This is a genomic window from Bacillus cereus group sp. BceL062 (genome assembly GCF_051780025.1).
GTDB lineage: Bacteria > Bacillota > Bacilli > Bacillales > Bacillaceae_G > Bacillus_A > Bacillus_A toyonensis.
Map to the genome: position 1 here is coordinate 115,344 of NZ_JBPWGY010000014.1, position 57,671 is coordinate 173,014.

Here is a 57,671-nt window from a genome sequence, read left to right on the forward strand (position 1 = left end):
TGGGGATGTTTTAGTCGATGGAAGATTTGAAATCGAGAAAAGAGATTTAACACTTCCATTTCGCGGAAGCTCCAATCAACGTATTATTCGATTGAAAGAGTAAAAAGGCGGGATAGATTATATGAATAAAACAGTATTACTTGTTGAAGACGAAAGAAGATTACGTGAAATTGTTAGTGATTATTTTCGTAATGAAGGCTTTGAAGTAATCGAAGCAGAAGATGGAAAAAAAGCGCTAGAGTTATTTGCAGAGCATGAAATTGATTTAATTATGTTAGATATTATGTTACCAGAAATAGATGGATGGTCTGTTTGTAGACGAATTAGAAAAGAATCAGCAGTACCAATTATTATGCTAACAGCACGTTCGGATGAGGATGATACATTGCTAGGTTTCGAATTAGGTGCAGACGAGTATGTAACGAAACCATTTAGCCCGAAAGTGTTAGTAGCTCGCGCGAAGACGTTATTGAAACGTGCGGATGGTGCGGTAGGAGTAGCGGAAGAAAATGCTATGTCTTTAGCTGGAATAGAAGTGAATCGTCTATCTAGAACTGTTTTAGTAGATGGAGAAGAAATTATATTGACGCATAAAGAATTTGAACTTCTTGTTTATTTAATGGAGAACAAAGGAATTGTGTTGTCACGTCAACATTTATTAGATCAGTTATGGGGATATGATTACTACGGTGATGACCGAACGGTTGATACGCATATTAAAAAATTGCGAAATAAGCTAGGAGATAAAGCGAAGCATATCGGTACTGTTATTCGAGTTGGTTATAAATTCGAAGAATAATCTGGAATGAATTGTGCACTTTAGCCCGGGAATTTAGCAATTTTATATCCTCTTTTTGAAGGTAGAATGTTCAAAAAATAATTTTCTTGTCTACAATGGTAGATAGGAGTATTTTTTTAATTGGATTTCACGATGAGTTCACAAGAAGGACACAAAACGTGACTATACTGAAAATACGAATTCACCAGAGAGGGGAAATAAAAAATGGGATATTACGACGGACCAAATTTGAATGAAGAGCATAGTGAAACGAGAGAAGTGAAAAAATCAGGAAGTAAAAAAGGTTATTTCTTCACAGGTTTAGTGGGAGCTGTAGTCGGGGCGGTTTCGATTAGTTTTGCAGCACCTTATATGCCATGGGTGCAAAATAATGGAGCGGCAGTTTCATCATTCAATTCTAATAAACAAGTAGAAGGTACTGTAGTTCCTGTTGTCAATAAATCGAAAAACGAAACTGATTTGCCAGGTATGGTTGAAGGTGCGAAAGATGTTGTTGTAGGTGTTATTAATATGCAACAAAGTGTCGATCCATTTGCAATGCAACCGACAGGTCAAGAACAACAAGCTGGTTCAGGATCAGGTGTTATTTATAAAAAAGCAGGAAATAAAGCATATATCGTAACGAACAACCACGTAGTAGATGGAGCGAATAAACTTGCTGTGAAACTAAGTGATGGAAAGCAAGTTGATGCAAAACTAGTTGGTAAGGATCCTTGGTTAGACTTAGCTGTTGTTGAAATTGACGGATCTAATGTAAATAAAGTTGCAAGTCTAGGTGACTCCAGTAAACTTCGTGCTGGTGAAAAAGCGATTGCAATCGGAAACCCACTTGGATTTGATGGCAGTGTAACGGAAGGTATAATCAGTAGTAAAGAACGCGAAATTCCAGTTGATATTGATGGGGACAAACGCCCAGATTGGCAAGCACAAGTTATTCAAACAGATGCAGCGATTAACCCTGGTAATAGTGGTGGTGCATTATTTAACCAAAACGGTGAAGTAATCGGTATTAACTCGAGTAAAATTGCGCAGCAAGAAGTTGAAGGAATCGGATTTGCAATTCCGATTAATATTGCAAAACCAGTCATCGAATCGCTTGAAAAAGATGGAGTAGTGAAACGTCCAGCGCTTGGAGTAGGTGTCGTTTCATTAGAAGATGTGCAAACTTATGCAGTAAATCAGCTGAAAGTGCCAAAAGAAGTAACAAATGGCGTTGTATTAGGTAAAATCTATCCAATATCACCGGCAGAAAAGGCAGGTTTAGAGCAATATGATCTTGTAGTAGCATTAGATAATCAAAAGGTAGAGAATGCTCTTCAATTCCGTAAATATTTATATGAAAAGAAAAAAGTTGGCGAGAAAGTAGAAGTTACATTCTATCGCAATGGTCAAAAAATGACGAAATCAGCTACGTTAGCAGATAATTCAGCTACTAAGAATCAATAATCGGAATAAAAGAAAGTCTCTTTCATGTTGAAAGAGACTTTCTTTATCGGATATACTAAAGGAATAGGAGGGACTAATTATGAAAATTGAAAACCCAACTCGTACGGAAATTGGTGAAGTATTGAAGAAAAGTAAAACGATTGCGGTTGTTGGATTATCAGATAAACCAGAACGTACATCGTATATGGTTTCAAAAGCGATGCAAGATGCAGGGTACCGCATTATACCGGTAAATCCAACAGTTGATGAAGTACTTGGAGAAAAGGCAGTTCCTTCACTGGCGGATATTAAAGAACATGTTGATATCGTAAACGTATTCCGCCGTTCAGAATTTTTAATGGGTGTTGCGAAAGAGTTTGTAGAGATTGATGCAGATGTTTTTTGGGCACAACTAGGAGTACAAGATGAAGATACATATAAACTTTTAAAAGAAAAAGACTATACTGTAATAATGGACCGTTGTATTAAAGTAGAACATGCGATGACAAAATAGTATAGATTTTAAAGATAGAAAGATTGATTCAGCCCTCGTTATAGATAAGTAGGGCCGATGAACGAGGTGTTCATCATGAGATTTTTTAAAGGCTGTTTTTGGGGATTGTTACTTGTTATCCCGTTTTGGATATTGATCATTTGGATCATGATAAAGGTTTGGAATGTGTAATCTTGGAATACATATCCATTTCTCGTTGACAAACGATTATTTTTCTGAAATAGTAGCCTAGAGGAATCCTTGTGAAAAAACAAGGATTTTTCTATTGAAAATGGTATATAAAAGAGTTAAGATAACTTGCCAAAACTATAGTCGAGGCGTTATTCTATAATAGAAACATATGTTCTGATTTGATTAGGAAAGGGGCAAGGAGTTTGGCGAAGCATCAGTTCCAATACAATGAAGATGCAATTCAAGTGTTAGAAGGACTTGAAGCCGTTCGAAAACGCCCGGGTATGTATATCGGGAGTACGGATAGCCGTGGATTGCATCATTTAGTATATGAAATAGTAGATAACTCCGTTGACGAAGCGTTAGCGGGATTTGGCGACGAAATTTCTGTCGTAATACATAAAGATAATAGTATTAGCGTTATTGATAAAGGGCGAGGAATGCCTACGGGAATGCATAAACTTGGGAAACCTACGCCTGAAGTTATTTTAACTGTACTTCATGCAGGTGGTAAGTTTGGTCAAGGTGGCTATAAAACGAGTGGTGGTTTACATGGTGTTGGGGCATCAGTTGTAAACGCCTTGTCAGAATGGTTAGTAGTAACAATTAAACGTGATGGTAACATTTATGAACAACGCTTTGAAAATGGTGGCGTTCCTGCAACGACGTTAGAGAAAATCGGGAAAACAAAAGAGTCTGGTACGACAATGCACTTCAAACCAGATACAACGATTTTCAGTACGACAAATTACAATTATGAAACATTATGTGAGAGATTACGTGAATCTGCATTCTTATTAAAAGGAATGAAAATCTCGATAAAAGACGAACGTAATGATTTAGAAGATATATTTCATTATGAAACAGGAATTGAAGCTTTCGTTTCATACTTAAACGAAGAAAAAGATTCAATTCATCCAGTTGTATATTTCACTGGTGAACAAAACGGGATTGAAGCAGAATTAGCATTCCAGTTTAATGATGGTTACTCAGAAAATATTCTTTCGTTTGTAAACAACGTACGTACAAAAGATGGTGGAACACACGAAGCTGGATTTAAAACAGCGATGACACGTGTGTTTAATGAGTATGCTCGTAAAGTTTCATTATTAAAAGAAAAAGATAAAAATTTAGAAGGTACAGATATTCGTGAAGGTGTAGCGGCTATCGTTTCTGTACGTGTACCAGAAGAAGTACTGCAGTTTGAAGGACAAACGAAAGGGAAACTTGGTACAAGTGAAGCCCGTTCTTCTATTGATGCAATTGTATCAGAGCATTTAGCTTACTTTTTAGAAGAAAACCCGGATGTAGCTACACTTCTTGTGAGAAAGGCAGTTAAAGCAGCGCAAGCACGTGAGGCTGCTCGTAAAGCGAGAGAAGAAGCGCGTAGTGGTAAGAAAAAGAAAAAATCAGAAGGTACTTTAAGCGGGAAGTTAACACCTGCACAATCACGTAACCCTCAAAAAAACGAATTGTATTTAGTAGAGGGTGACTCGGCCGGCGGTTCAGCAAAGCAAGGGCGAGATCGTCGTTTTCAAGCGGTACTACCTTTGCGTGGTAAAGTAATTAACACGGAGAAAGCAAAGCTTGCTGATATTTTTAAGAATGAAGAGATTAATACAATTATTTATGCAATTGGCGGCGGAGTAGGAAATGAATTCGCTGTTGAAGATATTAACTACGATAAAGTTGTTATTATGACCGATGCAGATACGGATGGAGCTCATATTCAAGTATTGTTATTAACTTTCTTCTACAGATATATGAAACCACTTATCGAAGCTGGTAAAGTATTTATTGCACTTCCACCTTTATATAAAGTAAGTAAAGGGAAAGGGAAAAGTGAAGTAATTGAATATGCATGGTCTGATGAAGAATTAGATGGTGTAACGAAAAAGGTCGGTAAAGGTTATATGTTGCAGCGCTATAAAGGACTTGGTGAAATGAATGCAGATCAGTTATGGGAAACGACGATGAACCCTGAAACGCGTACATTAATCCGAGTGAAAATTGATGATGCAGCAAGAGCAGAGCGCCGTGTAACTACATTAATGGGCGATAAAGTAGAACCGCGCCGTAAATGGATTGAGCGTAATGTACAATTTGGTATGCAAGAAGAAGGAAATATTTTAGAAAACGAAATGATTATGGAGACGGAGGTGGAATAACATGCAGGCAGAGAAGTTTCATGACCTCCCGCTTGAAGACGTGTTAGGTGACCGCTTTGCACGTTATAGTAAATATATAATCCAAGACCGCGCGCTTCCAGATGCGCGTGACGGTTTAAAGCCAGTACAAAGACGTATATTATATTCTATGTATGTAGAAGGAAACGTACATGATAAAGCGTTTCGTAAATCAGCTAAAACAGTTGGTAACGTTATTGGTAATTACCATCCACATGGTGATTCCTCTGTATATGAGGCGATGGTACGTTTAAGTCAAACTTGGAAAGTACGTAATGTTTTAGTTGAAATGCATGGTAATAATGGTAGTGTTGATGGTGATCCAGCAGCGGCAATGCGTTATACAGAAGCCCGTTTATCACCAATCGCATCAGAGTTATTACGTGATCTCGATAAAGAAACAGTAGAATTCGTTTCAAACTTTGATGATACGAGTGAAGAACCAGTTGTATTACCTGCAATGTTCCCGAACTTATTAGTGAACGGTTCTACAGGGATTTCCGCTGGTTATGCAACAGAAATTCCACCGCATCATCTTGGAGAAGTAATTGATGCTACAATGATGCGTATCGATCAACCGAATAGTTCTGTGGATGACTTGTTAGCAGTTATTAAAGGACCAGATTTCCCTACAGGTGGTATTATTCAAGGGATAGATGGCATTAAAAAAGCATATGAAACAGGTAAAGGTAAAATTATTATTCGCGGAAAAGCAGAGGTTGAAACGATTCGTGGTGGAAAGCAACAAATCGTTATTACAGAAATTCCGTATGAAGTAAATAAAGCGAACCTTGTTAAAAAAATGGATGAATTACGTCTAGATAAAAAATTAGATGGCATTGCTGAAGTGCGTGATGAAACAGATCGTACAGGTCTCCGCATCGTTGTAGAATTAAAAAAAGAAGCAAATGCTGAAGGTATTTTAAACTATTTATATAAAAATACAGATTTACAAATTCCATATAACTTTAATATGGTAGCGATAAATAATCGTCGTCCAACACTTATGACATTACCTAAAATTTTGGATGCGTATATTGGCCATCAAAAAGAAGTTATTACGAGACGCTCACAATATGAATTAAGAAAAGCAGAAAATCGCCAACATATCGTAGAAGGTTTAAAGAAAGCATTATCAATTTTAGATGAAGTGATTGAAACGATTCGAGGGTCTAAAGATAAACGTAATGCGAAAGATAATTTAAGCGCACGATTTGGATTTACAGAAGCTCAGTCAGAAGCAATTGTTTCACTGCAACTATATCGTTTAACGAATACGGATATTACTGCGCTAGAGCAAGAAGCAGCTGAACTTAATAAGAAAATTATAGAGTTACAGGCGATTTTACAAAGTGAAAAAAGACTTCTTCAAGTTATTAAAACAGATTTGAAGAGAGTAAAGAAAACATATAGTGATGATCGTCGTGCGATAATTGAAGAGGAAATTGAAGAAATTAAAATCGATGTGGAAGTTATGATTCCGCAAGAAGATGTCATCGTTACTGTAACGAAAGAAGGATATGTGAAACGAACTGGTTGGCGTTCGCATAATGCATCGAACGGGAAAGACTTCGGTATGAAAGAGGGTGACATCTTACTTGAGCGTTTCGATACCAACACGACAGAAACCGTTCTTTTATTTACGAACAAAGGAAATTATATTTATCTTCCTGTATATGAAATGCCGGAAATTCGTTGGAAAGATTTAGGTCAGCACGTTGCAAATATTGTTTCACTTGACCGAGATGAAACAATTATTTGGGCAACTGTCATACCGAACTTTGAGGAAGAAAAACGATTTATCGTATTTGTAACGCGGAATGGTATGATTAAGAAGACGGAATTAAATCAATATAAAGTTCAGCGCTATTCAAGGGCATTCGTTGCTGTAAACTTGAAAAAAGATGATGAAGTTGTTGATATATTTGCGACAGATGGAACGAGTGATATCGTTCTTGCGACACATGGTGCATATGCACTGATTTTCCATGAAGATGAAGTAAGTCCAGTTGGTGTAAGAGCTGCTGGTGTAAAAGCGATTAATTTAAAAGAAGATGACTATGTCGCTTCTGGTAAACCGTTAAATGGTGACAAAGATCAACTTATTCTCGTAACGCAACGCGGTGCTATAAAGCGTTTAAAAGCATCAGAAATTGAAAAGTCAACGAGAGCGAAGCGAGGTCTTGTTATTTTCAAAGAGTTAAAACGTAATCCATACCGTATTGTAGGTATTGAAATTGTACGAGACGATGAACTAGTTTACATGAAGACAGAGAAAAATATTGTAGAAGAGGTTGATCCGAAAGCGTATCGAAACAAAGACCGGTATAGTAATGGTAGTTTAGTACTAGATGTTAATGATACTGGTGAAGTAGTAGAAACATGGACGAAGAAAAGACCGGAATAAAGGAAGCATCTTGCTATGAATAATAGCGAGATGCTTTTTTCTAAGCGAATTATTATGTATATGAAAATAATCTTGTTATAATAGTGAAATGAAATCGTTCTCATAAAGTGAAACTTTAATCAGTGGGGGGCTTTATTCCCTACTGATTATTAGTTGAACTAATCGGGCTTTTACGGACAGTAAGGCCCTCACCTAACTTCTTAGTTTTCGCTGAATTTTGAGGAGGGATCTTACTGTCCGTTAGTGCGGGATAATTGGAGGGGCAACATGAAAAAAATAGGTGTAGGGATTGTAGGATTTGGATTTTCTAGTACAACATTTCACATCCCGCTATTACAAACGATAGAAGAATATGATATTCGAGCTATTTTATCTTCAAAAGAAGAAGTAGTGAAACAAACTTTACCAAATGCTGCTGTTATTGACACAATTGATGAATTAGTAAAGCGATCTGATATTGAACTAGTTGTCATTACTTCACCGAATACAACTCATTTTCCATATGTAAAAGAAGCGATTTTACATGGTAAGCATGTTGTAGTGGAAAAACCATTTGTTGTTTCAATTGAAGAAGGGGAAGAACTTATCTCATTAGCAAAGCAGCATAATGTGATGTTAAGTGTATATCATAATCGTCGTTTTGATAATGATTTCCTAACAATTAAGAAATTGTTAGAAGAAAATAGAATAGGAAATGTATACGCATATGAAGCGCATTTTGATCGTTTCCGTCCACATGTACGCGATCGATGGAGAGAAAAGAATTTACCAGGTTCAGGTATATTATATGATTTAGGATCGCATTTAATTGACCAAGCGCTATCATTATTCGGAAAACCAGATGCGATAAGCGCAGATGTAATAAAACAAAGGCCAGGTGCGGAGATTGATGACTATTTCCACGTAGTACTTCATTATGGAGTTAAGCGTGTCATTTTACGTAGTAGCAGTTACGTGAAACAAGCAGGACCGCATTTTACATTACATGGGGACAAAGGTTCTATCGTGAAATACGGTATGGATTCGCAGGAAGAACAATTAAAAAATGGAATGAAGCCAGGCGATATAGGTTATGGAGTAGATGCTGAAGAGAATTTTGCTACTTTAGAAACAGAAGAAACTTTAAATCGCATTTTAACAGAAGTCGGTTGCTATGACATGTACTATAAAGGTGTAAGAGATAGTATATTAAATGGTGAGAAACTACCTGTAACAGCGCAAGATGGTTTAAATGTTATTAAACTAATTCAATTAGCGGTTGAAAGTAGTGAAACGGGTAGAGTCATTTCGGTAAAATAAAAAAGACACGAATTTCGTGTCTTTTTTATTTTGTTGGAACAGAAAGGCCGTAAAAGAACATCGTAACGATATCTTGTATATGTTTTTCTCGATCTCCTTCAAGAAGCTGTGCCCCGAAATCATCACCTAACTTAGTAAACATTTGAATGTAAAGTAACATCATTTCTTTCGTAAGGTGTGGATTAATTTCGTTTTTGCGCTGAGCTCGTTCTAATATTTCTAAATACCAGGGAAGGATTTTTTCATTTTGATAACTATAAATAAACTTACGGAGTTCTTCGTCCCTTTGCATCATTTGTAGTAACATATCAGGTTGAAATAACCCGCCAGTATTCATTTTTCTTACAATCATTTTTTGCATCATATCATGAAAAGGTAATTTTTCTTCTGCAAGCCCTTTATAATATTGAAATTCAGATATGATAAATTCTTGTATAAGCTCCCTAAATAACGCATCTTTACTTCCGAAATGATTATAAATTGTAACTTGAGAAACGTTTGCTTCTTTTGCAATATGTTCTATTTTTACTTCATTAAATCCACGTTCTGAAAATAATACGAAGGCCGCCTCTTTAATGGCGCGTTTCTTCTTTTCTTTCACTTTTTCAAAGCCGTTCAATGTAATCACCTCACTTAAAATATACAAGAAAAAATAATGGAAAACAATATTTTTGAAATATGGACTAATAAATATTTCAAAAAATTGTTGCGAATATGAAAGATGAGGAGTACAATAATTTTGAAATATCATATATTAAATATTTCAAAAAATGAGGTGGACTTATGATTTCAGTTCAAGATGTTACAAAACAGTTTTCGAATGGAAAAGGTTTGTTTCATATTACATTTGATGTAAAAGAGGGAGAAGTATTTGGTTATTTAGGACCGAATGGTGCCGGAAAATCAACGACAATTCGTAATTTAATGGGATTTATAAAACCGACAGATGGTAAAGCGACAATTTTTGGATTAGATTGTTGGAATGAAGCAGCGAAAATTCAAAGGGAAGTTGGTTATTTACCGGGTGAAATTTCTTTTATTGAAGGAATGAACGGATTAGAGTTTTTAAAATTAATGCAAGGAATGCGTGGATTAAAGGATACGAAAAGACGAGATGAACTGATAGATCGTCTGCAATTTGATGTGAAAACACCGATTCGCAAAATGTCTAAAGGAATGAAGCAAAAAGTAGGGATAGTCGCTGCATTTATGCACGATCCAGAGGTGTTAATTTTAGATGAACCAACATCTGGACTTGATCCACTGATGCAGCAAGTATTTATAGAACTAATAGTAGAGGAAAAACAAAGAGGAAAAACGATTCTTATGTCTTCACATATTTTTACTGAAATTGAGAGAACTTGTGACAGAGTAGCTATTATTAAAGATGGTCGACTCGTAACAGTTGAAAATATTCATGATTTACAAAGTATGAGACGACAGGTAATAGATGTAACTGTATCATCGCAAGAAGAAATTGAATCTCTTACAAAGTGTAATTTGCAATTTGAAGCGGTAAAAGGCAGAGAGGCATCTATTATTGTACAAGGAAACTATCAAACTGTTTTACAAACACTATCAAACTATAATGTAACGGCACTTCAAACGAGAGCGATGGATTTAGAACATTTATTTATGCATTATTACGATAAGAAAGAAGGGGTAACGCATGAATAAGCAATTGTTTTTAGCTAGTTTGAAAGAAACACAAAAAAGTATTTTTAGTTATGCGATTGGTGCGGCTCTCTATTTATGGTTATTAATTTGGATATTCCCATCAATGGTATCAGCGAAAGGGTTAAATGAATTAATAAGTGCTATGCCTGATAGTGTGAAAAAAATTGTTGGTATGGAAAGTCCGATTCAAAACGTAATGGATTTTTTAGCTGGGGAGTATTACAGTCTATTGTTTATTATCATTTTAACAATTTTTTGCGTAACAGTTGCGACACATTTAATTGCGCGTCATGTAGATAAAGGAGCGATGGCATACTTGCTAGCAACGCCTGTATCCAGAGTGAAAATTGCCATTACGCAAGCTACTGTTCTCATATTGGGGCTACTTATCATTGTAATTGTCACGTATGTAGCAGGTATAGTAGGAGCAGAATGGTTTTTAAAAGATAATAATTTAAATAAAGAATTATTTTTGAAGATTAATGTAGTCGGAGGGCTCATATTTTTAGTCGTTAGTGCGTATTCATTTTTCTTTTCTTGTATATGTAATGATGAAAGAAAGGCACTTAGTTATTCAGCAAGTTTAACTATATTATTTTTCGTACTAGATATGGTAGGGAAATTAAGCGATAAGTTAGAGTGGATGAAAAGCCTATCTTTATTTACGCTGTTTCGTCCGAAAGAAATTGCTGAAGGAACATATAATATATGGCCGGTAAGTTTAGGTTTAACCGTTGGGGCAGTTTGCATCTTTTTGTTAGCAATAGTTATGTTTAGAAAGAGAGATTTACCGTTATAAAGTAGCAAGTCCACTGTGAAAGTGGACTTTTTTGTTTGTAAATTTGAACCGATATGTTCATTGTGTGCCACCATAAAAAGGATATTTATCTTTTCATTTACAAAAATATTCAAAAAAATGAACCTTTTTATAGGCTACGTAGTCTAATACGTGTAAAGTTAAATTTGAAGTGAGGATGAAACAGGAGGAGCAATTGTGAAAGTAATCCCTTTATATAAAATGATTGTAAAAGAAGAAACGGATGTTTCCTTAGCGAAAAAAGGTGATCATGAAGCCTTTATGGCGCTTATACATACGGAGAAAGTGAAGATGTATCGCATTGCAAAGGCGATGTTACATGATGAGACAAACATAGAGGATGCGATACAGACAACAATTTTAAAAGCTTATGAAAATATAAAAAAACTAAAAAAAGAAGCGTTTTTTCAAACTTGGTTAATTCGAATTTTAATAAATGAGTGTAACAATATAATTAAGTCATATAAAAAACTAATTATAATCGAGGATCATGATAGTAGTATGGTAGCGTTCGACCGATATAAAGATATTGATCTTTGTAATGCCATTCAGTCTTTAACGGAAGAATTAAGAGCTGTAACTGTACTTTATTATTATGAAGATATGAATCAAGAGAGTATTGCGTCCCTTTTAGAAATTCCAAAAGGGACGGTTAAGTCAAGGTTGTCACGTGCAAGGGAACTATTAGAAGAGCGATTAAAGATGGAATAGGGGGTGTATAGAATGGATAGTGAAAAATCATTTGATGAGAAATTAAAAAAGAGAATAAAAGATGAAAATGTTATTTTACCGCCAAAGTTAAATGGAAAGATTAATGATACACTGCATAATCTTCCAGTAAAAAAGAAGAGTTACAGAGTTCATATGATGGTAATTAGTGCCGCGGTTCTAGCGCTTTCTATTGTTTCTATGTCTGAATTTTCTATACAAAGCTTTGCACAAAATGGTGGAGTATTTGAATATGTGAAGAAAAAGGCGTTTTCTGATTATGAAAATGAAGAAGAAATAAAATTGAATGTAAATTATCCAGATAAGGAAAAAATTCATATAAAGATGTTGGATTCAATTGATCATTTTAAAAATATTTCAGGACAATTTGAGGAATATTCTAGCTCTACAAGAATGGCTACAACATACAAGTATGCGATTGATACGGAGAAACAAAGAGGCATTGCATCTCAAGAAGATAAACGATTGAAAAAAAGAACGATTATATATAACGAGGGTAGAAAAAAAGAGTTTGATGATGAGAACTATACATATAAAGAGACAAAATGGAGCCCAGAGGAAAGAAATAATGAACTATTAAAACTAAATCCTACGGAAAGATTGTTGAGAAAATCAGGTGAGAGGAAACGGTATGATGGCGAATATGTGGGATTGGCTAAGCATAGTATTCAATCAGAATTCGCAGATTTGTTAATTCGATATAAAGATTGGAATTATAAAGAAACGAAATATCTAGGACTCGATTGTTACAAAATTGAAGGGGTAATTAATATAGAGATGCCTATTAGCGCCTCTGAAGATGTAAGAGGGAAATTTGAAATGGTTGTGGAGAAAAACACAGGGGTTATGTTAAAGTTTCTTAGTTTTCATGAAGGTATGATTCAATATTCAGTTACTACCGAATGGATACAAATAGATAAAGGGCTGAAAGAAAGTATGTTTCAAAAGGATAGCACGAAATATGAAAAAATGAAAAATATATTGGATGAATAGAAACAGGAGGAGAATAAATGGGGAATCATTCGTCTTTAAGAGAAGAGAAAAATAAGCGGAAATATAAAAAGACAACGATAATAAGTTTACTACTAGGAGTATTACTATTTGGCGGGGTTGGATATGGCACCTATGTATATATGAAAACTTCTAATCTTGTACAAAAATCTAATTTGAATTTAGCGCGTGGTGAAAAATCAAACTTACGTGAGAAAGCAGTAAAACCAATTGCAAACAATGTTTCACTTTTAATTATGGGCATTGATGAAAATCAAGAACGTCAAAAGGAGTATAGTGGTGCATTTCATACAGATGCGTTATTGCTGGCAACTTTTAATAAAGATGATAAGACAGTGAAATTAACAAGTATACCACGTGATACGTATACATATGTCCCGATTGAAAAGAAAAAGGATAAAATAACGCATGCATATGGAAGAGGGCTTGTTAAAAATGGTAAAGATGGAGGGCCACAAGCATCTGTTGAAGCAGTAGAAAAATTGTTACAAGTCCCCGTTGATTATTTTGTGAAGTTTAATTTTAGCTCATTTATTAAAATTGTTGATGGATTAGATGGTATTGAAATAGATGTCCCAGTTGAATTTACAGAACAAAATAGTAAAGATGAACCTGATGCGATTCATTTGAAAAAAGGACTACAAAAATTAACGGGAGAAGAAGCACTTGCGCTGGCAAGAACGCGTCATATTGACAGTGATGCAATGAGAGGGCAACGTCAACAACTTGTTATTGAAGCGATGTTAAATAAATTAAAAAGCGCAGGTTCGATTACAAAACTAGAGAAAATGGTTGAGGCGGTTGATGGTGATTTTAAAACAAATTTAGCCATGGATGATATTTTATCTTTTTATAAATATGGTTTAAATGGTTCAGTTGAAAAGACTCAATTAGCTGGTGATGATCTTTATTTACCTAATGGCCCAAATGGACAACGTGTCTATTACTATAATCCTAATAAAAAAGACCTACAAAGTTTGAGTGATACTCTTAGAACACATCTAGGATTAAGTGCGAAGCAGATTGAGGAGAATTAAAGCAGACGAAATGTCTGCTTTTTTATTAGCATCTATTCTATCTGTAATGAATGTTATCTTATTAGAAGGGTTAGCGCTACTACTTGGGGGAGATCGTTTCATGTCAGAAGCACGTGCTATCGTTAATTTAATTGGTAACGGTATTGCGACTGTAGTTGTTGCAAAAAGTGAAAATGAGTTTGATGATGAGAAGTATAAGAGAGTGGTAGAGGAAATCAAAAGAGAAAAAATTGCCGGGTAAAAAAAGTCAGTTTAGCTGACTTTTTTATTTTTGTAGAAAAGGTGTTTTTAGATATATGCATTATTTATTAGCAATAATTAACAAGTATTCAAGCGGTAAATGAGATGAAAGTGATTAAATCAACGAATGTGTATAAAGGAGAAATAAGGTTTGAACAACGTATGGCATTTTTATGAATATTACTGTAAAAAAATAATTTTTTAAAAATTTTCAATAATAATACTTTACAAAAATTAAAAAATTAGTAGAATAAGAAGTAGTAAGAATCGTCTGATAAATATATAAAGAAAAACAGAATTATCAGAAAATTCTTTAATAGCTATCGTTAAGAATTAGGGAGGGTACAAAATGAAAAAGAAACAAATGAAAAAACTAACAGCAGTTGTAGCACCAGTTTTAGCAATGAGCATGGCGTTAACAGCATGTTCTACATCAGGTGGAGATAAGAAGACAAGCACAAACTCTAGCTCTAGTGGAGATAGTAAATCTGAAGGAAAACTAGCAGCGAAACAAGTGCTAAATCGTACAGAAACAAATGAGATCCCAACAATGGATACTTCAAAAAATACAGATACATTAGGTTCTCAAATTTTAGGGAACACAATGGAAGGGTTATATCGATTAGATAAAGATAATAAACCAATCCCAGCTGCAGCAGAATCTAGCACAAAAAGTGAAGATGGTAAAAAATATACATTTAAACTACGTAAAGATGCAAAATGGTCAAATGGTGATCCTGTAACTGCAAAAGACTTTGCGTATGCTTGGCAACGATTATTAGATCCAAAAACAACTGCAGAATATGCGTTTATCGCATTCCCGATTAAAAATGCAGAGGCAATTAATAAAGGTGAAAAACCAGTAACTGAACTAGGAGTTAAGGCGGTAGATGACTATACATTAGAAGTTGAATTAGAACAAGCGGTACCATACTTCTTAAACTTAGTTGCGTTCCCATCGTACTACCCATTAAATGAGAAGTTTATAAAAGAAAAAGGGGATAAATTCGGTTTAGAGTCTGATACAACAGTATATAACGGACCATTTGTTCTTACTGATTGGAAGCACGAGCAAGGCTGGAAACTAAAGAAAAATGATCAATATTGGGATAAAAAGACTGTAAAATTAGATGAAATCAACTATAGTGTAGTAAAAGAAATAAATACAAAGGTCAACTTATTTGATACAGGTGCAATTGATTTCGCACTTCTATCAGGTGAATTCGTTGATAAATATAGAAATAACAAAGAGGAGTTTGGCACATACTCACAAGTAAGTACCTACTTCTTACGTATGAACCAAAAACGTGGTGGACAAGATACACCATTAAAGAGTCAGAAATTACGTGAAGCAATCGCGCTTTCTATCGATAAGAAAAACCTAGCAAACGTTATTTTAAATGACGGATCTAAACCAGCTGACTTCTTAGTACCGAAAGGGTTAGCGACTGGACCAGACGGCAAAGACTTCCAAGAAACATTTAAAAATGGTATCAAACCAGATGCGAAAAAAGCTGCTGCTGCATGGGAAGAAGCGAAAAAAGAACTTGGTAAAGACCAAGTTACAATTGAGCTATTAAACTATGATACTGGTAATGCGAAAAAAGTAGGGGAATATGTAAAAGACCAAATTGAGAAAAATTTAAAAGGTGTAACAGTTAATATTAAACTTCAGCCATTCAAACAAAAACTAAAACTAGAAACAGAGCAAGATTATGATATATCATATGCTGGTTGGGGACCTGACTATGCTGACCCAATGACATTCTTAGATATGTTCCAGTCTAAACATTCTCATAACCAAATGAGCTTCGCTGATCCGAAGTATGATGATATGATCAAAAAAGCTGGCACTGAATTAATGGGTGACGCGAAGAAACGTTGGGAAGAGTTAGGGAAAGCTGAGAAATTACTTCTTGAGCAAGATGTAGCACTTGTACCTTTATACCAACGTGGTGATGCATATGTTCTAAAACAAAATATTAAAGGTATTGTAAAACATAATATCAGTCCGGAATATAGCTTTAAATGGGCATATGTTGCTGAAAAATAAAAGAGTTGAAAAAGCATTTCAAAGTAGCTTAGCTACCTTGAAATGCTTTTTTGTATATTGGAAATTAAAATGTAAATTTGTAGTATAGCAAAATAGAGAAGAATAAGGAGTAAAGTATGTACATATGGTAGATGGGGGATAAATCATACTAAATTACGAAGTTTAAAATCAGAATATTTAAAATAAAACTATTTACAAATGCAAAAAAAAGAGTAGAATAACATTAGTTGTAATTTTCTGAAAAATATTTAACAAGGAGTCTCTCAAGGTTGGTAATGTACATATAATTAGGGAGGGTTAAAAAATGAAGAGAAAAAAAATGAAAAAATTAACAGCAGTTGTAGTACCAGTTTTAGCGATGAGTGTTGCATTGACAGCGTGCTCTAGTTCAGGTGGAGAAAAGAAAACGACTACTACATCTAATAGTGGGGAAGAAAAAACATCTGATATTAAATATGCAGCGAAGCAAGTATTGAATCGTACGGAAAATCAAGAAATTCCGACGATGGATACTTCTAAATCTACTGATACATTAGGGGCACAAATTTTAGGAAACACGATGGAAGGCCTATATCGTCTTGATAAAGATAATAAGCCAATTCCTGCTGCGGCAGAATCTAGTACGAAAAGTGAAGATGGTAAAAAGTATACGTTTAAACTGCGAAAAGATGCAAAATGGTCGAATGGAGATCCTGTAACAGCGAAAGATTTCGTTTTTGCATGGCAGCGCTTACTTGATAAGAATACTGCGGCAGAATATGCATTTATTGCTTACTATATTAAAAATGCAGAAGCGATTAATAAAGGTGAAAAACCTATAACTGAATTAGGAGCGAAGGCGGTAGATGATTACACGCTAGAAGTAGAATTAGAAAAACCGGTACCGTATTTCTTAAATTTATTAGCATTCCCATCATACTATCCATTAAATGAAAAATTCGTAAAAGAAAAAGGCGATAAGTACGGTTTAGAAGCAGATACAACTGTATATAACGGGCCATTTGTTATGTCTTCATGGAAACATGAACAAGGTTGGCAGCTGAAGAAAAATGATAAGTACTGGGATAAAAAGACTGTGAAATTAGAAGAAATTAATTATAGTGTTGTAAAAGAAGTAGCTACAAAAGTAAATTTATATGATACAGGATCAATTGACTTTACATTACTATCAGGAGAATTTGTAGATAAATATAAATCGAATAAAGATGAGTACGGTGAGTATGCAGAATCAAGTACATTCTTCTTACGTTTAAATCAAAAACGTAACGGACAAGATACGCCATTAAAGAGCAAAAAGCTTCGTGAAGCAATTGCATTATCGGTCGATAAAAAAGGATTGGCGAATGTAATTTTAAATAATGGATCAAAAGCAACGGATCAATTGGTTCCGAAAGGGCTTGCGACAGGACCTGATGGAAAAGATTATCAAGATACATTTAAAAATGGTCTGAAATATGATCCGAAAAAAGGTGCAGCAGCTTGGGAAGAAGCGAAAAAAGAACTTGGAAAAGATCAAGTTACAATTGAATTACTAAGCTATGATGATGGAACTGCGAAAAAGATTGCTGATTATGTTAAAGATCAAATTGAGAAAAATTTAAAAGGTGTAACGATTAATACGAAAATTCAGCCGTTCAAACAAAAATTAAAATTAGAGACTGCACAAGATTATGAAATCTCTTATGCAGGTTGGAGTCCAGATTATGCGGATCCAATGACATTTATTGATATGTTTGAATCGAAGAGCCCGTATAACCAAATGAGTTATTCAAATCCAAAATACGATGAAATGGTAGGAAAAGCAGGTAATGAATTAATGAGTGATGCGAAAAAACGCTGGGAAACGTTAGGGAAAGCTGAAAAATTATTCCTTGAAGAAGATGCAGGATTAGTTCCTTTATATCAAACAGGAAGATCGTACGTAATGAAACCGAATGTAAAAGGAATCGTGAAACATAACATCAGTCCAGAATATAGCTTTAAGTGGGCGTATGTAACTGAGGATGGCGGAAAAAAATAAAGTGAAAGCATTTCAAAAGTGGCTGAGCTGCTTTTGAAATGCTTTTTAGTATGTATAAGGGAATATATCTCGTTAGCCTATTGAGAAACGGATAGGGAATTAGGAAGATTCTATCGGAGGACATTAGAGAGAGTTCAGTAAGTAGTAAGACAGATGAATGATAGTAAGAGATCTCATGCTAATAAGAAAAATATAGAACGTAGTAATAGAGTGGAATAAGGGGAGGGATGTTTACATATAGTAGACGGGGGATAATTCATATAGTAGTTAAAACAACAAGTTACTATCACAAAAAAATAAATATTTAGAAAATTTACAAAAATACTTTACAAAACTCAGAAAGATAGTAGAATATTAATTAATAAGAATTTTCTGATAACGAAAGTTAATAGAGAATTTCTAAATGTTAATATCGTACATATAATTGGGGAGGGTACAAGAAAATGAAGAGAAAAAAGATGAAAAAATTGACAGCGGTCGTAGCACCAGTTTTAGTAATGAGTATGGCATTAACAGCTTGCTCTGGATCAGGGGAAAAAGATAAGGCAAGCACAACACCAAAAAGCGGTGAAAAAGAAGGCGGAAAATTAGCAGCGAAGCAAGTGCTGAATTTAACAGAAGCTCAAGAGATTCCATCTATGGATTCTGTTAAAGCAACAGACCAAGTATCGTTTCTTGCTTTAAACAACGTAATGGAAGGTTTATATCGCCTGGATAAAGATAATAAAGCAACACCAGGGGTTGCTGAATCATATAAAAAGAGTGACGATGGTAAGAAGTATACATTTACATTAAATAAAAATGCAAAATGGTCAAATGGAGAGCCTGTAACAGCGAAAGATTTCGTATTCTCTTGGAAACGTGCTGTAGATAAAAATACAGCAGCGGAATATGCATACATTATGTTCGATGTAAAAAATGCAAAAGCAATTAATGAAGGAAAAGCAGCGCTTGATACGTTAGGTGTAAAAGCTGTAGATGACTATACGTTAGAAGTAGAATTAGAAAATGCAGTTCCTTACTTTGTTGAATTAACTTCATTCGGAACATTCTATCCACAAAATGAAAAATTCGTAAAAGAAAAAGGTGCAAAATTCGGTTTAGAAGCAGATACAACATTATACAACGGACCATTTACATTAACAGACTGGAAACATGAAGAAGGTTGGAAATTAAAGAAAAACGCACAGTACTGGGATAATAAAACAGTTAAGTTAGAAGAAATCAACTTTAACGTAGTAAAAGATAGCGGTACACGTGTCAACTTATATGAAAGTGGACAGATTGACCGTTCAGGATTAGTATCTGAATTTGTTGACAAATATAAATCGAATCCAGATTTCTATACACAAAAAACACCATCAACGTTCTTCTTACGTTTAAATCAAAAACGTGGTGGTCAAGATACGGTGTTAAAGAACAAAGATTTACGTTTAGCAATTGCAAAGGCGTATGATAAAAAAGGTTTAACGAATGTTATTTTAAATGACGGATCTACACCTGCAGATTACTTAGTACCAAAAGAATTTGCTAAGAGTCCGGATGGAAAAGACTTCCGTAAAGAAAATGGAGATATTTTAAAAACGGATGTGAAAAAGGCAAAAGAGCATTGGGACAAAGCGAAAAAAGAGCTTGGAAAAGATCAAGTAACAATTGAGCTGCTAAACTATGATAGCGATAATGCGAAAAAAGTAGGGGAGTTCTTAAAAGGAGAGCTTGAGAAAAACTTACCAGGCTTAACAGTGAACTTGAAAAACCAGCCGTTTAAACAAAAATTAAAATTAGAATCAGATCTAGATTATGATTTATCTTACGCTGGTTGGGGACCTGACTACTTAGATCCAATGACATTCATTGATATGTTCGTTACAGATGGACCTCATAACCAAACTGGTTACTCAAATAAGAAATATGATGAAATTGTGGAAAAAGGTAAAGGTGAGCTATTAACGAAAACGAAAGAGCGTTGGGATAGCTTACTGAAAGCTGAGAAAATGTTACTTGAAGATGCAGCAATTGCACCATTATATCAACGTGGTGATGCAATTGTTCAAAGAGCAAAAGTAAAAGGAATTGTTCACCACCCAGTTGGTGGAGATTACAGCTACAAATGGGCATATATCGGTGAGGAAAAATAAGCTGAGGGGGCGCGTGATGCGCCCTTTTTTTATGCACTTTTCATTCTTCCTTGAATATATAAAATAAAAAAGGGAGAATCCCATGGAACGAAATACTTACATCGATTTCTTAGCTTATTACGGAATAGGAAGTGCTCATCCTGGTGGTTTTACGTTAACAAAACAATTGCTAGCACAACTGCCTCTTAGACAAGGAGCGGATGTCCTTGAGATAGGTTGTGGTACGGGGAAAACAGCGGCTTACATGACAAAAGAATTCGGTTATAAAGTAACAGCGATTGAAAAGAATGAAATTATGATTCAAAAAGCGAAAGATAGATGGTTGTTTGAAAGATTGAATGTACAATTGATTCAAGGTGATGCAGAGCATTTACCTTGTTTAAATGATTCATTTGAGTTTGTGCTTGGGGAATCGATACTCGCTTTTACAGATAAAGAAAGGGTTATATCAGAGTGCTATCGTGTATTACAGAAGGATGGTAAGCTTGTTGTCATTGAAATGATTATTAATACACATATTGAGAAGAGTGAGGAAGAAAAAATTGCCCAATTATATGGCATGAAAGAATTATTAACTGAGAATGAGTGGGTACAACTATTTCAGAAAGCAAATTTCAAAAGAATTACAATTGCTGGCGGTGGTACAATTGCAGAAACGATATCTAGCTATATAGAAGAGCCGGAATGGAATGTATCAACATATATTCCGAATGAGTTATATGAGGCATGGGTACAACATGAAAACGTACGACGTATGTACCAACATGTTTTAGGACACCGTATATTTATATGTGAAAAGTAGAGAAAAAGAGTTGGCTAAAGGTAGTCAACTCTTTACTATGTTAAATGAAAAATAATGCAGCTAAAGTAATTCCGAAGATGAAACCAAATCCAAGTTCAACGCCCCAGCCACAACCGCCACCCCAGCCGCCGCCACAATTACCGCAACCACGACCGCCACATCCACAGCTACTGAATCCACCACCGCAACCGAATCCGCAACTATCACATCTGCTAATGCCGCCGCAAAGATCACAACCACCGTTTGTATATGCGTCATAGTATCCGAATCCTGTATCAAAAGATGAGCGCTGTTGCATTGGTTCGATCCATACAGATTCATTTGTCACATCGATTATTTTGCCTAAATGAATGCGACCATCACGATCTTCAATTCGAACAACTTTACCGAAATAACGTCGGCACGTATCATAACATCTTTGTCTATGCATGTTCTGTCCTCCTTCCCCCTTACAGTAATACGATATGTAAGGGGGACAAGTGCGGCTTGTACGAATGACCTACCTATCATAATTGTTATATGAAAGGGGAAATATAAAGAAAGGATATAGTAAGGAGGGAAAGGCAATGAAATCTACAGATCAGTTTCAAACATACGAAGTACCGTGGAAAGAATTTATAGAAGCATTGCGAGATGAAATGAAGAAACAAGTAGGAGCGGATATTATTGATACAGTAGTTTGCAATTTAGAAGATGGATTTGAAGTGTATACATATATACAGGGGGATTTAGAGTTTGAATATAAAGAAGCGCTTGAAAGAAAATACGGAAGTGATGCTAAGACTCCTAATTTGTTAACGATTATGCTATTAGCCAGCATTTATAATACGAGTGAAGCGAATATACGCTTACATGCAGATAACAAAGATAATCCAATTGTTGAAGTATATGTGAAGCAATGAAACACGCTGTGAAAGGCGTGTTTTTTATTTATCCCGCTATTTTTGGGCAGTAAAACTCCTACCAAAAAATTTGGCTGGAGCAAAAAAGTTAGGGGGGAGCCATACTGTCCGTAAACGCCCCACTGATCAAAGTTTTACTTTATATAATAAAGTATTAGAAAATTAAGCATCTTAATTTAACGGTTACAGATGTAGTAGCTACTAGAGAATTTTCAGAAAAATATTTTGGATTAATTTGAAGTGGAACGAGGGGAAATGGCTTTGCAGTTATGCGTGATAAGGATGGGTTTATAATAAATTTAATGAAAGGGAAAGAAGTTCAGTATCCTAAAACATTTCATGTAGGGTTTCCGCAAGAAAATGAGGAACTAATAAATAAAATGAATCAAAGATTGAAGGGAGATGGATTTTTGGTTGAACCTCCTAAACATGCACATGCGTATACGTTTTATGTTGAAGCGCCTGGTGGATTTACAATTGAAGTAATGTGCTAATTAAAAAATCAAACTTTTTGTTGTGTGTTTTTAATATGAAAAGTAGGAAAAGTCTGTTTTAAGTATGAAGCTTAGACAGGCTTTTTTGCTTATATAATTGGATAGAAAATGCTATAAAGAATATTACCAAGTGTATATATATGTTTACATAATAAAGTTATGGTGGGTTAGTTGTCCTAAAATACAAGTCATATATCTTGTTTCCTCTCATAAATTTAAACATAGGAATTTGTCTACAAAGGTGGCGAAGCCTCATCATGAAAATTCGAATTTGTGCCACATTCATGTTGTTTCTATTTATATGGTTACATCCTTATTGGACTTTTGCAAAAGGAGAGGAGGCAAAGGAAAGGGTCGTTTCACTTGTATATGATGATTCGGGCAGCATGAGAAATAACGATCGCTGGAAATATGCCAATTACGCTTTGCAAAGTTTAGTTGCGCTATTAGATGAAAAAGATACATTTTCTTATGTTCCAATGAGCAAGCCGAATAATCCGTTAAACATTTCGTTAACGAAGGATAAAAGGCAAACAGAAATTGAAGGAATTGGAGCGTGGAAAACGTATTTAAATACTCCTTTTAGCGCAGTAGAGACGGCGATGCAATCTATAAAAAAGGAAGCAGATATAGATGGAAAACGTGAATTTTGGCTTATTGTATTAACTGACGGGGCATTTAATGATCTAGAAAAAGATAAAGTTGGCGGAAAAGAACAAATTACAAAGCAACTAACAGACTTTAAGAAAGAAATGGATGTAAAAAAGATATCTTTACATCCTATCTTAATTACGATGGAAGAGGATTTAGGGCAGCAAGAAAAAGAACAATTAAATACGTTTAAAGAAATATGGAAGAAAGAGATAAACGGAGTTACGATGCCGTCAAGCGGAGAGGACGGCATTGTAAAAAGTGTAAATCAAGTGGCAGCATTAGTTGCGAATCGTGATCCATTCTCCTCTGTTGAATCGATTGTAAAAACGAAAGTAGTAGGAAAGAAAGTAGAGATTACAACGCCGTTCCCATTAAAGCGTATGACGCTTGTACGACAATCGCCTTCGCTGTCTAATTATCAGGTCACACAAATTTCGAAACCATTACAGTTACAGTCTTCTTTTTCCATACATGCACCCGGAGAAGCGAAATTATTCGGAAATATAGTTCATATAAGCACGGAAAATCAGGAAGTCATTAAACCAGGAACATATACGATAGAAGTGGATCGGGATATTGAGAAAGAAGGATTGCAAGTACTTGTTGAACCAGCGCTTAACTATACGGTTTCTACTTATGACAAAGATGATAATAGTCAAAAAAATGTTGAAGAAATGTACGAAGGTGTTACTGCTGTTATTGAAGCAAAGCCTACTGAGTTACCAATTCAGTCTTCTTACTTTCAAGCAGAATTAGAAATAGACGGAAAACAATATCCGATGAAGTGGAACGATAAGAGGCATGTGTTTTATTACGAAACGAAGATTGGTAAAGGGTTAGTACGTGGAAAAGTTCATATGAATATAAAGGGATTTTACAGACAGACGAAAGAATTCAAAATTGAAACAACAGAAAAGCCAAAATTATCACTTCAAACTGTTACGAAAGATTATGAAGAAAAAGTAACGAATTTAGAGAATAGTAAACCGTTTATTTTACAACCAAAGTTAGATGGTAAGCTGATGACAGAAGGGGCTGTAAAGAAACTATTAAAATCTACTGGTGTCACATCTAAACAATCAATCAACTATGAAATAAAACAACGTGGTAATCAAATTTACGTTTATCCTCGTCCTTATTACTCCGACACATTCAATTTCACAGATACTGGCACCGTAGAAGCTACCATCGTTATACAAGATGCGAAATTACAAGAAGTAAAGAAGCAAATATCACTCCATATTCAAAGTGCGCCGTTTTATGAAAAGTATGCGCTTATTTTTAAGTTTGTCATTCCTATCACTTTATTGCTGCTAGTAGTAGGCATAATCGTTTTAGGATGGATTGTTCGTCCAAGATTTCACCGGAAAGCGCTATTGTATTACGAATGGGATCAAGAAGTAGCGAAAGATTGGTTATATCAATCTGAACCAGAATTACTTCGAAATAAATGGTGGAAACATTATTTTGGTATCCCATTTCGAGCAGAAAGAAAAACTGTGCAATCCGTTACGTTTATAGCGAAGAAAGGTTCGAAATCTGTCTTTGTAGCGAAAGAGTCACAAGTAGTAGGAATGATTATTGATGGGATGTTTATAACAGAGGAAGAAGTAGGAATGGAGCATAAGACACTATATCCAAATGAACTTTTATTAATTGATAGAGGATATGGTAAGGAGATTTACAAATATGAATGTGAATAGTAGGTAGGGATAAGAGGGGAGTCTTAGCTTTCTTTCCCTTTCTTTTTAAACAAGCAAGAATAGGAAGGTGGTTCACATGACATTACAAGTTCCAACGATATTAATTGGATTAGGTGGAATCGGTAGTACTGTGACGCATCAAATATATGAAAAACTGCCTGAAGAGCGCCGAAAAAAGGTAGCGATGCACGTATTTGATACAGATGTGAATACATTGAGTAAATTTGATCATATTCGAAAGTTTAAGACACAAACGAGTTCAAGTAAAACGCCTAGAGAGTATATTGCAGGAGATCCAACGATTCCAGAGTGGTTTCCAATGGATCCAACTATACTTGATAAACCATTAACAGAAGGAGCAGGACAGTTACGCGTCATTTCACGTTTAGCGTTACGTGCTGCGATGAAAGAAGATAAATTGACGTCCTTTTGGCAAGAAATTGAGAAGATTTTTCCGGTTACAAGTGATCAAACGGAATATGGTGTGCGAGTTATTATTGTAACATCACTAGCAGGCGGAACAGGTTCGGGGATGTTTCTGCAAATTGCATTATATTTACGTGAAATGCTTCGGAAAAAACTGCAGCATCATAACATTTTAATACGCGGTGCATTTTTAATGCCTGATGTGTTAGTGAAGACGAGAACGGTTAGTGCGAAAGAATTTGAAACGGTGCAAGCAAATGGTTATGCGTCTTTAAAAGAATTGCATGCCATTACGCTCGGTTCAACTGGAGAATTATCAAAACGCGGTGGTGTAACGATTGAATTAGAATACCGTCCGGATCAAGTAGATGAGGATGGAAGAACGAATCATACGATTAAACAACATCATTTACCATACAATTATTGTTTCTTATACGATTACGAAAACTTACATGGACACCATTTACACAATTTATCGGATTATATGGAGCAGATGGCAAATACGATTTATTTACAGTTATTTAGTCCGATGTCCACAAGTCATTTTGCACAGGAAGATAATCAAATTCAGCAATTGGCAGAATCAAGCGGGAAAGGACGATATTGCGGGGCAGGAACAGCAAAGCTCATTTATCCATATGAACATGTGTTAAAATATTGTGCTTTAAAATGGGCTGTGCAAGGTTTAGACGAATCGTGGCTTCATTTGGATCAACTCTTTCAAGAAAAGAAGCAAAGGTACGACCAAGATGTAAAACGTGGTATGCAGCGTGAAAAGCCAGAGCGTGGCAAAAGTTATTTAGAGGATTTAGAACATCTTGCTACCCGTCCAGAACAAGCCCATATTTTCTATAGACAAATGTACAATGAAACGCGTGAAGGAGCAGAGGGCGGTAAGCTCGGAGTTGCGAAATCTAAACTGTTTTTAGAAGCTGTAGAAAGCTATGTACAGCGCACAGTGCAAAAAGATGAGGAATTAAATCGTTTGCAGCACGAGTGTAAAATTTCAGCTGCGAAACTAAAAATGATGGAACAAATGAAAGGAGAAGTAGCGAGAGTAGATCATGCGGTTCGTTTATATGCGTATGCGATTCCGAGCCGTGTACATGAACATGTAACGACACTTTTATATGACATGATTGAATCAGACCGTTTTTCACCAAGTGGGTCTGAAGGACAGTCCTATCAATTAAATACATGGTTTTTAAAGAAAACAGACCCTGTTCATCCAGTAGCAGCGCGTTTTATGTTATATGAAATTCGAAAGCAGTTAGTAGAAAAAATGAATCGACTACATGAAAATAATGAACAGAAGCGTAATGTAATTCAAAATTATGATAAAAAATTTAATGTAGGTAATATAGATGGAACGGTAACTGCTGTACGCCGCGTTGAAATCGCTCAGCAACAAGGTTGGTTTGGAAAAATGGTGAATAATCAACAACGTTTATTTAAAAAAGAATTTGAAGATATCGTAACGCAATATGTACACAAATTAAATGAGTACAGAAAAGAAATGCTGTTAGAACTCGTTTATCAATCGTTATATCAAGCAGTTAATAAAATGATTCAATATTGGGAAAGGTTTTTTGATAATTTACATGAAACACGTGAAAATTTATTGTTTGAAATTCAAAAAAGAAGTAAGGAGTTTGAAGGGAAAACAAACCCAACGAATGTATACGTATTAGCGGAAGAGAAGTTGCAAGAAAAAATATGGCAAGATATGCAGCAACATTTAAATTTAGGTGTATTGCCGAAAGATATATCAGCAGAAATTTATATGAGTTTGTATGGGGAATATTGTCGGGATGCGAAAACGGAAGAGATTCAATCGAAAAAGGTAGAAGATTTTTACCGTGAACATATATTGAGCTATTGTTATGATGAATTACAAGTACGTTATCGTGATAAATTAGAACTTAATATTATAGAGGCATTGCGAAAAGAAGCGGATTATAAGAAGCGTGATCGTGATGAATACGTTCGTGAAAAAATTGAAGATCTGTTCCATTTAGCTAGTCCATTCGTGCCGAAAGTTTCTCACCATAGGGAATTACAATATTGGGGTATACATCCAACTTTAAAGAAAGAACTGCAAGAAGAATTAATTCAAGAAATGTTTAAAGAAAAAGATACAGTACATGAAGCTTTTTCACCATTTGAAGTGATCTGTTACCGGGCACATTACGGTTTATCATTGCAAGATTTTCCTAAATTATCATCAGGACACATTGCGAACGGTTTTATGAATGATAAAGGTGACTACTTCCAATCATATTATCGCCGTGTGAACAAATTAAATAGTAAAAAATCTAGTTTAACGCCGCATTTAGATAAGTATTGGCACTTACCAGCCTTTATGCCCGACTTGAATGCGACTCAAACGAAGTTAGACTACGATAAATGTAATCGTGCCCTTCTATATGCGTATATGTATCGCTGGATTAGTTTAGTTGCTGTTGATGGGCAGTTTGTGTATCAATATAACGGCGTTGGACGTAGCTTCTTAATTCAGTCGATGGGGAAAAATATTTCAAGTGAAAGTTATAAATTACACAGAGCATTACTTCATAATCCGTTTATTTATGAAAACATCTTGTCCAGATTTGAAGAAGAGCAAGAAAAGGCAATGATTCAAGGTGGACATTTATATACACATCCGTTCGTATTAGGAGCTCAAGATGTAAGATGGCTTAGAAAAGAACATGTTCACAATCTTTTAGATATGATTTTAATGTATGACCGTGAAGCGAAGTATGATCCGACGTTAGAAGAAACGTCAGATGAATTATTAAGATTATTCCTTGATGAAATCGAACTATACTTTCAAAACTATTACGGTACAGGTGCCGATATGGTTGCGAAGAAAGAGAAAGAAATGTTTATTAAACAATTGTGGGATCGTTCGTATGCAAAAGGGTATGTGGATCCGAATAGCGCTCCTTATAAAAAGTGGCAAAATTTATTAAGTGTTCAAGATGAAGAAGAAACGCCAAAAACGAATGTATAATGAATGAAAAGGGAATCCTTAAAAGTGGCAATACAACTTTAGAAAAGAGGGATTCTGATGCCGTTTTTAGGAAGTGTATATCAAATATTTGGATTGTATCCAGAACTTTATTATGGAATGATTTCAGCTGAGATAGAAGAAGCTCAGAAAGAGAATCTTGAAAATAGTAGTGCAGAAGCTGAAGTGAAAGAATAAAAAAAGTGCAGATGAAAATCTGCACTTTTTTATTCGCTTAAAAAGGTTACATAACTTCAAATGAATTATTATTTAAAGATAGTATTTTGATTAAAGGTATGGTGATTTTATTTGAATTCTATGTAATGAAAATTGTATAAAAATCAGTGAGGGAAAATGAATGTGAACATAAAAACAGAAAAAAACAATGTTTTCGAGAAAATAATTATGTTTAAAAATAACATTTGATACATAATTAACCGTCTTTGTTTAATTAATTATATTGTTGACAATATAATTAATTGTATGATAAATTCAATCAGCATTCTTAGAGATGTATTTTCGCAATAATTATTTTTAAAATTTACTATGAGTTAAAAAGATTGATTTTTCTGTTTTTAAGATTGCTAAGTCTATAAGAGAAAAGGAGTAAATTGTGTATAATTTTATTTTCTAAACAGAACAGTAATAAAGATTGTAATTAGTAAGAGATAAACTTGAAAAAGAGGTTTCAATGAATGAGTCTTTTAATAAAGAAAACAATGGATGAAGAAAAGAAAAAAGTATTGAATCAAACTTTAGGAGCGATTGATTTAACTCTTTTAGGAATTGGAGCGATTATTGGTACAGGGATTTTTGTATTAACTGGTATCGTAGCGGCGAAACATGCTGGTCCAGCGATTGTATTATCATTTATATTAGCGGCCATTGTATGTGCATGTGTAGCTTTCTGTTATGCTGAATTTGCATCTGCAGTTCCAGTTTCAGGAAGTGTATATTCGTATACATATATGACATTAGGTGAGATTTTTGCATTTATAGTTGGTTGGTGTGTGATGTTGGAGTACTTATTAGCAACTTCTGCGGTGGCAGCAGGATGGTCAGCTTATTTTCAGTCATTGCTACTAGGGTTTAATATTCACATCCCTACAATCTTTGCATCAGCACCTGGCATGGGGAAGGGTGGAATTATTGATTTACCAGCAGTTCTAATTATTTTAGTTGTAACATTTTTATTAAGTCGTGGTGCAAAAGAAAGTGCCCGAATTAATAATATAATGGTTATTATTAAACTGGCTGTTATTGTAGGATTTATTATTGTAGGGACACAATATGTAAAACCAGAAAATTGGCAACCATTTCTACCGTTTGGTTTTCACGGTGTGGTAGGAGGAGCAGCCACTGTATTCTTTGCTTTTTTAGGATTTGATGCAGTTGCAACAGCTGCAGAGGAAGTGAAGCGTCCACAGCGTAACGTACCGATTGGGCTACTTGTTTCTTTATTCATTTGTACCGTTCTATATGTAGGAGTTTCATTCGTGTTGACTGGAATGGTTCCGTTTACGGAGTTGAATGTTGCTGATCCAGTTGCATATGCGTTGCGCACTGTAGGAGAAGATAGAATTGCTGGCTTGTTATCGGTGGGGGCAATAGCGGGGCTAACGACAGTTCTGTTAGTAGCTATGTTTGCATTTGTTCGTGTATCTTACTCGATGAGTCGAGATGGGTTATTACCAAAAAGACTTTCCAGTGTTCATAAACGTTTACAAACGCCATTTTTTAATACATGGGTTACAGGCATACTAGCAGCTTTATTAGCGGGATTAGTGGATTTGAACTTATTGGCTAATTTAGTGAATATGGGAACGATAACAGCATTTGTTTTTGTATCTATAGCTGTCATTGTACTAAGGAAGACACATCCTAATATGAAAAGACCATTCCGTGCGCCCCTAGTACCTTTTTTACCTATCGTTTCAATAGTAAGTTGTATATATTTAGCTTTGAACCTTTCTAAGCTTACTTTAATTAGTTTTGTGGCATGGATTATAATCGGTGTTTTTATATATTTTATATACGCAAAAAAACATAGTAATGTTAGAAACGGAAATAGAGTATAGTCTGTTGAAATAATACTTGTCATGTAAATGAAAACACGCTATCTGTTCTTTATACTTATAAGAACAGATAGCGTGTATTTTTTATTTAATAATCCCACTTTCTAAAATTTTGATAGTCGGTGTTACTTTTGCGCTAGCTTTGGAAAAGGAATTAGGCCAATCGTCTTCAACCTTCTTCCATTCTTTATATTGAAAAGCCCTCGCATAATCACCAAATCCGAATGGATCCAGTTGCTGTTTTTGAATTTTGTGAATTAATTCGTTTAAATCTTTGTTTAGTTGTTTTGCGATAAGTGAAGTTAATTTCTTTTTATCTTTATCTAAATCCATATTGAATGTAATCTCAGATATAGCAATTTTTAAATTCATTTTAATATTAAATTTGAAATGGTTATCGCTATAACCTGAACGAATGTTACGATTCATGCTAAGAACATTTATAGTTACGAAATCGTTGCCTTCTGTATCTTTTAAATTACTATTACTTTCAACTCGAGTAGAAAGGATCTTCATTGTAAGAGAAACTGGTGTATTAGCCTTCTTTTGTAATAGAAGAAGAAGTGCGCTTTCATAACGATTTAATGACATTTTATAAATTCCACGAGAAGTTAGTAGTGCAGAACCGGTAACGATAACATCTTTTTTACCTTTTTTTATTTCTGAAATAGCAGGTGTTATACCTTTATTAAACGTTTGCCTGTGAAATTCATGAAATGTCGTAAAAACGGTCCGATTGTACAGTTTGTTCGTATTAATTAAATCAGTTAAGTACTCAGGAAGAGCAGGCTTATCTTTAAAGTTATTATATATAACAGAGGAAATGGGACCATTTACTGCAACCAAACGCATATTTCCAGTGTTTTTAGGGTCGCGATACCAAACATCAAGGTAAGGCATAGCACCTTCTTGTTTTAAAAAATTATTGCTAAATAAAATGAGCTGTAACTTTTCTGTAGAAACTAGACCGTTGCTTGAACTATTAAACGTTGCTTTTGCTTCTCGAGGGGTATGTACTTTCGCTACATGGGTTTCGTATTTTTTCTCTACATCTTCATTAAAAATAGGGTTTACATGGTACACAATTAATTTACCTTTTGCTTTTGCGTCAAACCCGTAAATTAATGAAATCGATTGTTTTTCTAAGTCGAGCCGATCGCCACAGCCTGTTAAAAAGATTATGAGAAAGCAAAGTATAGTGAAATGAATAAAGCGTCTCATTTAAATTTGTCTCCTTTTCCAATACTGATAAAGTGTCATGTATAAGAGAAATACGACTGGGAATAGAAAAACGATAAAATAACTTGTAGTTCCCCAAAATTCCCGTAAGGCACTTATTTGATAAGAGGAAGGAGTATAAAAGAATAAAACGAAAACACACCCGAATAATAAAAACCAAACAGGTAATGAATTGCTTTTTTTGTTAAGTAATTGATTGATTCCATCTGAAGCAGTGAAAATATAAGGAATGCAAGAATCAAAAATAATAAAGAGATAAAATGACAAAAAGATAATTTCAAAGCGCTCAAGAAATGAAAAGTGAAATGGTGTAACAAGAGAAAGAGTGGGCCATAAAAACTTTGTAATACCATCTGGGCTAAAATAAACAAAAGAGACGAAAGTGACTTGAAGATAAACAAATAGTGTAATTAGATTTGCAAGAACAATTCCTTTCTTTGCAGATGATTTGTTACTAAGGTAAGGATAAAGGACAAATGCAAACTCAAATCCGAGAAACGCAATAATAGTTGATTTTACAGTGTGTAAAACTGGCATCCAACCTTCCTTAAGAAGAGGAAGAAGGTAAATCCAATGACTATCTTTAAGAGGGATAAATAATAGCAATGGCATCCACAAAGTAAATAGAACAGTAAAAACAGCGTAGCGACTTATAATGAGAACACCTTTACATGCTAGCATAACCATTGGAATAGAAAGCAAAATCATAATTAAAAACATTGGAGATCTAGGTAAAATCCAAATATGAATGACATATAAGAGGGAGAATATTAAAGAAACAGCGGCAAGTACAGCATATAAAATCCAAAGAAGCATTGCGATTTTTCCCAGCCAGTTCCCTAAATAACGTGTTAATACATCAAGTAAAGAATAACCAGGATGTTTCGCCATAATTTGTATAATGCAAAGACTTACACAAGTCGTTATAGCCCATCCAATAATAATTGACATCCAGCCATCGGTATTCGCTCCTTGTGCAACTTCACGAGGAAGTGTGAGGACGCCGAAGCCAACTTGAACACCACTAATTGTTAGAATGTATTGAAATAAAGTGATCTCCCTCTTTGCACGATTTGTCACTTATTTTCCTTCCTTTCTTTCACGTCTCGTTGTCGGTTTTCTTGTTTTAAGTTAAGAGAGAGCGGTCGTTTTTTCATTACTTTCCATGGTAAACGTATAAGAATGTCTTTTAAATCCGAAGCAAATGACGGAGAAAAAGGACTACCATATGGTACACCAAGTGATTCCATAGAAAGAATATGGATGATGATAACTGCCATCCCAACCATAATGCCAATGACACCAAATAAAGAAGCAATTAGCATCATTGGGAATCGAAGTAGCCGAATCCCTGCAGACATTTCCATGTTAGGGATGATGAAAGAAGCGACTGCAGTAATGGATACGACGATAACCATAACGTTACTTACAATTCCTGCTTGCACTGCAGCCTGTCCAATTACAATTCCTCCTACGACGCCGATCGTTTGTCCAACGGGACCCGGAAGCCGAACCGCAGCTTCACGGAGCATTTCAAGTACTAATTCCATCAAAAGTGCTTCTAATATAGGTGGAAAAGGAATTTTAGCACGAGACTCGCCGATTGTTAACAATAATTTAAGCGGAATCACTTCATAATGAAAGGAAATCATAGCAATATAAAGAGCAGGAGCAAAAATTGCAATAAATAATCCTGTGAAACGAAGGAGACGTATAAAAGATGGAATCATTGGCCTGAAGCTGTAATCATCTATTGTTTGAAAAAAAGCTGAAAAGGTCATAGGTCCAATTAATACGCCGGGTGAGCGATCTACAACAACAGCGATTCGCCCATTCAAAATGTGATGGGCCGTCGTATCAGGACGTTCGGTTATTGATAATTGTGGAAAGAGCGTGTATGAATTATCTTCAACAAAATCTTCTAATTCACCGGTAGTAAGAATAGCATCCACTTTTATTGATTCAATGCGGCATGTCATTTCTTGTATGACATCTTCGTTTGCGATGTCTGCTAGGTAAAGTAAAAAAACTTTAGAACTTGCTCGCTCGCCAACGGTGAATTCCTTCACCTTTAATTCGCGATTTGGGATATATCGGCGAATAAGAGCGAGACTGTCGCTCGCTACTTCATTAAATCCTTCATGTGAGCTTTTTATTGATGTCTCTGTTGTAGGTTCTTCAATGCTTCTTTTTGGTGCCGCTTGCGTATCTAGTTCTAAAGCTGATAGTTGCCCATCTATAAATAAAATACTTTTACCATGTAAAAGGGATTGTTCAATGTCTGTCCACTTCTGAACCTTTTTTATATTTCCGATAGAAACGGAAGATTCCCAAAAATCGTCCTCATTCCACTCTTTAAATAAAAGAGGACGAAGAATATCTACATTAATAACAGTTTTATCTACAAGTCCTTCCATATATATAAGAGCAGCCTCTTGGCCGTTTTTTAACGGAAAAGTACGTGTAATTAATTCTGGAATACCACTAAATAACTTGGACAAGTGTTTTAAATTAAGTGGAAGAGAAGAAGAAATAGGTTTATGTAATGTATGATCAGCTTGCTCTTGTGCAGAAAAAGATTTTTCACCGCGTATCCATTTGTTAAAAGACCCCATTTGTTCACTTTCTCCTTGTTATGTTTTATCCCGGATTAACGGGCTGCCCGTAAAAGCCCGATTGGTTAAGGCTGATTAAAGTTTCACTTTATATGGGTTATTATGGATAGTTGCATGCAGACATATGCGTAGTTTAAATTACATATTGTATATTTTCAACTTTAACGTTATAATAATAGTGTTAAAGATGGAATCGTGATATGACCTGTTATGAATCTATCGTTTTATTTATGAATAAATGGATTGGTATTTTAGCAAGATGTGCTAATACACTACTCCACCATGATGATAACGTGCCCAAAATGTGGTGCGTATATTTTCGTGGTGGAGTTTTTTTATTCTCAAAAAGGGGGAAAGACCATGAATGACAACATGGTTCATATTACAATTGACGGAAAAAAGTATACAGCGGAGCCCGGTTCAACGATATTAGGCATCATTAATGACAACGGGATTGAACATCCGCAAATTTGTTATGTACCAGAAGTAGACCCTATTCAAACGTGTGACACTTGTATTGTAGAAGTTGATGGAAAGTTGATGAGATCTTGTTCGACAGTGGCGACGGAAGGTATGAACATTGAACTCGGTTCTGGTCGTGCGAAAGAAGCACAAACAGAGGCGATGGATCGATTATTAGAAAACCATTTATTATATTGTACGGTATGTGACAACAATAATGGGAACTGTAAACTGCATAATACTGCAGAATTAATGGAGATTGAACATCAAAAATATCCTTACGAACCAAAAGTAGATGTAAGTGAAGTTGATATGACTCATCCGTTTTATCGCTACGACCCTAATCAATGTATCGCATGTGGTCAATGTGTAGAGGTGTGCCAAAACTTACAAGTAAATGAAACGATATCTATCGACTGGGAAGCCGAGCGTCCTCGTGTTATTTGGGATAATGGCGTAGATATCAATGATTCTTCATGCGTGAGCTGTGGGCAATGTGTAACGATTTGTCCTTGTAATGCTTTAATGGAGAAATCAATGCTTGGTGAAGCTGGATTTATGACGGGATTAAAGCCGGATATTCTTGAACCGATGATAGATTTAATTAAAGAAGTTGAGCCTGGATATAGCGGTATTTTTGCGGTATCAGAAGTGGAAGCGGCCATGCGTGAGACTCGTACGAAGAAAACAAAAACAGTATGTACATTTTGCGGTGTCGGTTGTTCATTTGAAGTGTGGACGAAAGGGCGTAAAATCCTTAAAGTACAACCATCTTCAGATGCGCCAGTTAACGCAATTTCAACTTGTGTAAAAGGGAAATTTGGTTGGGACTTCGTAAATTCTAAAGAACGAATTACGAAACCATTAATTCGTAAAAATGGAACGTTTGTTGAATCTACATGGGAAGAAGCACTGAATGTAGTTGCAAATAAATTAGGCGCTATTAAAGAAGAGTACGGCAAAGGTTCTATCGGATTTATCTCTTCCTCTAAAATTACGAATGAAGACAATTATGTCATTCAAAAATTAGCTCGGCAAGTATTTGGAACGAATAATATTGATAATTGCTCACGTTATTGCCAATCACCAGCAACGGATGGTTTATTCCGTACAATTGGTATGGGCGGTGATGCAGGAACGATTAAAGATATTGCGCAATCTGGTCTTGTTATTATTGTAGGATGTAATCCGACAGAAGGTCATCCTGTTTTAGCTACACGTATTAAACGGGCCCATAAATTACACGGACAAAAGTTAATTGTAGCGGATCTTCGTAAAACAGAAATGGCAGAGCGATCAGATGTCTTTATTAGTCCAAAACAAGGAACAGACCAAGTATGGTTAATGGCTGTTGCGAAATATATGATTGATCAAGGTTGGCATGATCAGGAGTTTATTAATGAAAATGTAAACTTCTTTGAAGATTTCAAAGAGAGCTTAAAAGAATATACACTTGAATATGCAGAAGAAGTAACAGGTATTTCAACAGAAACACTTATTCAAATGGCTGAAATGATTCGTGATGCAGATGGTACATGTATCCTTTGGGGTATGGGGGTAACGCAAAATACAGGTGGTTCTGATACTTCCGCTGCAATTTCAAACTTACTTCTTGCAACAGGGAATTATCGTCGTTCAGGTGCAGGTGCCTACCCACTTCGAGGTCATAATAACGTACAAGGTGCTTGTGATATGGGAACTTTACCAGGATGGCTTCCTGGATATCAGCACGTTACGAACGATATGGAACGTACGAAATTTGAAATGGCTTACGGAGTGGAAATTGATAGTGAACCAGGTCTTAATAATATTGAAATGCTTCACGCGATTGAAGAAGGAAAGATGAAAGCTATGTATCTTGTCGGAGAGGATATGGCTCTTGTAGACTCGAATGCAAATCATGTACATGAAGTGTTATCAAGCCTTGATTTCTTCGTTGTACAAGATGTTTTCCTTTCTAAAACTGCTCAATACGCAGATGTTGTATTACCGGCAGCACCATCTCTTGAGAAAGAAGGTACTTTCACAAATACAGAGAGACGTGTGCAAAGATTGTATCAAGTTATTCCTACGCTTGGTGATGCGAAGCCAGACTGGTGGATCGTGCAGGAGATTGCGAATAAATTAGGTGCAAACTGGAATTATAGTCACCCAAGTGAAATTTTTGCTGAAATGGCAAGCTTATCACCGCTATTCTCACAAGCAAACTATGAAGTACTTGAAGGATGGAATAGTTTCCATTGGGGAAGTTTTGATGGAACGAATACACCGCTACTTTTCCAAGATGGATTTAATTTCCCAGATAAAAAAGCGCGTTTTGCGATTGCTGACTGGGTACGTCCAGCTGAATTCCCAGCGGAGTTCGACCTTCACATTAACAACGGTCGTATGTTAGAACATTTCCATGAAGGAAATATGACAAATAAATCAACAGGTATTCAAACGAAAGTACCTGGCGTTTTTGTTGAAGTTTCTCCAGAACTTGCAAAAGAACGTGGCGTGAAAACAGGTTCATTAGTGCGCCTTGTTTCTCCTTTTGGAGCACTAAAATTACGGGCACTTGTAACGGATCGTGTAAAAGCGAATGAGTTATATGTACCGATGAACTCTACAGATAATGAATCGGCAATTAATTTCTTAACAGGCCCTGCTGTTGACGTACGTACGAATACACCTGCTTATAAACAGACGAAAGTGCGCATGGAAGTGTTAGAAGTTAATGGCGAAAATCCGATGCCAAAAGCGAACCCGCGTAATAAAAAACGTCATCCTCAAGCTGGTATTGAGGTAGATCGTAAGTGGGCACGTCCAGGGTATGTACATTTAACGGATAAGTAGGGAGGAGAAAAAATATGGCTGCACCTATTAAAACGATTCAAAAACATGAATTAACTGAGGAAGAAATAAAACAGCAAAAGTTAGAGGATTTAAAGGAGCTTCTAGCTAATAATGAAGAAGCTTTAAATCAAATGTTTCATATTGTCGGGGAATTAAATGATATTGGCATGCTAGAAGCAGCAAATTCTATGCTGAAAGCGAAAGAACCAATCGCAAAGATCGTTCTCGGTCAAGTAACTCGTAAACCTGTTACAAATTTAATTAATAATATGATGGGTGCTGCAGGTGCTTTAACAGAACTTGACCCAGAACTTACGAAAAAACTTATAGGTAGTTTATTAGTAGGACTGGAAGAAGGTAATGAGCATCTAGAAAGTAATAAAAAAGTGGGGATATTCGATCTTATGAAAGTATTAAAAGATCCAGATATTAACCGTGCTATCGGGTTTGGTCTTCATTTCCTAAAAGGTATGGGTAAAGGATTAAAAGACGAATAAACTTCATGAAGTTTACCTTTTCGCCCAAATATTTGTACGAAATAGTTTGGGCGAAAAGATCATTTTGGTAAAATATATAATAAAGTAAAATGAGGCTTTTAGGAGGTATGATTTTATGATGAAAAAGGTACATGAATTTAATGATATGATAAGAAAACTCCGAAAGGAACTATTCGGAAAAGGACCAGAACGAATTCATACTGTATTTGCTGAAAATATGGCGATTGCAACACTGTATGGGAACTTAACACCTACAGAGAAATTCATTTCAAGTACGATGGATGGCGCGGAAATGGTTCATATGGCTAGAACGAAAATGATCCAAGAAGTTTACGCTGCGAATTCTCGTGAACATTTGGAGGAACTTGTTGGAGCGAAATTAGTGAACTTATTTTCAGATATGAAAGTAGAAGAAGATATTGCTGTTTCGGTATTTGTTTTTGATAAAAATATAACGTGAGAGAAGGATACTGATCGTGAAACCGATACAGGTAGAAAGAGAAGTTTTCCGTTATGAACAAGGGGTGTTTAAGCATATAGAGGACAGCATTGTAACAGAGTTTCCAGTCACAATTAAAATGAACGGACAGGAGTTTGTTACAATGGTTAGTACTCCAGAATATATAGAAGATATGGTAATAGGCTTCTTAGCATCTGAAGGAATCATTCGGAAGTATGAAGATATTGATGACATATGGGTACAGGAGAAAGAAGGATTTGTACATGTAACGACAACAAAAATAAACCCGTATTACGAACAAATGCAAAATAAACGTTATATTACTTCGTGCTGTGGTATGAGTAGGCAAGGGTTTGTTTTTGCAAATGATGCACTAAGCGTAAAGAAAATGAATGGTGTCCATGTAAAGGTTGCTGTCGAAGATTGTTTTCATTTAATGAATGAAATGCAGCAATCTGCGGATACATTTCGACATACTGGCGGAGTGCATAACGCAGCTTTATGTGATGTAAATGGTATTATTTTAGGCCGAATGGATATTGGTAGGCATAATGCGCTAGATAAAATTTACGGTTATTGTTTAAAAAATAATATTTCTATAAAAGATAAAATCATTGTTTTTAGTGGTCGTATTTCTTCAGAAATATTATTGAAAGTTGCAAAAATCGGCTGTGAAATTATACTGTCAAAATCAGCGCCAACTGAATTAGCTTTGCAGTTAGCGGAAGAGTTAGGGATTACTACGATAGGGTTTATTCGTAATCAGTCTTTAAATATATATACGCATCCAGAACGTGTTTTAAATATAAAATAAGTAAAAGTGAGGCAAGGAAGATGAAATCAATTACATTAGACAAATTGCATCGTCCGTTAAAGGATTTACGTATTTCAGTTACTGATCGCTGTAATTTTCGCTGTCGATATTGTATGCCAGAAGAAATATTTGGTCCTGATTATTCGTTTTTGTCTAATGATAAAATTTTATCTTTTGATGAGATTGAAAGGATAACACGTATTTTCGTTTCTTTAGGTGTGAGAAAGTTACGGATTACAGGCGGAGAGCCGTTACTTCGAAGAGGGCTTCCAGAGCTTATTGAGCGGCTTAATAAAATAGATGGTGTGGAGGATATCGGTTTAACAACAAATGGATCGTTACTTAAAAAGTTTGCACCTGATTTATATAAAGCGGGGTTATCACGTGTGACAGTTAGTCTGGATTCCTTAGAAGAAGAGCGCTTTTTCTATTTAAATGGTAATAGAAGCAAAGTGCAAAGGGTTCTTGAGGGTATACAGGCTGCGGCTGAAGTGGGTATGAAAATTAAAATAAACATGGTCGTTCAAAAGGGGAAAAACGAACAGGACATCTTGCAGATGGCGCAATACTTTAAGGAAAATAAGCATATTCTTCGTTTTATTGAGTATATGGACGTTGGAAATTATAACGGTTGGGAGTTAGGTGAAGTTATTTCCAAACAAGAAATAGTAAATACAATTCGTGAGGTTATGCCGTTAGAACGGATAGAAGCAAATTATCCAGGTGAAGTAGCAACTAGGTACCGTTATATAGGCAGTGATGAGGAAATAGGTATTATTTCATCTGTAACTGATTCTTTCTGCTCATCATGTACGAGAGCTCGCATTTCTGCAGAAGGAAAATTGTATACTTGTTTATTTGCTTCTAAAGGAAATGATTTGAGAGCATTGCTTCGATCGGGGGATACGGATGAGGAAATTACAGCTGTAATTCACGACATTTGGAATAATCGAGAAAATCGATATTCAGACGAACGCTTAAGTCATACTAATAAGAAAACAATGCCTAAAATTGAAATGTCACATATCGGTGGTTAATATATAAGGCTGACATAATAGTGGAAAATGGAAAGTGTGCAAGAGATGTGGACTGTCTATTTCATAGTAAAAGTGATGATTGATCTCTCTGTAAAAGATGTGCAGAGACATTAAGCAGCATTCAAAAACCTTTATTTTGAGGAGGTTTTTTGAAGCTGCTTTTTTATTTGGAGAAAATGGAGGAATTGGTAATGGCATTTCATAAACCGGAACAAATTGCTGAACTCGTAATCGAGGCCGGTGTTCAAAAAGTAAGCCAGACGCTGCCAGCAATGCTTATTCTCGGTTTTTTAGGAGGAGCATTTATATCATTAGGATTTTTACTTAACATTCGAGTTTTAGGTAATTTGCCGGAGCATTGGGGAAGTTTAGTGAATGTTTTAGGAGGAGCAGTGTTTCCTATTGGGCTTATGCTCGTAGTGTTAGCAGGAGGAGAATTGATTACAGGAAATATGATGTCACTGTCTATGGCGCTTTATGCAAAGAAAATTACATTGATAAGTGTACTGAATAATTGGGCTTGGATTACTGTAATGAACTTTGTTGGTGCAATTTTCGTTGCGTATTGCTTTGGACATCTTGGCGGATTAACAGAGGGAGATTATTTAAATAAAACGTTAGCGATAGCGGAAGGGAAGTTACAAGAATCGTTTGGGAGAACTTTAATTTTGGCGATTGGTTGTAATTGGCTCGTTTGTCTTGCGCTTTGGCTCGCTTACGGGACGAGTGATTTTGTCGGAAAGATAATTGGGATTTGGATTCCAATTATGGCATTTGTAGTGATTGGATTTCAACAAGTAGTAGCAAATATGTTTGTCATATCAGCGGTTATTTTTGCAGGTCATCTGACGTGGCTGGACCTTGCTAAAAACTTTGTTCCTGTTTTTATCGGAAATGTCATTGGAGGAGCTGGATTTGTAGGGTTTGCTTACTTTGCTTGTTATCAAAAACAAGACTCTAATGTGAAATAGATTTCTTGAAAGGAAGGGTATGCAATGGAGGAGCGGTATTCTCGGCAACAGTTGTTCAAACCAATCGGGAGTAAAGGGCAAGAAAAAATTCGGAATAAGCATGTGTTAATTGTAGGAGCAGGTGCATTAGGAAGTACAAGTGCAGAAAGTCTCGTGCGTGCAGGTATTGGTAAGTTGACAATTATTGATCGTGATTACGTAGAGTGGAGTAATTTACAAAGACAACAACTTTACTCTGAAGAAGATGCAAGAGGGAAAATCCCGAAAGCAATTGCTGCTAAAAAACGGTTGGAACAAATTAATTCAGAAGTACAAATACATGCTTTCATAATGGATGCAAGTGTAGAAAACATGGAAGGGCTATTAGAAAATGTCGATGTAATCATTGATGCTACAGATAATTTTGATATTCGATTTATCATAAATGATTTATCACAAAAACATAATATTCCGTGGGTATATGGATCTTGTGTTGGATCGTACGGTATGAGTTATACGATTATTCCGCAAAAAATGCCGTGTTTACATTGTGTACTGAAGAATGTTCCCGTTATAGGTGTGACGTGCGACACGGCTGGGATTATTAGTCCAGCTGTTCAAATCGTTGCGGCATATCAAGTGGCAGAAGCACTCAAAATTTTAGTGGAAGATTACTCAGTAATTAGAAAGACGTTTTTCATGTTTGATATATGGAGTAATCAAAATCATTTTATAAAACTAGGAAAAATAAAAACGGACAATTGTCCATCGTGCGGTTTAAATCGAGCTTATCCTTATTTATCATACGAAAACCAAACGAAGGTAGCTGTTTTATGCGGAAGAAATACAGTTCAAATAAGATCAGTAGAAAATAGGCAATACAATTTTGATGACGTAGAAAAAGTATTAAAAAAACTTGGGAAAGTAGAGCGGAATCCATATTTACTATCTTGTCAATTAGAGGATTATCGCGTCGTTATTTTTCAAGATGGTCGTGTGTTCATTCATGGTACAAACGAAATTCCAAAAGCGAAACAACTATATTATCGCTTATTCGGTTAATAGAAAGGGTTGTCAATAATGGAAAGAAGAGTGCCAATTACGGTTGCAGAAGCTATTCGAAAAGTGATGGAATTTGCTAACAATGGTTTAAAAGAGCTACTACCTATTGAATTAGCTTACGGACGTATATTAGCGGAGGATTTAGTAGCTGATCATGACGTACCTTCATTCAATCGTTCACCGTATGATGGGTTTGCTATTAGAGCAGAAGATACGAATTTAGCGAGTTATGAAACGCCAATTGTATTTAAAGTAGTTGGTGAAATTGGCGCAGGATCACTATTCGATGAGAAAGTAGGTTCGTTTCAAGCAGTTCGAATTATGACAGGAGCACAAATTCCAAATGGTTGTGATGCGGTTGTTATGTTAGAACTGACTCGTCAATATGAGGATAATGGGAACGATTATATGGAAGTGAAACGCTCATTCAAAACGGGTGATAATATTTCTTTTCAAGGTGAAGATGCTCGTAAAGGAACGGTTCTTGCAAAGAAAGGATCGTACATTAATCCAGGTATTTCAGCTCTTCTTGCTACATTCGGTTATAGTGAAGTGCCAGTTGCGAAAAAGCCAGTAATTGGACTATTAGCGACTGGTAGTGAATTACTTGATGTAAATGAGTCGTTAGAGCCAGGGAAAATTCGAAATAGTAATACGTACATGATACTGTCTCAAATTCGAAGAGTGGGCGGAAGAGTAAAATACTTTGGGAAGTTTAGTGATGATTTTGATACGTGTTTTACAGCTGTGAAAGATGCGTTAAGTCAAGTAGATATGCTCATTACAACGGGCGGTGTATCAGTAGGAGATTACGATTATTTACCAGCTATATATGAAAGGTTAGGTGCATCCGTTCTTTTCAATAAGGTTGCAATGCGACCAGGAAGTGTAACGACTGTAGCACAATTAAATGGCAAGCTATTATTTGGTTTATCAGGAAATCCATCAGCATGTTATGTAGGATTTGAGTTGTTTGTAAGGCCATGTATTCGTGCGTATATGTTTAGTGAAAAAGCGTATTTGAAAAGAGAAAAAGCATTATTAGGAAAATATTTTCTGAAACCAAATCCATTTACAAGATTTGTACGAGCAAAACTGACATGTAATGAAGGGCAATTAATTGCATATCCATCAGGATTTGATAAGTCTAGCTCGGTTTCTTCATTAGCAGAATCGAACGCTTTTATCGTATTGCCAGGCGGGACAAGAGGATATAAAAAAGAAATGTTTGTCGATGTTCTTTTATTAGAAGATAACGAAGGTAGTGAATGGCCTTGGACATTTTATAAGAGAGGTGTTTCTAATGGGGCAATCACTATTTCAGATTGTAGAAAAACCAATTTTAGTGGAAGAAGTAACGAATAAAGTCGCAAGAAGAGAAGCGGGTGCGATTACAACATTTATTGGTACGGTGAGAGAATTAACAAAAGGAAAACGAACGCTACATTTAAAGTATGAAGCATATAAACCGATGGCAGTAAAACAACTTACAAGAATTGGTGAGGAAATTAACGGGAAATGGCCGGACGCACAAGTAGCCATTACGCACCGTGTAGGGCGGCTGGAAATAATGGATATTGCGGTAGTTATTGCAGTTTCATCACCGCATCGTAAAGTAGCTTATGAAGCGAATGAGTACGCGATTGAACGCATAAAACGCATCGTTCCAATTTGGAAAAAAGAATTTTGGGAAGATGGAACGATGTGGATTGGAGATCAACTTGAAAATACATCATATCCAGAAGGAAAACCGAAGAAGGAAGAATGAGAAAATGATTACAATTTTACTGTTTGCAAATTTGCGTGAGGAAGTCGGATCGGATCAATTAATAATTTCAGAAAAAAAAGAAATGACTGTTGGACAATTAAATGAATGGTTGAAAGATAGTTATCATTTGCAATCTTTGGATACAGTAATGGTTGCAATTAATGAAGAGTTTGTAACGAATGAAGAGATGATAAAAGCTGGAGATATCGTCGCATTAATCCCGCCTGTAAGTGGGGGATAATAATGCTTTCTCGCAACGATGACTATTAAAGACATTAAAAAATAAATGGAAACTTTCATCAGTTGAAGTAATAAGAAGATGCTATATATAAATTAGAATAAGAGAAGGGATGAGCTCTATGCTTACGCAAGAACAAATAATGAACGCATTACAACATGTAGAGGATCCAGAGTTACACAAAAGTGTTGTGGAATTAAATATGGTTAGAAATGTACAAATACATGGAACAGAGGTTAAGCTTGAAGTAGTGTTAACCATTCAAGGTTGTCCGTTAAAAGCGAAAATTCAACAAGATGTGGAAGAGTCCCTTCACGCAATTGGTGCATCTAAAGTGGATGTAACATTTGGTTCGATGACACAAGAAGAAAGAGCTATGCTAACAGAAAAATTAAAGAAAAATAGTAGAACAGAAACAGGTATGCCAAGCATGCTCCGTCATGATTCAGGTGTACATTTTATTACTGTAACGAGTGGGAAAGGCGGAGTCGGAAAATCAACGGTGACAATTAATCTTGCTACTGCCTTAGCTAGAATGGGTAAAAAGGTTGGGATTTTAGATGCAGACATATATGGTTTTAGCATTCCGGCTATGATGGAAACGAATCAAAAACCAACAATGATTGATCAAACAGCAATTCCAGTCGTTAGTCACGGTGTTAAAATTATGTCAATGGGATTTTTTACAGAAGGAAATAATCCAGTCATGTGGCGTGGACCGATGTTAAATAAATGGATTCAAAACTTCCTTGCGAATACACACTGGGGAGATTTAGATTATTTACTTCTCGATTTACCACCTGGTACAGGAGATGTTGCCATTGATGTTGCAGCGATGATCCCACAAGCGAAAGAAATTATCGTTACAACGCCGCACAATGTAGCTTCATTTGTAGCTTCTAGAGTAGGCGTAATGGCAAAACATACAAAACACGAGATTGTAGGAATTGTGGAAAATATGGCTTATTACGAAGAGCAAGATGGATCAAAAAATTATCTCTTCGGAAAAGGGGGCGGCGAAATGTTAGCAGAACAATTGCAAACAGAAGTAATTGCACAAATACCTTTTGCAAAACGTGAAGAAAATAACGATTCATCTGTATATGATGAAGACTCTCTCGTTGGAGAAGTATTTACTGCATTAGCAGAAGATATTATTTATAGAGGATAGAGGAGGAAGTTTAATATGGCATGTAATATTGATCATTCTATTGAAGATGTAATGAATAAGCTTGAAAGTCAAAAGGGTTTTTTATCTGAAATTCTTTTCAAAGATTTGAATGGATTTTTGCAAAATAAACATTCGCAGGAAATATTAAACGACATCTTTCATGTATTAAAAAAGTATGACTTAGTCAGTGAAGAAGAACGAGAGAAGAGAAATGCACAATTATTGCACATTATGAATTAAATACTCTCTGGCTTTAAAGTTTTTTCAGAAGGGGTGCATGTGATGGATATGAAAAAGATGATTGAAACGATAGAAACAACAAAAGTGACTGACATAGAATTATCGATTCCTACTTTACATCAAATGCTTGTGAAACTGTATAGCGAAAAAAATGTTACAAATTATACAGAGCTCTTAAAATATAGTTTGTCTTTATCTATAAATCTTAAGTTAAATCTTGTGTTGAAATATTTTGGTGTGCGTCCGATCGTTGCTTCTGATGAACGTATGCAATTTCAAGAGATATTTAAATGTTTAGCTAAGCAAGATGATAATGGGGAATGGTTTTTGAATTTCGTTTCTTTATATGTAGGGTTAATTGTTGTTCTTCATTTTGATGAGAAAGAGATTGAGAGAAGTTTTTTTGATGATGTGGTTGTGGTGGGTGATGGAAGTGAAATATAAAGTTCTGTTCATAACATCTTTCTTTTTAATAGCTGTAATCGCGCTTTATATTGGTTATATAAATGTAAACATGATCAATTAAAATAAAGGAATAGAACTAGTTTGCTAAAAAGTGTTCTTCAGTTGTTTCTATCGTTTTTTCATGTTACCATTAAGCGAATTTTTCATAGGGAGAGAAAGCGATGAAATGGATTTATTTTATTATTATTAATGTTATAGCTTTTAGCCTTATGGGGCTTGATAAACGAAAAGCAAAGAAGAAACAGTGGAGAACGCCAGAAAGCACGTTGTTTTTATCAGCGGCAGCTGGAGGAGCTGTTGGAGCTTGGATCGGTATGTATATGTTTCACCATAAAACGCATAAAAAGAAATTTGTTTTCGGCATACCGTTACTTGTTGTAATAACGGTATGTTTATTTTTCGCTATATGAGAAATGTCGAAAGAATTACAGATTGATTATTGGTAAAGTGAGCATATGAAACCGTATAATGGAGAAAAAATGAGAAGAGGAGAAAAAGGAAGATGGGGAGTCAATCAGCACAGCAAAAAAAAGGGATTATATATGCGGCTGGTGCTTATACGATGTGGGGAATCCTACCGATTTATTGGAAATGGGTTGAGGAAGTTCCAGCAGATGAAATATTAGCACACCGCATTGTTTGGGCGTTCGTTTTTATGTTAATCGTATTAGCTGTTACGAAGAGATTTCGTCAGTTTGTTGGGGAGTTTGTGAATCTTTTTAAACGACCTAAATTATTAATGTCATTAACAATTGCTTCAATTTTGATTAGTGGGAACTGGTTTGTCTACATATGGGCCGTTAATCATAATCATGTCATTGAAGCGAGTCTTGGGTATTATATTAATCCACTTATTAGTATTTTACTTGGTACAGTCGTATTAAAGGAAAAGTTAAACTTTTGGCAATATGTTGCAGTAGGTTTAGCTGGAGTAGGGGTTATCATTTTAACAATACGTTTTGGATCCATTCCATGGGTTTCTTTATCACTTGCCTTTTCATTTGGATTATACGGATTAACGAAAAAATTGTTAAACTATGATGCGACGATTGGGCTTACGATGGAAACGATGTTAGTGACGCCGTTTGCGCTCATTTATCTCGTTATGACAGGGGTACATGGTTTCGGTTCATTTGGAGCTATTTCAATGCTATCGACGTTACTTTTAATAGGAGCAGGTATTGTTACAGCGCTACCACTATTTTATTTTGCAAAAGGAGCACAACTTATTCCGCTTTATATGGTAGGCTTTTTACAATATATTGCGCCAACGATTAGTTTAATTTTAGGTGTATTTGTATTTGGTGAACATTTTACATCTACTCATATGATGGCATTTTTCTGTATATGGGTTGCTTTATTTGTATTTTCAATAGCGAAGACAAAGTTTTTAGTGCAGAAACAACCGAAATTTATAAAAAATAAATCAGCAAAAGTATCATAATGCGTAGTATTTTCTACGCATTTTTCTTTATACTGATACTATATAGAATTTCCATTATAGCTAGTAGGGAGCTGAGAACATGGAAACAATTTTACATAATGATCCGCTGATGGCTGCTGTAATTTCGTGGTTTATAGCACAGTTAACAAAAGTAGTCTTTAAATTAGTTAAAACGGGTGAATTTGATTTTGCAAAATTTTTTGCTTCAGGTGGGATGCCAAGTTCTCATGCTTCAACTGTTACAGCGCTTGCGACAGGTGTTGGAGTTGTGGAAGGTGTGGAAAGTACCATATTTGCAGTGGCTGCAATCTTTGCAATCATTGTTATGTATGACGCTTCAGGAGTAAGGCTTGCGGTAAGTAAACAAGCGAAAATATTGAATGAATTTTTTCATGGTAAACAAACAGAATATAAGAAGTTAAATGAGCTTGTCGGACATACACCGTATGAAGTAGTAGTCGGTGCTTTATTAGGGGTTATTGTCGGAGTGGGATATTGTTTATGAGCAGAACATAATATGTGTTCTGCTTTTCTTTGTTTTTACACATATTCGGTTGCTTTTTTGAATATCGTTATACGGATTTCGAAAGGGTAGGTGAATGCCTTGTTATTATATGAAAAAGTGCATGAAGAAATAGCGAGAAGGACAACTGCACTTCAAACGATGCAAAGGCAAGATGGTACGTGGAGATTCTGTTTTGAAGGAGCACCATTAACTGATTGCCATATGATTTTTTTATTAAAATTATTAGGTAGAGATAAAGAGGTAGAACCGTTTGTAAAAAGATTAGCTTCACTCCAAACGAATGAAGGGACATGGAAATTGTATGATGATGAAATGGGGGGCAATTTATCTGCTACCATTCAATCTTATGCTGCCCTACTTGCTTCGAAAAAGTATACAAAAGAAGATGCGAATATGAAGCGAGCGGAAATGTTTATTACAGAACGTGGGGGAGTGGCGCGTGCTCATTTTATGACGAAGTTTTTATTAGCAATTCATGGAGAGTATGAATATCCTTCGCTCTTTCATTTGCCAACACCGATTATGTTTCTGCAAAATGATTCCCCCCTCAGTATATTTGAATTAAGTAGTTCGGCACGTATCCATTTAATTCCGATGATGTTGTGTTTAAATAAAAGGTTTCGTGTAGGGAAAAAGTTACTACCTAATTTAAATCATATTGCGGGCGGGGGCGGAGAATGGTTTCGGGAGGGCCGATCTCCAATGTTTCAAACATTATTAGGTAATGTGAAACAAATTATATCTTATCCGCTTTCCTTACATCATAAAGGAAATGAGGAAGTAGAACGTTTTATGAAAGAGCGTATCGATGAGAATGGAACGTTATATAGTTACGCAAGTGCTTCGTTTTATATGATTTATGCTTTACTTGCGCTAGGACATTCTATTCAATCGCCAATGATTCAAAAGGCTATAACGGGGATAACATCTTATATATGGAAGATGGAAAGAGGGAACCATTTACAAAATTCCCCGTCAACTGTATGGGATACAGCATTACTTAGTTATGCGTTGCAAGAGGCTCGTGTTTCGAAAGAAAGTAAAATGATTCAAAATGCGTCAGCGTATTTATTAAAAAAACAACATAAGAAAAAAGCTGATTGGAGTGTGCATGCGCCGGCGCTTATTCCGGGCGGTTGGGGTTTTTCTGATGTGAATACGACAGTTCCTGATGTTGATGATACAACAGCTGTGTTAAGAGCATTGGCACAAAGTAGAGGGAACGGAAATGTGGATGATGCTTGGAAGAAAGGGACGAATTGGATTAAAGGATTACAAAATAATGATGGTGGTTGGGGAGCATTTGAAAAAGGCGTGACAAGCAAGTTATTAGCGAATTTACCAATCGAAAATGCAAGCGATATGATTACGGATCCTTCTACACCAGATATTACAGGCAGAGTGTTAGAGTTTTTCGGGACATATACGCAAAATGAATTGCCCGAGAAACAAAAACAAAGTGCAATCAACTGGTTAATGAATGAACAGGAGGAAAATGGATCGTGGTATGGAAAATGGGGCATTTGTTATATATATGGTACATGGGCAGTGATGACTGGCTTACGGGCGTTAGGAATTACTTCTGCTCACCCTTCTTTAAAACGAGCAACTTTATGGCTTGAACATATACAGCATGAAGATGGTGGCTGGGGAGAATCTTGTCAAAGTAGTGTGGAAAAACGATTTGCTACTTTACCATTTAGTACACCATCGCAAACAGCATGGGCTTTAGATGCTCTTATTTCTTACTATGATAAAGAAACACCAGCTATTCGAAAAGGTATTTCATATTTGCTTGCGAATCCTTATGTAAATGAGAAATATCCTACTGGAACAGCTTTACCAGGTGGGTTTTATATTCATTACCATAGCTACGCTCATATATATCCGTTACTTACTTTGGCGCATTATGCAAAGAAATACAAAAAATAAACCGAGAGATGTTTCTCGGTTTATTTTGTTGGGTAGTAGGTCCCTGTTGAAAAGAATAAGGTTATGATTTACCCTTATTTTTCTGATGACTGGCGTTTTTGACGTGCATCAGCGGCATTTGCACGTGCGTTTGCTTCTAAGTCATTGTGGTCAGCGAGTTCACGAGAGAACTCAACATCAATACCATCAGTGGCTTTGCTTTGTTTGAAATTTTTTTTGTTCATTCGACACAATCTCCTTGCACTTTATCCCGCATAACGGGTAGTAAAACTCCCACCTCAAAATTCAGATGGAACAAAGAAGCTAGGTGGGAGATTAACTGCCCGTAACTGCCCGATTGGTGAGGGCTGATAATCAGTGGGGGATGAACAAACTTCCCACTGATTAAAGTTTCACTTTATGCGACGTTGCAAAGTTAGTTTGACACAAATAGACTTTTTTATACAAAGAGGATTTGGAAAGCAAAAAGCCGAAATATACAGTATAAGTAATAGAAATGGGGGATAGGGATGGAATTTTTAAATGGGAAAACAGCTGTTGTAACAGGTGGCGCCCAAGGAATTGGAAAAGAAATTGCACGAGTTTTTGCCAGGCTTGGGGCTAAAGTTTTAATTAGTGATGTAAATGAAGAAAAACTACAAAAAACGACACGTGAATTATCGGACGAAGGATATGAAGTAAGCTTATATCGATGTGATGTAAGTAATCAAAATGAAGCGAAATCATTAATTGAGTATGCAGTTCAAAAATTTGGGACACTGCATATTTTAGTAAATAACGCTGGAATTACAAAAGATGCAATGTTACATAAGATGGAGAAATCAGCTTGGGAACAAGTATTACAAGTAAACTTAACTGGCGTTTTTTATTGTATGCAGCCAGCTCTTCTTTATATGAGACAACAACAATATGGGCGCATTATTAATATTTCTTCAATAAGTAGAGAAGGGAATATTGGACAAGCAAATTATGCGGCAACGAAAGCTGGCGTTGTCGGTCTAACGAAAACAGCAGCGAAAGAAGTTGGAAGCTTCGGTATTACTTGTAATGCAATTTGTCCAGGATTTATGGATACGGATATGACAAAAACAATACCGGATAAAGTAAAAGAAAAAATGGTTGGAGCGATTCCGGTTGGTAGAATTGGAACGCCAGAAGATATTGCGAACGCGGCGGCCTTTTTAGCGTCAGAATACGCATCCTATATTACAGGAGAAGTATTAAATGTGAGCGGAGGGCTGCAAGTTTAAAGGAATACATAATGAAAAGAACCTGACCGAGTGGATCAGGTTCTTTCGATTTAATTTAAGTTTAACCAAACGCTCTTCACTTCTGTATAGTTATTTAATGCGTAAGATCCCATTTCACGGCCAAGACCAGATTGTTTAAATCCTCCAAATGGAGATGCTGCATCAAAGACGTTATAACAGTTTACCCATACTGTACCTGCGCGTACTTTACTTGCAACATAGTGTGCTGTCTTAACATTTTCTGTCCATACACCAGCTGCCAAGCCAAATTGTGATTTATTCGCACGTTCAATTACTTCATCAATATCGTTAAACGGTATTGCAGAAATAACTGGACCGAAAATTTCTTCTTTTGCGATTGTCATCTCATCATTGACGTCGGCGAATACTGTAGGAGAAACGAAGTAGCCTTGATCAAATGGATTACTTCCTCCGCAAAGTACTTCAGCGCCTTCTTCAATCCCTTTTTCAATGAAGCTCATTACACGTTTTTGTTGTTCTTCGGAAACGAGAGGACCGATTGTAGTTTCTGGACTTAGACCAGCACCTTGATTTAATTTTTTAGAATAAAGGACGAGATCAGCCATGACATTATCATACATTTTCTTCGGAATAAATAAGCGTGATCCAGCAGAGCATACTTGTCCTTGGTTAAACATAACACCAGAAAGTGCACCAGGAATAGCGCGAGATAAGTCGGCGTCTGGTAAAATAATATTTGGTGATTTACCACCAAGTTCTAAAGTAACACGTTTTAATGATTCGGATGCTTGTCTCATAATTTGTTTGCCAACTGGAGTAGAACCAGTAAATGCAATTTTATCAACGAGTGGATGATTAACGAGAGCTTGTCCAGCTGATTCACCGAATCCAGGAACGATATTAATAACACCTTTCGGGAATCCAGCTTCTTCAATTAATTCAGCTAAGTATAGAGCGGATAGTGGAGTTTGTTCTGCAGGTTTTAAAACGATTGTACATCCTGTAGCAAGCGCCGCTCCCATTTTCCACATTGCCATAAGAAGCGGGAAGTTCCAAGGGATAATTTGACCAACAACACCAACAGCTTCATGGCGTGTATAGTTAAAGTAATCACCGGAAACAGGAATTGTTTGACCAACGATTTTCGTCGCCCAGCCAGCATAATAGCGCATATGCTCAATTGCAAGTGGTATGTCTGCTGCCATTGTTTCACGGATTGGCTTTCCGTTATCTAACGTTTCGAGCTGTGCAAGCTCTTCTTTATGTTCTTCCATTAAATCGGCAAGCTTGTACATAAGGCGGCTTCGTTCAGCAGTGCTCATGCGAGACCAAGGACCTTCGTCAAAAGCCATGCGAGCTGCGACTACAGCTTTATGAATATCTTCGCGACCAGCTTCAGAAACGATGGCAAGCGTTTCGCCAGTTGCAGGGTTAGGCGTTTTAAACGTTTTACCAGAAGCGCTTTCAACGAAAGATCCATTCACATATAACTTTTTCGTGCCTTGAAGAAACTTTTCTACCTTTTCATGAAGATTTACAGCTAGTTGACTCATTGTATAACCCCCTTGAAAATATAATGTAAACGCAGTACGAGACGGCGTTTATTCCGAAATCAAGGATGTAGGAACTAGATGGAAAGCCTCTAATTAAAATCATAATTAACAATTACTGAAAATTCAAATTTCATTTGTGTTACAATTGTAAAAAATATGTAATGTAAGAGAGTCTTCTATATAATTATAAAAAATCCTGCTTGTTTTTGCTTTCTAGTAGGAAAAACTAGAAGAACAATGGTACAATAATACATCGTGAGAGGAGGGAGAAAATGAAGAATTATCATGATGATCCACGCTTTCGAATTGCCCATAGAGAAGCGTTAATTGGTCTTGGACTTGCTATTATCAATTTTATAATATGGTACGGATTTGCTTATGGGCTTGGTAGTAAAAATCCAAGTGAATATACATATGTATTCGGTTTTCCAGCATGGTTTTTTTATAGTTGTATTGTTGGATTTGTCGTAATGGTTATTTTGCTTAGTTTAGTTGTTCGTTTTGTATTTCAAGATATTTCACTCGATGAGGAAGAAAAAAGTGAGGAATAATAGATGAATTGGTATGTAATCATTCCAATGATAATTTCGTTTATCGTTGTATTTTTAATTGGTATATATGCTTCAAGACGCGTACAAGCGACTGCTCATAATAAATTTTTGCAAGAATATTTTCTTGGTGGACGTGAGCTTGGCGGTTTATTATTAGCGATGACAATGATTGCTACGTACGGTAGTGCAAGTAGTTTCATTGGTGGCCCTGGTATTGCTTACAATATGGGACTTGGATGGGTATTATTATCTGCGATTCAAGTTGTAACAGGGTATATCGTTTTAACGGTTATCGGTAAAAAGTTTGCAATTATTGCTAGGAAGATGGAAGCAATTACGCTTATCGATTATTTAAAAGGAAGATACAATAATAAAGCGGTTGTTATACTTTCGGCGTTATGTATTATTATCTTTTTATTTTCAGCAACAGTAGCCCAGTGGGTCGGCGGTGGACGATTAATTGAGTCGCTAACAGGTCTATCTTATACAACAGCACTATTTTTATTTACTTTTTCTGTACTTGTGTATGTATTAATTGGTGGGTTCCGCGCAGTTGCGTTATCAGATACGTTATTAGGTATCATTATGTTAGTTGGAACGACAATCATTTTAGTTGCTACTGTTATTGCTGGTGGTGGAATTGAAAAGATTATGCAGGAACTTGTTCAAATCAATCCGAATTTAATTACACCATTCGGAGCAGATGGTAGTTTAACGAAATCATATGTTACATCGTTTTGGATTTTAATTGGAATTGGCGTTGTCGGTTTACCACAAATTAGTGTGCGTGCTATGTCTTATAAAAATTCAAAAGCTATGCATCAAGCTCTAATCATTGGAACGGTTGTCGTTGGTACAATTATGATCGGGATGCATTTAACGGGTGTATTTGCACGAGTAGTACTTCCTGGTATAACGGTACCAGATAAAGTCATGCCGCTACTAGCGATGGAAGTGTTGCCGCCTTGGCTAGCTGGCGTTTTCTTAGCGGCACCAATGGCAGCGATTATGTCTACAGTAAATTCGCTATTGTTACTTGTAAGTTCATCGATTATTAAAGATATATATGTAAATTACATAAATAAAGATGCAGCAGACAGTACGATAAAAAAAGGAAGTTTGTGGATTACGGGTATTGTAGGACTGCTCGTTTATGCAGCGGCGATTAAACCGCCAGATTTTTTAATATGGTTAAATTTATTTTCTTTCGGTGGATTAGAAGCAGCATTCATTTGGCCGATCGTCTTAGGGTTATATTGGAGAAAAGGGAATGCAACTGGAGCGCTCGCTTCCATTTTAGTTGGGGTAGGCTCATATATGTGTATTCATCTTTTCTACCCAAATCCGTTCGGTATACATACAGTTGTCTTCCCAATTTGCTTTGCGTTTATCGCTTACATAGTGGGAAGTATGATTGCTGTGGAAAAAAACAGCATAGGCTAGATGAAGAACGTAGTCCGTATAGGACTGCGTTTTTTTTATAAAATTCATCTTTTTTATTCTGTATATGTAGGGCTATTCATAAATTAATAACAACTGAGGGGATGGAGTTGAGGTCGATGAAAAAAGTGTTATTTTTGGGAGACCCGGGAATTGATGACTCTTTAGCCATCATGTATGGAATTATGCATCCTGATATTGATATTGTTGGTGTTGTAACCGGATATGGAAATGTAACGCAAGAAAAGGCAACAAGTAATGCTGCGTATTTATTGCAAATGGCAGGACGGGAAGATATACCTGTTATTAATGGTGCGAAAATTCCTTTATCTGGAGATGTTACAACGTATTATCCAGAAATCCATGGAGCAGACGGTTTAGGGCCAATTAAGCCTCCGAAAGCTTTTTCACCAAATATAAAACCTTTTTGTGCATTTTTTGATATTCTTGAAAAGTATAAAGGAGAATTAATAATAGTCGATGCCGGTAGGTCAACGACATTAGCGACAGCGTTTATTTTAGAAAAGCCGATGATGAAATATGTAAAAGAATATTATATAATGGGCGGTGCTTTTTTAATGCCTGGCAATGTTACACCAGTGGCGGAGGCGAATTTTCATGGCGATCCGATTGCGTCACAGTTAGTTATGCAAAATGCGAAGAATGTAACATTAGTTCCGCTTAATGTTACATCCGAGGCAATTATAACGCCAGAGATGGTAAAATATATTACGAAACATTCTAAAACGAGTTTTAATAAGTTAATTGAACCGATTTTTACGTATTATTATAAAGCCTATAAAAAGTTGAACCCGAAAATAACAGGAAGTCCAGTACATGACGTTGTCACAATGATGGTCGCGGCGAATCCGTCCCTTTTAGATTATGTGTATCGCCGTGTCGATGTAGATACTGTTGGAATTGCAAAGGGCGAAAGTATTGCTGATTTCCGTCCACAACCTGACTCAAAAGCCTTAAAAAATTGGGTTCGAATTGGTTGGTCGTTACATTATAAAAAATTTCTCGAAGATTTCGTGAAAATTATGACGTAGACATAATAGGAGAATACAAGTTAAAATAATGGAGATGGTTACTTAAATAACCATCTCCATTATTTTGTTTTTTTAGATAAAGAGAGAAGAGTTGCACAATAGGAGAGGAATTTTACTTGAAAAAAACTATAGTATGCGCAATGATTGTGGGTATTTTCGTTTTGGTAATATCGGGTAACTTTTTAGTGAAAAAAGTGTGGAGTTCAAATAATGATGATGCACAGTATATCGCATCTTTTATTGAAGAACATAAAGATGAAAAAAATAGTGCGCTTCTAGTAAAGAGAAATGATAAAGTTGTTTATTCTGTAAATCCAAATGTTGTATTACCAGTTGCTAGTACGATGAAATTAATTGTGGCGCTTGAATATACGAAACAAGTTACAGAAGGGAAAATTGACCCGGCTAGTTTCGTTTCAATTAATGATGTCAATCGATATTATGTACCGAATACAGATGGTGGTGCACAAGATAGATGGCAAAGGTATTTGGAGAAGACAGGCAAGATAACTGAAGGAGCCGTTACTTTAGAAGACGTGGCAAGAGGAATGGTTAAGTTTAGTTCGAATGCTAATGCGGAATATTTAATGGAAGTGTTAGGATTAGATAACATTAATCGAAATTTACAAAGTTTATCGCTCCCTGCACATCAACCACTATTTCCGATTGTTTCATCTTTATATATCCCGGGATATTTGCATAAAGAATTACATGTTCCAAAATATAAAATAGAGAAAAAATTAAAAGAAATGACTCAAGAGCAATATCGTGAATATGCGATGATTATTCATGAGCGCTTAAAAAAGAAGGGGTCATTATTACAGAAAGAAATTCCTCTTTATTTAGAGGAACGTTATGATAAAATTTGGTCAGATAGATTACCAGCTGCGTCCGCAAACGATTATATGGTATTGCTGCAAAAGGCAAACCATAAAGGTGGCCTGACAGAAGCTGAAGAAAAAGTGTGGGCAAGTATCGTTGAAACAGATATGAGTGCCAAGAAATATCGTAAAACATTCAGACACGCAGGACAAAAGAATGGGTATACGCCATGGACGGTTACAAAAGCGGTTTATGCTATGGATAAGCGCGGGAACTGTACAGAAATTGTATTTTTAGCGAATAATTTAAATGAAGATGACAGTGCAGAAATACGTAAACATTTAGCAAATTTACATTTCCAAGTGTTGCAAAGTGATAAGTATGATGCGACTTTTATTAAATAAACTCGGTGCATAAAGCACCGAGTTTATTTTTGTCCCGCTATTTGTGGACAGTAAGACTCCCATCTCAAAATTGGGCGAATGCGAGAGAGTTAGGTGGGAGTACAACTGCCTGTAAAAGGCCGATTGGTAAGGGCTAATTAAAGTTTCACTTTATGTATAAGCACTTTTTTACTATCTCTGGGTATGATGGGTAGTAATACTTAGGTGAAAGGGGAAAAGGTGATGAAACAGAGTAAAGAAGAATTTATAAAGAATGAAGGCGCTGATTTC

The 57,671-nt window shown here is 35.8% G+C and carries 51 protein-coding genes and 2 pseudogenes (2 of these 53 cut by a window edge); 46 read left to right on the top strand and 7 right to left on the bottom strand.

Annotated features, from left to right (window positions below):
• The 7 genes from nrdG to ACS2MN_RS26210 form a co-directional block, all read left to right on the top strand.
• Positions 1–103: the final stretch of an anaerobic ribonucleoside-triphosphate reductase activating protein gene (nrdG, locus tag ACS2MN_RS26180; RefSeq protein ID WP_000867069.1), read on the top strand. Its footprint begins 350 nt before the window's first position; the window shows 103 of its 453 coding nt (coding positions 351–453); the start codon falls outside the window, past its left edge; its stop codon occupies positions 101–103.
• A gap of 18 nt (positions 104–121) precedes the next feature.
• Positions 122–799 carry a response regulator transcription factor gene (locus tag ACS2MN_RS26185; protein WP_001044679.1) on the top strand — a complete coding sequence of 226 codons (678 nt, stop codon included), beginning with the start codon at positions 122–124 and terminating at the stop codon, positions 797–799.
• A 204-nt stretch (positions 800–1,003) separates the two neighbouring features.
• The gene (locus ACS2MN_RS26190) at positions 1,004–2,245 is read left to right on the top strand and encodes a S1C family serine protease (protein ID WP_000542629.1); all 1,242 of its coding nucleotides are present in this window, start codon (positions 1,004–1,006) and stop codon (positions 2,243–2,245) included.
• A 79-nt stretch (positions 2,246–2,324) separates the two neighbouring features.
• Positions 2,325–2,738: a CoA-binding protein gene (locus ACS2MN_RS26195; protein WP_000687809.1), complete on the top strand. Its 414-nt coding sequence runs from the start codon at positions 2,325–2,327 to the stop codon at positions 2,736–2,738.
• A 374-nt stretch (positions 2,739–3,112) separates the two neighbouring features.
• Entirely contained in the window at positions 3,113–5,077 is a 1,965-nt protein-coding gene (parE, locus tag ACS2MN_RS26200; protein WP_001062195.1) for a DNA topoisomerase IV subunit B, read from the top strand.
• A gap of 1 nt (position 5,078) precedes the next feature.
• Positions 5,079–7,502: a DNA topoisomerase IV subunit A gene (gene parC, locus ACS2MN_RS26205; protein WP_098710202.1), complete on the top strand. Its 2,424-nt coding sequence runs from the start codon at positions 5,079–5,081 to the stop codon at positions 7,500–7,502.
• A gap of 267 nt (positions 7,503–7,769) precedes the next feature.
• A complete protein-coding gene (locus ACS2MN_RS26210; protein ID WP_346994877.1) occupies positions 7,770–8,801 on the top strand; it encodes an oxidoreductase in 1,032 nt (343 codons plus the stop codon).
• Between the two features lie 25 nt (positions 8,802–8,826).
• On the opposite strand, the gene ACS2MN_RS26215 is transcribed toward ACS2MN_RS26210, so the two are convergent.
• Positions 8,827–9,420, bottom strand: a complete 594-nt coding sequence (locus tag ACS2MN_RS26215; protein WP_001013009.1) for a TetR/AcrR family transcriptional regulator — start codon at positions 9,418–9,420, stop codon at positions 8,827–8,829.
• A gap of 164 nt (positions 9,421–9,584) precedes the next feature.
• On the opposite strand from ACS2MN_RS26215, the gene ACS2MN_RS26220 reads away from it, so the two are divergent.
• The 10 genes and pseudogenes from ACS2MN_RS26220 (at position 9,585) to ACS2MN_RS26265 (ending at position 21,325) form a co-directional block, all read left to right on the top strand.
• A complete protein-coding gene (locus ACS2MN_RS26220; protein WP_000626574.1) occupies positions 9,585–10,478 on the top strand; it encodes an ABC transporter ATP-binding protein in 894 nt (297 codons plus the stop codon).
• Positions 10,471–11,277 carry an ABC transporter permease subunit gene (locus ACS2MN_RS26225; protein WP_001041420.1) on the top strand — a complete coding sequence of 269 codons (807 nt, stop codon included), beginning with the start codon at positions 10,471–10,473 and terminating at the stop codon, positions 11,275–11,277. The genes ACS2MN_RS26220 and ACS2MN_RS26225 overlap by 8 nt, the downstream gene beginning before the upstream one ends.
• A 195-nt stretch (positions 11,278–11,472) precedes the next feature.
• Entirely contained in the window at positions 11,473–12,006 is a 534-nt protein-coding gene (locus ACS2MN_RS26230) for an RNA polymerase sigma factor (protein WP_000864737.1), read from the top strand.
• Positions 12,007–12,018: 12 nt separating this feature from the next.
• A complete protein-coding gene (locus ACS2MN_RS26235) occupies positions 12,019–13,017 on the top strand; it encodes an anti-sigma factor (protein WP_098137501.1) in 999 nt (332 codons plus the stop codon).
• A 17-nt stretch (positions 13,018–13,034) separates the two neighbouring features.
• A complete protein-coding gene (locus ACS2MN_RS26240; protein WP_098805208.1) occupies positions 13,035–14,072 on the top strand; it encodes an LCP family protein in 1,038 nt (345 codons plus the stop codon).
• Positions 14,073–14,094: 22 nt separating this feature from the next.
• Positions 14,095–14,313, top strand: a pseudogene (locus ACS2MN_RS26245) (C4-dicarboxylate ABC transporter); the annotation flags it as partial.
• A 348-nt stretch (positions 14,314–14,661) separates the two neighbouring features.
• Complete coding sequence (locus ACS2MN_RS26250; RefSeq protein WP_098805206.1) at positions 14,662–16,365, top strand: peptide ABC transporter substrate-binding protein; 1,704 nt, start codon at positions 14,662–14,664, stop codon at positions 16,363–16,365.
• Positions 16,366–16,669: 304 nt separating this feature from the next.
• The gene (locus tag ACS2MN_RS26255; RefSeq protein ID WP_000823479.1) at positions 16,670–18,385 is read left to right on the top strand and encodes a peptide ABC transporter substrate-binding protein; all 1,716 of its coding nucleotides are present in this window, start codon (positions 16,670–16,672) and stop codon (positions 18,383–18,385) included.
• Between the two features lie 443 nt (positions 18,386–18,828).
• Positions 18,829–20,523, top strand: coding sequence for a peptide ABC transporter substrate-binding protein (locus tag ACS2MN_RS26260; RefSeq protein ID WP_098805205.1), 1,695 nt, complete (start codon positions 18,829–18,831; stop codon positions 20,521–20,523).
• Positions 20,524–20,605: 82 nt separating this feature from the next.
• Positions 20,606–21,325, top strand: coding sequence for a class I SAM-dependent methyltransferase (locus ACS2MN_RS26265; protein WP_200203231.1), 720 nt, complete (start codon positions 20,606–20,608; stop codon positions 21,323–21,325).
• A 40-nt stretch (positions 21,326–21,365) separates the two neighbouring features.
• Here ACS2MN_RS26265 and ACS2MN_RS26270 read toward each other — a convergent pair whose 3' ends face one another.
• A complete protein-coding gene (locus ACS2MN_RS26270; protein WP_000555014.1) occupies positions 21,366–21,755 on the bottom strand; it encodes a hypothetical protein in 390 nt (129 codons plus the stop codon).
• Between the two features lie 136 nt (positions 21,756–21,891).
• On the opposite strand from ACS2MN_RS26270, the gene ACS2MN_RS26275 reads away from it, so the two are divergent.
• The 6 genes and pseudogenes from ACS2MN_RS26275 (at position 21,892) to ACS2MN_RS26300 (ending at position 30,592) form a co-directional block, all read left to right on the top strand.
• Complete coding sequence (locus tag ACS2MN_RS26275) at positions 21,892–22,227, top strand: hypothetical protein (RefSeq protein WP_000842916.1); 336 nt, start codon at positions 21,892–21,894, stop codon at positions 22,225–22,227.
• Positions 22,228–22,388: 161 nt separating this feature from the next.
• Positions 22,389–22,721 (top strand): annotated as a pseudogene (locus ACS2MN_RS26280) (VOC family protein).
• A 257-nt stretch (positions 22,722–22,978) separates the two neighbouring features.
• The gene (locus tag ACS2MN_RS26285; RefSeq protein ID WP_346994878.1) at positions 22,979–25,078 is read left to right on the top strand and encodes a vWA domain-containing protein; all 2,100 of its coding nucleotides are present in this window, start codon (positions 22,979–22,981) and stop codon (positions 25,076–25,078) included.
• A 76-nt stretch (positions 25,079–25,154) separates the two neighbouring features.
• Positions 25,155–28,517, top strand: coding sequence for a tubulin-like doman-containing protein (locus tag ACS2MN_RS26290; RefSeq protein WP_000175115.1), 3,363 nt, complete (start codon positions 25,155–25,157; stop codon positions 28,515–28,517).
• 57 nt (positions 28,518–28,574) lie between these two features.
• Positions 28,575–28,712, top strand: a complete 138-nt coding sequence (locus ACS2MN_RS26295) for a hypothetical protein (protein ID WP_001116186.1) — start codon at positions 28,575–28,577, stop codon at positions 28,710–28,712.
• 497 nt (positions 28,713–29,209) lie between these two features.
• Positions 29,210–30,592 (top strand): APC family permease, encoded by a 1,383-nt coding sequence (locus ACS2MN_RS26300; RefSeq protein ID WP_000054728.1) that lies wholly within the window; start codon positions 29,210–29,212, stop codon positions 30,590–30,592.
• A gap of 81 nt (positions 30,593–30,673) precedes the next feature.
• Here ACS2MN_RS26300 and ACS2MN_RS26305 read toward each other — a convergent pair whose 3' ends face one another.
• The 3 genes from ACS2MN_RS26305 to ACS2MN_RS26315 are packed head-to-tail and all read right to left on the bottom strand — an operon-like array spanning position 30,674 to position 34,443.
• Entirely contained in the window at positions 30,674–31,810 is a 1,137-nt protein-coding gene (locus ACS2MN_RS26305; RefSeq protein ID WP_001252190.1) for a Ger(x)C family spore germination protein, read from the bottom strand.
• On the bottom strand, positions 31,811–32,908 hold the full coding sequence (locus tag ACS2MN_RS26310; protein ID WP_087950590.1) for an endospore germination permease: 1,098 nt from the start codon (positions 32,906–32,908) through the stop codon (positions 31,811–31,813).
• The gene (locus tag ACS2MN_RS26315; protein WP_087950589.1) at positions 32,905–34,443 is read right to left on the bottom strand and encodes a spore germination protein; all 1,539 of its coding nucleotides are present in this window, start codon (positions 34,441–34,443) and stop codon (positions 32,905–32,907) included. The genes ACS2MN_RS26310 and ACS2MN_RS26315 overlap by 4 nt, the downstream gene beginning before the upstream one ends.
• 360 nt (positions 34,444–34,803) lie before the next feature.
• Between ACS2MN_RS26315 and fdhF the strand changes: the two genes are divergently transcribed.
• The 17 genes from fdhF (at position 34,804) to ACS2MN_RS26400 (ending at position 50,347) form a co-directional block, all read left to right on the top strand.
• A complete protein-coding gene (gene fdhF, locus ACS2MN_RS26320; RefSeq protein WP_346994879.1) occupies positions 34,804–37,743 on the top strand; it encodes a formate dehydrogenase subunit alpha in 2,940 nt (979 codons plus the stop codon).
• A gap of 14 nt (positions 37,744–37,757) precedes the next feature.
• Complete coding sequence (locus ACS2MN_RS26325; RefSeq protein WP_000729911.1) at positions 37,758–38,240, top strand: DUF1641 domain-containing protein; 483 nt, start codon at positions 37,758–37,760, stop codon at positions 38,238–38,240.
• A 115-nt stretch (positions 38,241–38,355) separates the two neighbouring features.
• Positions 38,356–38,700, top strand: a complete 345-nt coding sequence (locus ACS2MN_RS26330) for a DUF2294 domain-containing protein (protein ID WP_087950587.1) — start codon at positions 38,356–38,358, stop codon at positions 38,698–38,700.
• A 16-nt stretch (positions 38,701–38,716) separates the two neighbouring features.
• Complete coding sequence (gene fdhD, locus ACS2MN_RS26335; protein ID WP_087950586.1) at positions 38,717–39,514, top strand: formate dehydrogenase accessory sulfurtransferase FdhD; 798 nt, start codon at positions 38,717–38,719, stop codon at positions 39,512–39,514.
• A gap of 20 nt (positions 39,515–39,534) precedes the next feature.
• Complete coding sequence (moaA, locus tag ACS2MN_RS26340) at positions 39,535–40,551, top strand: GTP 3',8-cyclase MoaA (protein WP_000836455.1); 1,017 nt, start codon at positions 39,535–39,537, stop codon at positions 40,549–40,551.
• A 191-nt stretch (positions 40,552–40,742) separates the two neighbouring features.
• A complete protein-coding gene (locus ACS2MN_RS26345) occupies positions 40,743–41,522 on the top strand; it encodes a formate/nitrite transporter family protein (RefSeq protein ID WP_000864000.1) in 780 nt (259 codons plus the stop codon).
• A gap of 24 nt (positions 41,523–41,546) precedes the next feature.
• Entirely contained in the window at positions 41,547–42,563 is a 1,017-nt protein-coding gene (locus ACS2MN_RS26350; protein WP_087950585.1) for a molybdopterin-synthase adenylyltransferase MoeB, read from the top strand.
• An 18-nt stretch (positions 42,564–42,581) separates the two neighbouring features.
• Positions 42,582–43,928 (top strand): molybdopterin molybdotransferase MoeA, encoded by a 1,347-nt coding sequence (locus ACS2MN_RS26355; protein WP_438894798.1) that lies wholly within the window; start codon positions 42,582–42,584, stop codon positions 43,926–43,928.
• Positions 43,867–44,331 carry a molybdenum cofactor biosynthesis protein MoaE gene (locus ACS2MN_RS26360; RefSeq protein ID WP_000531614.1) on the top strand — a complete coding sequence of 155 codons (465 nt, stop codon included), beginning with the start codon at positions 43,867–43,869 and terminating at the stop codon, positions 44,329–44,331. Before ACS2MN_RS26355 ends, ACS2MN_RS26360 begins: the two co-directional genes overlap by 62 nt.
• A gap of 4 nt (positions 44,332–44,335) precedes the next feature.
• The gene (gene moaD, locus ACS2MN_RS26365; protein WP_000628491.1) at positions 44,336–44,572 is read left to right on the top strand and encodes a molybdopterin converting factor subunit 1; all 237 of its coding nucleotides are present in this window, start codon (positions 44,336–44,338) and stop codon (positions 44,570–44,572) included.
• Between the two features lie 118 nt (positions 44,573–44,690).
• Positions 44,691–45,740, top strand: a complete 1,050-nt coding sequence (locus ACS2MN_RS26370) for a P-loop NTPase (protein ID WP_098099626.1) — start codon at positions 44,691–44,693, stop codon at positions 45,738–45,740.
• A 15-nt stretch (positions 45,741–45,755) separates the two neighbouring features.
• Complete coding sequence (locus ACS2MN_RS26375) at positions 45,756–45,980, top strand: hypothetical protein (protein ID WP_000752371.1); 225 nt, start codon at positions 45,756–45,758, stop codon at positions 45,978–45,980.
• A gap of 42 nt (positions 45,981–46,022) precedes the next feature.
• Positions 46,023–46,424, top strand: a complete 402-nt coding sequence (locus tag ACS2MN_RS26380) for a hypothetical protein (protein WP_088055889.1) — start codon at positions 46,023–46,025, stop codon at positions 46,422–46,424.
• A 182-nt stretch (positions 46,425–46,606) separates the two neighbouring features.
• Positions 46,607–46,855 carry a DUF1294 domain-containing protein gene (locus tag ACS2MN_RS26385; protein WP_000871326.1) on the top strand — a complete coding sequence of 83 codons (249 nt, stop codon included), beginning with the start codon at positions 46,607–46,609 and terminating at the stop codon, positions 46,853–46,855.
• A 92-nt stretch (positions 46,856–46,947) separates the two neighbouring features.
• The gene (gene rarD / locus ACS2MN_RS26390; protein WP_000535548.1) at positions 46,948–47,889 is read left to right on the top strand and encodes an EamA family transporter RarD; all 942 of its coding nucleotides are present in this window, start codon (positions 46,948–46,950) and stop codon (positions 47,887–47,889) included.
• Positions 47,890–47,968: 79 nt separating this feature from the next.
• Positions 47,969–48,394, top strand: coding sequence for a divergent PAP2 family protein (locus ACS2MN_RS26395; protein ID WP_000447810.1), 426 nt, complete (start codon positions 47,969–47,971; stop codon positions 48,392–48,394).
• A 99-nt stretch (positions 48,395–48,493) separates the two neighbouring features.
• Positions 48,494–50,347: a terpene cyclase/mutase family protein gene (locus ACS2MN_RS26400; RefSeq protein ID WP_000928158.1), complete on the top strand. Its 1,854-nt coding sequence runs from the start codon at positions 48,494–48,496 to the stop codon at positions 50,345–50,347.
• Positions 50,348–50,421: 74 nt separating this feature from the next.
• Here the strand turns inward: ACS2MN_RS26400 and ACS2MN_RS26405 are convergent, their stop codons facing one another.
• Positions 50,422–50,571, bottom strand: a complete 150-nt coding sequence (locus ACS2MN_RS26405) for a YfhD family protein (RefSeq protein WP_001035814.1) — start codon at positions 50,569–50,571, stop codon at positions 50,422–50,424.
• A 285-nt stretch (positions 50,572–50,856) separates the two neighbouring features.
• Between ACS2MN_RS26405 and fabG the strand changes: the two genes are divergently transcribed.
• Positions 50,857–51,597 carry a 3-oxoacyl-ACP reductase FabG gene (gene fabG, locus ACS2MN_RS26410; protein WP_000395047.1) on the top strand — a complete coding sequence of 247 codons (741 nt, stop codon included), beginning with the start codon at positions 50,857–50,859 and terminating at the stop codon, positions 51,595–51,597.
• Between the two features lie 50 nt (positions 51,598–51,647).
• On the opposite strand, the gene dhaS is transcribed toward fabG, so the two are convergent.
• Positions 51,648–53,132, bottom strand: a complete 1,485-nt coding sequence (gene dhaS / locus ACS2MN_RS26415) for an aldehyde dehydrogenase DhaS (protein WP_087950578.1) — start codon at positions 53,130–53,132, stop codon at positions 51,648–51,650.
• Between the two features lie 272 nt (positions 53,133–53,404).
• On the opposite strand from dhaS, the gene ACS2MN_RS26420 reads away from it, so the two are divergent.
• The 5 genes from ACS2MN_RS26420 to argH form a co-directional block, all read left to right on the top strand.
• Complete coding sequence (locus tag ACS2MN_RS26420; protein ID WP_000800723.1) at positions 53,405–53,683, top strand: YhdT family protein; 279 nt, start codon at positions 53,405–53,407, stop codon at positions 53,681–53,683.
• 3 nt (positions 53,684–53,686) lie between these two features.
• Positions 53,687–55,126: a sodium/pantothenate symporter gene (gene panF, locus ACS2MN_RS26425; protein WP_001104809.1), complete on the top strand. Its 1,440-nt coding sequence runs from the start codon at positions 53,687–53,689 to the stop codon at positions 55,124–55,126.
• A gap of 116 nt (positions 55,127–55,242) precedes the next feature.
• Positions 55,243–56,175, top strand: a complete 933-nt coding sequence (locus ACS2MN_RS26430; protein WP_000756436.1) for a nucleoside hydrolase — start codon at positions 55,243–55,245, stop codon at positions 56,173–56,175.
• 116 nt (positions 56,176–56,291) lie between these two features.
• A complete protein-coding gene (locus ACS2MN_RS26435) occupies positions 56,292–57,401 on the top strand; it encodes a serine hydrolase (protein ID WP_000751346.1) in 1,110 nt (369 codons plus the stop codon).
• A 222-nt stretch (positions 57,402–57,623) separates the two neighbouring features.
• Positions 57,624–57,671, top strand: the 5' end (the start) of a protein-coding gene (gene argH / locus ACS2MN_RS26440) for an argininosuccinate lyase (RefSeq protein WP_087950577.1). The gene runs 1,461 nt beyond the window's last position; the window shows 48 of its 1,509 coding nt (coding positions 1–48); the start codon lies at positions 57,624–57,626; its stop codon lies beyond the right edge, outside the window.

What these genes read in the sequence shown, in the direction of transcription:
- ACS2MN_RS26405 (WP_001035814.1), bottom strand. Translation starts at nt 50,571, where the DNA reads ATGAACAAAAAAAATTTCAAACAAAGCAAAGCCACTGATGGTATTGAT.
- ACS2MN_RS26260 (WP_098805205.1), top strand. Translation starts at nt 18,829, where the DNA reads ATGAAGAGAAAAAAGATGAAAAAATTGACAGCGGTCGTAGCACCAGTT.
- moaD (WP_000628491.1), top strand. Translation starts at nt 44,336, where the DNA reads ATGATTACAATTTTACTGTTTGCAAATTTGCGTGAGGAAGTCGGATCG.
- moaA (WP_000836455.1), top strand. Translation starts at nt 39,535, where the DNA reads ATGAAATCAATTACATTAGACAAATTGCATCGTCCGTTAAAGGATTTA.
- ACS2MN_RS26240 (WP_098805208.1), top strand. Translation starts at nt 13,035, where the DNA reads ATGGGGAATCATTCGTCTTTAAGAGAAGAGAAAAATAAGCGGAAATAT.
- ACS2MN_RS26345 (WP_000864000.1), top strand. Translation starts at nt 40,743, where the DNA reads ATGGCATTTCATAAACCGGAACAAATTGCTGAACTCGTAATCGAGGCC.
- ACS2MN_RS26190 (WP_000542629.1), top strand. Translation starts at nt 1,004, where the DNA reads ATGGGATATTACGACGGACCAAATTTGAATGAAGAGCATAGTGAAACG.
- ACS2MN_RS26250 (WP_098805206.1), top strand. Translation starts at nt 14,662, where the DNA reads ATGAAAAAGAAACAAATGAAAAAACTAACAGCAGTTGTAGCACCAGTT.
- ACS2MN_RS26265 (WP_200203231.1), top strand. Translation starts at nt 20,606, where the DNA reads ATGGAACGAAATACTTACATCGATTTCTTAGCTTATTACGGAATAGGA.
- ACS2MN_RS26275 (WP_000842916.1), top strand. Translation starts at nt 21,892, where the DNA reads ATGAAATCTACAGATCAGTTTCAAACATACGAAGTACCGTGGAAAGAA.
- ACS2MN_RS26375 (WP_000752371.1), top strand. Translation starts at nt 45,756, where the DNA reads ATGGCATGTAATATTGATCATTCTATTGAAGATGTAATGAATAAGCTT.
- ACS2MN_RS26395 (WP_000447810.1), top strand. Translation starts at nt 47,969, where the DNA reads ATGGAAACAATTTTACATAATGATCCGCTGATGGCTGCTGTAATTTCG.
- panF (WP_001104809.1), top strand. Translation starts at nt 53,687, where the DNA reads ATGAATTGGTATGTAATCATTCCAATGATAATTTCGTTTATCGTTGTA.
- parC (WP_098710202.1), top strand. Translation starts at nt 5,079, where the DNA reads ATGCAGGCAGAGAAGTTTCATGACCTCCCGCTTGAAGACGTGTTAGGT.
- fdhF (WP_346994879.1), top strand. Translation starts at nt 34,804, where the DNA reads ATGAATGACAACATGGTTCATATTACAATTGACGGAAAAAAGTATACA.
- ACS2MN_RS26305 (WP_001252190.1), bottom strand. Translation starts at nt 31,810, where the DNA reads ATGAGACGCTTTATTCATTTCACTATACTTTGCTTTCTCATAATCTTT.
- ACS2MN_RS26225 (WP_001041420.1), top strand. Translation starts at nt 10,471, where the DNA reads ATGAATAAGCAATTGTTTTTAGCTAGTTTGAAAGAAACACAAAAAAGT.
- ACS2MN_RS26355 (WP_438894798.1), top strand. Translation starts at nt 42,582, where the DNA reads ATGGAAAGAAGAGTGCCAATTACGGTTGCAGAAGCTATTCGAAAAGTG.
- ACS2MN_RS26210 (WP_346994877.1), top strand. Translation starts at nt 7,770, where the DNA reads ATGAAAAAAATAGGTGTAGGGATTGTAGGATTTGGATTTTCTAGTACA.
- ACS2MN_RS26325 (WP_000729911.1), top strand. Translation starts at nt 37,758, where the DNA reads ATGGCTGCACCTATTAAAACGATTCAAAAACATGAATTAACTGAGGAA.
- ACS2MN_RS26220 (WP_000626574.1), top strand. Translation starts at nt 9,585, where the DNA reads ATGATTTCAGTTCAAGATGTTACAAAACAGTTTTCGAATGGAAAAGGT.
- ACS2MN_RS26420 (WP_000800723.1), top strand. Translation starts at nt 53,405, where the DNA reads ATGAAGAATTATCATGATGATCCACGCTTTCGAATTGCCCATAGAGAA.
- ACS2MN_RS26350 (WP_087950585.1), top strand. Translation starts at nt 41,547, where the DNA reads ATGGAGGAGCGGTATTCTCGGCAACAGTTGTTCAAACCAATCGGGAGT.
- ACS2MN_RS26270 (WP_000555014.1), bottom strand. Translation starts at nt 21,755, where the DNA reads ATGCATAGACAAAGATGTTATGATACGTGCCGACGTTATTTCGGTAAA.
- ACS2MN_RS26235 (WP_098137501.1), top strand. Translation starts at nt 12,019, where the DNA reads ATGGATAGTGAAAAATCATTTGATGAGAAATTAAAAAAGAGAATAAAA.
- ACS2MN_RS26430 (WP_000756436.1), top strand. Translation starts at nt 55,243, where the DNA reads ATGAAAAAAGTGTTATTTTTGGGAGACCCGGGAATTGATGACTCTTTA.
- dhaS (WP_087950578.1), bottom strand. Translation starts at nt 53,132, where the DNA reads ATGAGTCAACTAGCTGTAAATCTTCATGAAAAGGTAGAAAAGTTTCTT.
- ACS2MN_RS26370 (WP_098099626.1), top strand. Translation starts at nt 44,691, where the DNA reads ATGCTTACGCAAGAACAAATAATGAACGCATTACAACATGTAGAGGAT.
- ACS2MN_RS26380 (WP_088055889.1), top strand. Translation starts at nt 46,023, where the DNA reads ATGGATATGAAAAAGATGATTGAAACGATAGAAACAACAAAAGTGACT.
- ACS2MN_RS26300 (WP_000054728.1), top strand. Translation starts at nt 29,210, where the DNA reads ATGAGTCTTTTAATAAAGAAAACAATGGATGAAGAAAAGAAAAAAGTA.
- ACS2MN_RS26330 (WP_087950587.1), top strand. Translation starts at nt 38,356, where the DNA reads ATGATGAAAAAGGTACATGAATTTAATGATATGATAAGAAAACTCCGA.
- ACS2MN_RS26255 (WP_000823479.1), top strand. Translation starts at nt 16,670, where the DNA reads ATGAAGAGAAAAAAAATGAAAAAATTAACAGCAGTTGTAGTACCAGTT.
- ACS2MN_RS26385 (WP_000871326.1), top strand. Translation starts at nt 46,607, where the DNA reads ATGAAATGGATTTATTTTATTATTATTAATGTTATAGCTTTTAGCCTT.
- ACS2MN_RS26360 (WP_000531614.1), top strand. Translation starts at nt 43,867, where the DNA reads ATGGGGCAATCACTATTTCAGATTGTAGAAAAACCAATTTTAGTGGAA.
- ACS2MN_RS26290 (WP_000175115.1), top strand. Translation starts at nt 25,155, where the DNA reads ATGACATTACAAGTTCCAACGATATTAATTGGATTAGGTGGAATCGGT.
- ACS2MN_RS26315 (WP_087950589.1), bottom strand. Translation starts at nt 34,443, where the DNA reads ATGGGGTCTTTTAACAAATGGATACGCGGTGAAAAATCTTTTTCTGCA.
- ACS2MN_RS26295 (WP_001116186.1), top strand. Translation starts at nt 28,575, where the DNA reads ATGCCGTTTTTAGGAAGTGTATATCAAATATTTGGATTGTATCCAGAA.
- ACS2MN_RS26285 (WP_346994878.1), top strand. Translation starts at nt 22,979, where the DNA reads ATGAAAATTCGAATTTGTGCCACATTCATGTTGTTTCTATTTATATGG.
- fabG (WP_000395047.1), top strand. Translation starts at nt 50,857, where the DNA reads ATGGAATTTTTAAATGGGAAAACAGCTGTTGTAACAGGTGGCGCCCAA.
- ACS2MN_RS26195 (WP_000687809.1), top strand. Translation starts at nt 2,325, where the DNA reads ATGAAAATTGAAAACCCAACTCGTACGGAAATTGGTGAAGTATTGAAG.
- rarD (WP_000535548.1), top strand. Translation starts at nt 46,948, where the DNA reads ATGGGGAGTCAATCAGCACAGCAAAAAAAAGGGATTATATATGCGGCT.
- ACS2MN_RS26185 (WP_001044679.1), top strand. Translation starts at nt 122, where the DNA reads ATGAATAAAACAGTATTACTTGTTGAAGACGAAAGAAGATTACGTGAA.